Genomic DNA, 57671 nt, shown 5'->3' on the forward strand with positions numbered 1-57671 from the left:
TCAGCCGTGCGCCACTCATTCCGAAGAATGCGTTCGACTTGCATGCATTAGGCACGCCGCCAGCGTTCGTCCTGAGCCAGGATCAAACTCGCCGACAAGTGACCGTGGTCACTGCGTGTTCTCCTTGTTTAATGAGCCGGAGAACGGTGGCTCTGCTTGGTAGATCCCTACCGAAGCGATTGACGGTGACAAAAAAACAAAAACTATGATGCATGGAATGTGCTGCGGACGCAGCACCCATCAGTTGGAAAGGTGCGATTTTGGCGATAAAAAATCCGCTGATGCAGCAGAGCATCGGAGCGGAGCACTGTCACCAAATTGTGTGATGTTGAGCAAACATCGTGCTGCCGGTCAACAGCCTGTGGATTCTACCACAGCCGCCAAGTTTTGTCAAATCGGTCGCTGTGGGCGGAGTTCAGCAGGTTGGTGTGTCGTGACTGATGTGTGTCAGTCATGCGTTGACAGCCCGGGGATTCTACCACCGTTCGCCACCGTTGTCAAATCCCACGAACCTGACCGAAACCACGAAGAGCGCGAAGCAGCGTTTGTATGCTCTATGCTGTATGTTCTATGCTCTTAATGTCATCCTTACTAAAGGTTCCCCCTTGTTGGTGAGTGCTAAAATACCAAATAATCACCAGTGCGAGCCTATTGCTGAAGGAGCATGGCATGTTGGATAATTGGCTGGGGCGCGATAAAGCATCGCCGCAAGCGCCCAAGGAGGAATCCATGAGTAGTAATGATGCGTCACGCCCAACGCCCCCACCACGCCAACCAGACGATGGCTTAATTCGTCGCCCACGCCTCAACGACCGCGATAATGCCTTTAATTTGGCGCTCGAAGATTTGCGCCGCCAAGTGCAGTTGCTCTACGAGAGCATTGGCGCACTGGCCGAACACTACAATGAAACTGGCGGCGACCCCCGCCGTGCCCGCGATTGCCGCGATTGTAGCCATTTTCGAGTTGGCTTGCATGTGCCTTGTGTGATGGGTGTTGATCCACATACTGCCCCTTATTTGGCGGTACGCTGCCCCAAATTCGAGGAAACCAGCGAAAATCGCAAGCTGATTAATCGTGATGAAGCTGGCTTTAATGCTGCGGTGCGGCGTGCTCGCGAAGGCTAGTTAGCAATCCCGTAATGTCATTCTTCTACGATCACGTCAGCACAAATGCTCGACGTGATTCTTTTTGTTCAGTTTGTGCGAAAGTGATGGGTATTAGCCAATGGCTCAACCACCAAACGATTCAGCAATCATCGCCTTATTACAACGTGGCGATCAACAAACTTGGCGCATGCTGGCCGAGCAGTGGTCAGGCGAGCTTTATAATTTGGCATGGGGGGCAGTTTATCAAACTGTTCCTGCCCAAACCATTGTTAACAAAGTTTGGGCAACCGCGATTCGAACTATTCACAGTGTCGATCAACGGTTGGGGCTGCGTTTATGGCTCTACACCATCAGCTGTCATGTAATTCTTGATCATTGGCGAGATAATGGTCATGCGCCCCAAACAGCTAGTATGATTAGCGAGTTACAACGCTTACCCGAGGCGATGCATTTGGCAATATTGTTGCATCTACGCCACAATGAATCGGTTGCGACTATTGCTGAAATTCTTGGTCGAACTCAACGCGCAACTGAACAACTATTACAGCAAGGCCAACAACGGCTCAAGTTTGCTGTGGCAGAGGGATTTTATGGCATCAACCAAGCAACAGCTGCAGCAGGCGATTAATCAGGCCTTGCCTGAACAACAGCTTAGTCTTAGTCAACAACAAGCAATCAATCAAACACTTGATCAACAGCTTGAGCAAGTTCGTCCGCTTCAGCCAACCCGCGATCGGCGCAAAGCCCCTAAAACCAAACGCCGAATTTGGCAATGGCAATGGAGTCGGGCGCAAATTTTTGCATTAATTGTGGCAACTGCTCTTTTATTTTTTGTTGCCTACGCCACCTTAGCCACATCGGCTCCAAACGTGCCGCATAATGCCAGTGTCCAAATTTTCGATGGCACTGCTGTAATCAACAACCTGCGTACTGGCACTGAACGACGTTTGAATGCTGGCGATGTAACTATTTTAGAGCCAGGCGATACAATTCAAACTGAAACAGGTCGGGCATTAATTACCTATTTCGATGGCCAAACCACTGCATTGCAAGCCAATGCCCGCATGACCCTTGAAACCATGGATAGTGAAAATGGTGGCCAGCAAATTCGGCTTAAAGTTTGGTTTGGCCGGACTCTCAACGGGGTCAAACGCTTGCTTGGGCCAAATGATCAGTTTGAGGTTGAAACACCATCGTCGGCAGCTTCAGTCCGTGGCACAGAGTTCACTGTCGAATCGCGCAATAATACCACGACCTTTTATGCCACCGACAAGGGCAATGTGCAAGTCGCAATGGATGGTCAAACGGTGTTTGTGCGGGCTGGCGAACAATTATTAGCCGAACAATCCAAGCCGTTGGTGGTCGAGCCGCAAATTTCGCCAACCCCCACCCCGACCAATACCCCAACGCCAACGGCGACAGCAACGCCAACTAATACGCCAACCAGCACACCAACACCGACGGCCACAGCGACGGCAACGCCAACCAGCACGCCAAGCGCAACGCCAACGGTCACACCACAGCTTTACATTACCCAAGCTGGCGATACAATCAATGGCATTGCCCAACGCTTTGGAATCACACCCGATGCCTTGGTCAACGCCAACCCGATCATCCGTGATCGCGATGAGATTCCAATTGGGTTAACCTTGATTATTCCGCAGCCATAGGAGCAGTTTGGTGCTACGTTCGCAACAAATTCGCCGTGGAGTTTGGTTTAGCGCAACTGGGCTGGCATGTTTGCTAGCCCTCTTGCTAAGCGATAGCTGGGCTTGGCGCAGACAACTCGATCGCTCAGCCGCCGATTTGTTGGTGCGCCGGCTAGCCAGCCATAACCCGCAACCAGCAATCATCATTGTCGCCATCGATGATCAAGCGCTCAGCAATGAGACAGGCTTTGGGCGGCTGACCGAGTGGGATCGCAGCATCTATGCCCATTTATTGGATAAGCTACAATCTGCGCGGGTGATCGTCTTTGATATGCTATTTACTGGGGCCAACCCTGCTGGTGACCAAGCGTTTGCTCAAGCCCTTGCGCCTTTGGAGCACCCAATTTTGGCGGTCTCACGCGATAACCAGACCAACCAAATGATTCAGCCAGCACCGCAATTGGCCACTGGTAATGTGGTGTTGGCCCATAGCGACATTATTGCTGACCCCGATGGTGTCGTGCGGCGCATCCAAACCCACTATGATCAGGCTGCCATCTATCCTGCGATTGCGCTAGTTAGTGCTCAAGCATGGTGGCATCTACCAGCAGGTTTGCAGATTGAGCCAACGGCCACAACCCTCACTAATGGTGTAGTAATTCCGGTCAATAATTCTAGCTTTATGTTAAATTATGCTGGCGCAAGCCAAACCTACCCACAAGTTAGTTTGCTAGCAGTGCTCAACGGTGAGGTTGATCCAGCACTATTCAATGATAAAATCGTGCTGATTGGCTCAACCGCTGCAGCCCTCGGCGACCGCTACACCACCCCCACCAGCCCATTAATGGATGGTGTTGAAATTCATGCCAACGCGATTGGCACAATTTTGAACGCCAATGCGCTGCGTGAACAAAGCTCCAGCAGTCGGCGGATCATTAAGCTTGGTTTAGTGCTAGCCCTAACGTTAATCGCCATGATTCGGCGGCCATGGCTGCTATTTAGTGGCATGGTGATAGGGACAAGCGTGATGCTGATTAGCGCAGTCAGTGCTTTGCAACAACAATTTTTGCGCATCGACTTGGCTAGCCCATTGTTGGCAATTGGCTTAACTGGCTTGGTGATGCTGTTGGTGCAAAACCAGCTTCAACGCCAAGATCATACCCAAGTGCTCGAACTTTTTGCCAAACGTACCCCGCCCAGCGTGCTCAGCGAGCTATTGAAGGCTGCTGAGCGTGGTCAATTACAACTTGGGGGCGAACGTCGCGAAGTCAGCATTGTGTTTATGGATATGCGCGGCTTTACCAATTTATCCGAGCGCTTGCCGCCAGAAGCCATGATGCAGATTATCAATACCTACCTGAATCTGATCGCCAAGGCATTAATTGATCATGGCGGCACGCTCAACCAATATGCAGGCGATCAAGCCATGGCGATTTTCAACGCGCCAGTCGCCCAGCCCGATCATGCTCAACGGGCCATTCGCGGCGCAGTGGCAGCATTAGAGGCAATTGTGGCCTTTAATCGTTCAGCTGCGGCCCAAGCCTTACCCGCTCAAGCCTCGTTTGGAGCTGGGATCAACACCGGAATTGGTGTGGTAGGCAATGTTGGAGCCCATGAGCGTTACGATTATAGCGTGATTGGCGATGTAACCAATGTCGCAGCCCGCTTATGTGGCGCAGCTCCAGCCAACACGATTTATCTTGGCCCTGACACGCTTGCCGAAGATTTAGGCGATTTGCAAAGCCTGATTCAGCCGATTGGTCCGTTGGCACTCAAGGGCAAGGAAGCCCCGCTAGAAATTGCCGCCATTGTAGTAGCCGAGTAAGCGCACATGCAAGGATTTAACCGTTTAGCGATGACAATAATTGCCTTGGCCTTAGCCGTCTTGGCCATTACGATTGCGCTCTTACCGCTGCAAAGCTTTGATTTGGCCCTGCGTTCGCTCCAATATTTGCGTGCTCAAGCGTTAATTTATAGTACAACCACGCGAATTGTGGCAGGCATTGGGGGCTTGCTGCTGCTTGGTTTAGCCTTGGCTCAGATGTTTATTCGCCAAAGTCAATATGTACCAGTGCGCAATACTGGCTCAGGCTCTGCTCAACTCGATTTGCAAACCGTTCAGCGGGCAGTTGATCAAGCGCTTGGGCAGGCGCTCGATGTGCGCAGCGCCAAAGCTCAAGTTCAAGGGTATGGCGAGGGCGTGGCGATTTACACCGAACTTGAACTACACCCAACCGCGCATTTAAATGATACCTTGGCGTATGTCCACCAAAACATTCGCGAAGAAGTTGAAGAGCGCTTGGGCGTGGCAATTTTAACGCTCAAAAGTAAGGTCAAAACTAAACCTTACCCGAATGCACCCCACAGCCAACAACATGAGGCTGGCTCGGCTCCCGAACTCGACCCACGCCAACCAGCTTGGGATCTACGTGAGCTGCGCCGTCGCCTAGAACGAGGCATTTTGAATCAGCCTAACGTGGTTGATCTCGAAGTGGTATTGGGTTATCACCCTGATGGGGCAAGTGTGTTTGTGCAATTATTTCTCGAACAGACCGCGCCAGTCCCGAGCACTATAGCCAACGTCGAGCGCTTAATTCACACGATTGTGGCAGATGACTTCCGTCTAAGCGTCTACGAACTACGGGTGACCAGCCAAATTATTGAGTAACTATCTAGGCATAGTGGCTTTAGTGGGAATTTAGTCCTATAATTACGCCTCAAGTTGCCTCTCGTGGGGGATGGCAAAAGGACTATTGATTGCATACAATACGCTAGACTTATTACGGCCTTTACCCAACCATTACTGTTATTTTTCAAATGTCGTTAATTTGTTCGCAGCACATTTCGTTCTTTTCACCCGCCAAGGAGTTTTTATGGGTCGGCAGCACTTTCGCTATCAACGCCTCGCACTACTCAGCCTTGTGGCTTTGCTGGGAGTGTTAGTCACACCAACCAAAGCCGTCGAAATTCCGCCAACAGGCGCGTCGGTGTATCTCCAAACTAATGGGCCTACCAACACCCTGAATAACGGCGATTGGTACACCAACAGTCTGGCAGGCGCAGGTAATGGTTATCATTACTTTACAGTTGATATTCCATGTGCTTGGCCGAGCACTGAGCCAGTCCATATCGATATCTTTAGCCCTGAAATGAATAGCAATGCCACCCTCAGCGACGAAATTCGCGGTGGGGTTTACGATAATACTCAATTTGAGTTTTATACAGCAGGCACGCCGATTGTTGTTCCAGCAACGCCTGGCCCAGGTGCGGCTGGCAGTCTGCATCAACAAACCTTTGTGCCTGCTAGCACGCCTGAGGCATGGTTGCGCTTCTATACGATTGCAGCACCTGTCACTTGTGGTACGTATGTTTTGCGTTCAGCCACTTCGGGCAACGATGAAAATGGTTGGCGCTTGCGAGTTGGTCGCGATAACGACGCTGATGCCAATAATGCCCCCCCAGCCAACACCGATAATTTCGATGGTGTCGCTGGCACTGGCGATGAAATTACCCTTGGGATGCGCCAGGCTTCGTTCCAACACGATGCTGGTGCGGCAGATGTTGTCGCCACATGTTTAACTTTGTATGAATATGTAACCCCCGGTCAGCCCACCGTTAGCTTTAATAATTTTGATATCGATAATGTACGCCGAGTACGCTACTACGCGCCTGGTGATGCGAGTTACACGCCTATGGGCAATAGCGGCGGCATCGTGGGCAGCCTGAGCAACGATCAAATTTGGAATGGCACTGGTGCAACTTTAGCAACCCGCGTCGGCGATACCATCAACAATCCGGTTTCGGGCTGGTGGCGGATCGTAACCTGTACCAGCAATCACAACCAGTTTATCCAAGAAGGCCAAACTGGCACGCCAGCCTACTACGAACAGCCACCAACTCCGGTGATGGCCTTGAGCAAAACCGATGGCGTGACCTTGGTCTTGCCAGGCGATACGCTCAATTACACCATCGCCTTTACCAATACTTCAAACAGCACAGCCACACCTGGCAGTGCTACCAATGTTACCTTAACCGATAATTTACCACCTGATACAACCTTTGTTAGTTGTGCGATTAACGCCCCATTTACTGGCACATGTAGCCATGCTGCTGGCGTGGTGACCTTCAATATCACCGAAATGGTTCGCCCAGGCGAAGTTGGCACACTGAATGTTCAAGTAACCGTCAACGATCCAATCACCACGGTTCCGGTGGTCAATAATGTTACCTTGACCTTCAACGATACCTTGAACAATGTGTTCCAACCATTGAACGCCAGTGATAGCGATTTGGTCAATCCAACTGCGGTAACGGTGGTTGGTTTCACGGCCTTGGTACGGGTCGATGCTATTCAGGTGCGCTGGACTACCAGCCATGAATTTGAAACCCAAGGCTTCCATATTTATCGTAGCACCAGCGACGATCCAGCAACCGCCGTTCAAGTGACTGATAGCTTGATTCCAGCCTTAGGTGCGCAAAGCAACTATCAATGGCTCGATACCAACGCTGAGCCAAATGTGCATTATTACTATTGGTTGGTTGAAGTCGATGCCAATAATAATTTGAGCATGATCGGCCCAACCGATGCTCAAATCGAGCGCTACAGCATTTTCACTCCATTCGTTGTACGTTAAACTCGCTCCCAGCTAAAATAAGCAAGGCCGCGTCGCTTGACGCGGCCTTTGGATTTAACTCAGATTACCAACCGCTATTGCCAGTACCCCGATTAATCGTAAATTGATTAGCAGGCGCTTGGTTGTTCAAGCCGCCATTAGCCGGATTGCTCACTACCACATTGCTAAATGTAGCATTACCACGAGCATTGGCATTCAGCAACAAGCCATAGGTTCCAGCATTATTAATTCGAATATTGCTGAAGCTGGCATTTTGTAACGTTGCCGAAGTGATGCCGCCATCTGAGCCTTGCAGGTGAATCCCAGCAAAGGTTGGACTTTCGATCAAGATGTCGTTGACGGTCAAGCCTGGGATTGGCCCACGATCGGTGTGGACTTTCAACGCGCCATGCTGTTGGTTCCACATCGGCCCACCCACCCGAATCAACGAGTTGCGCTGAACGCTGATAAAGCCGCCAAATGGATGCGAATCGAATTGCTGGGCAATTAGCACACCAGGATAAGTAACCACATCGGCGCAAATATTATCCTCAACCCGCATATTTTGGCCACCATAAATTGCAAAACAATTGGCTCGCCACGGCAATTGCACGGTGTTGAAACGGAAGGTATTCGCAATATTCACTGGACCATGAGCGGCGGGCGACCACGAAGCCAATGCATCATCGCCAGTGCTGCGGAAGTGGCTATTTTCGACCACCGAGTTGCTTGAGCCATTGCACAAATTCACGCCATCAGCAAATAAGTTGCGAAACCGGCTGCCTGTAATCACCAATCCATCGGTTGGCGCTGCCTGGTTATCCGAGCCAACCCACCAGCCAACTTTGGTATGCTCAACCCAAACATTCTCCACCCGCGAGCCTGAGCCAGCGCTGCCATTGAAGGCATTTTCAGCAGCGCCATCGTTGCGGGTCACGGCCTCGCCAGTGATCGCAAAGTTGTAAAAACGACAATTATTACCAATGCAATGGAAACGTGCCCACGGCCCACGCAGCACCGAATACCACATGCCAGCCCCGCGCACGGTCACATCGGAAATGGTAATGCCTGCGTCGCTTTGAATTTGGGAGCGCAAATCAAACGTGCCCGCCGGAATCCACACGCCTTTCGCGTGAGCACGGGCAGTGTTAATACAATTTTGCAAGGCTTGACCATCGTCGCCGCCGCCGTTGGCGGTCGCACCACAATCGGCAGTCAGCGAAAGAAAATTAGCAGGCTGGGTTTGGGCGGCCCCAACTTGCTCCAAATCAACCAAATCAATTACATAAAATGCTGCTTGATCGTCGCCATCTTTTTGCAATTTAATCGTTGCACCTTGAGGAATGTCGCCAACCAAGGCTCGTGCTTCATCGAAAAAGTTATGTGCGCCGCCAGCACTTGGGTTATTCAAGCTGCTGGTTTCGCCGCCATAGACCCAAGCATAGCGCGAAGTCAATCCCAATTTTTGGCGAAATACGCCGTTAACATACAAACTCAGGCTAGCATCAAGCCCGCCACCATTGGCCGCATCAGGAATTGAATAGCGCACCACAATCGAGTTGGCCGTGGTGTTGCTGGTAAATTGCACAAACTCACCAGTGCTGTTGAGTTCGACGCTGCGGCGGCCCGATGATTCAGTTGCCAGATTGCCGAAGGTTCGGCTTGGCCCCAAAATTGTGCCGTTGGTCGCCATTGTTTCAGCTTCATATTCGATCCATGGCACAGTTGCGCCACGATTGGCTGGGAGCTGCGGCGTGCTGGTTGGCACAATTGGGCTAGCAGTTGGGGCAATCGGCGTGTTGGTTGGTGGGGCAGGCGTGCGCGTCGGCGGAATTGGCGTGCTGGTCGGGGTTCCGGTAGCAACTGTTTCAATCCACCATTGGGCACTTTGCCAAGCAGGATAAATGCTGCCGTGCTGGGCAAAACCCAATTGATTTTCAACATGAATATATTCCCAGCTATGCCAAGCGCTGCGAATATAACTCGCGCCATCGGGAGCCGCCTCGATTACCCAACGTGCGCTCTCCCACACATCGGCAATCGTGATACTCTCAACTGCTTCAAGTTGATGTTCAATCGCCATATAGTGACCAGTTGCCCGATTTTTGAGCCGCTTAGCTCCTTGATAATCCTCAATCACCCAATGCGAACTTTGATCGTTAATATTCGGCGAGCCATAGCGCACCTGGCTATTGGTTTCGTAGAGATAAGTATTCTGCCAACGATTCTTAATCCGTACATAGGTCACGGCTGAAGCTGAACCAACCGCCAAGTTGGCCATAATAATCGCGATCAGCAGCAACAAACTACCAAATACTTGCTTACGTCGCTGAGACATCCATCCACTCCTTAATTAAAAATAGCCCGCTACCTGGCCTCCAGTATAGCGAGCCAATTGCTTAGGAATGTTCAGCTATAGTACAGTTATAGTTAATATTTTTAATTACTCTCCATTAGCCAAAATCACACTTGGCTCAACATCGGGCAGGCTAGGCGGGGCAATTGGCAAGGTCCAATAGAAGCGCGAGCCTTTGCCCAGCGTGCTATCGGCCCACATGCGGCCACCATGAGCCTCAATAATCGATTTAGTCAGATACAAACCCAAGCCAGCGCCCTGAGTTTCACGGGCCAAGCGATTATCGACCCGATAAAATGGCGCGAATAATTTAGGCAATTCCTCTTGGGCAATGCCAATACCTTCGTCGGTCACATAGCTGAGCACATGGCCATTCTCCGGCCAGCCGCCTAGGCGAATCACGCCACCCTCGGGCGAATATTTAATTGCATTTGAGATTAAATTGGAGAGCACCATGCGAATCCGCTCTTGATCGGCATAGACATGCGGCAGTTTTGGCTCGAAGCGTAGTTGAAATTCAAAACGCTGATCAACTGTCGCGGCAAAGGCGGCTACCACATCAGCAGCCAAATCGCTCAGATCAAATGGCGCTGGATGCAAACGCAAGCCACCCGCCTGCATGCGCGAAACTTCCAGCAAATCACCAATTAATCGTGCCAAGCGATCAGCTTCTTCTTCGATGCCTGTCAACATTTCAGCTTTGGTAGCTTTGTTGAGCTTTACGTCGGTGCGGCTGAGCGTGCTAGCGTAGCCTTTGATAATCGCAACTGGGGTTTTTAATTCATGCGACATCACCGAAATAAAGGTCGATTGCTGCTGCTCATCGCGTTTTTGCTTGGTAATATCGCGAATATTGGCAATTGCCCCGCCAAAACGGCCCGTTGGCTCGCGTACCACGCTATACGATGAGCCAACATAAATCTCATGACCATCGCGATGAGTCACCCAACCCTCAACCGAAGGATGATCATTATCGGGGAAGAGTTGCAATGGACAGGCAGTTAAGCAAATATTGACCCCTTGCTGGTTGTGAATTGCCAATACTTCGGCGCATGGTCGCCCCAAAGCCTCTTCACGCGACCAACCAGTCAAGCGCTCCATGGCCGCGTTGAAACGGGTAATTCGCCAACGGGTATCGAGCATCATCATGCCATCGGCGCTCGATTCGATAATTGCATCGAGCCGCCCACGTTCAGCAATTGCTTCGGCATAGAGTTGCGAATTATTGACCGCAATCGCCGCAAAATCAACAAAAGCGCTGAGCAATTGACGATCATCAGCGGTAAAACCCACATTGAGCGCTGCCCGCAACACCAACATCATGCCCAATTGCTGATCGCCGGTAACCATTGGCAAGGCCACAACTTGGCGCAACGGCACATTCAAGGCATTCGCCAGCTTGCTTAATTCTGCCGACATGTGGCTTGATTGAGGGCCTTCACTTTGTAAAACATGCAAAATTTCATCGAAGGCCGACCACAAACTGGGAGTAAGCCCATAGGCGGCGCGAATTTCGAGCCGCTGATTGGGATTGTACAAGGCGATCAAGCCATAATTACCCGCCAACAACTCGACTGCTTGGGCGATCACCAGATTGAGCAACGGCTCAGCATCAAGCTGGGCAGCCATTGCCCGCATCAAACGCAATAAATAATCACGTTGGCGTAATCGCAGATCCTGAGGCTCTAACATGGCTCTAACGCTCCATAGACGTTGTTCTAACACTGCCAGAGTATTATACAAACAGTTACGAAATTGATTGATGCAGACGACATCGACAGCAAAAACAAAATCTTTATTGCAAGGAGAATACCACAATGGCAACTATCAATCGTTGGTCACCAGTTGAAGAAGCCCTCAGCTTGCGCGATGCAATGAGCCGTTTGTTCGAAGAAAGCTTTGTTGCTCCATCTGCTGCAATGCGCACCGGTTTGAGTGTTGATATGAACGTTTTGGAAAATGCCAATAGCTATATCGTTGAAGCTGCCGTGCCTGGTCTCAAAGCTGAAGATCTTGATATTACATTGCAAGAAAATGTATTAACGATCAGCGGTGAAGTTCGCAGCCAAAAATTAAGCGAAGGCACCACCGCTCATCGCACCGAACGCCGCTATGGCCGCTTCAGCCGCTCGATCAACTTGCCAATGCTGGTCAAGGGCGACCAAATTAGCGCCACTTTGGAACATGGCATTCTACGGCTTGATGTTCCAAAGGCTGAAGAAGTCAAGCCACGTAAAATTAGCGTACAGGTTGGCTCAGCCAAAGAACTCGAAGTTAATAAGTGAACCACCACGCCCACGAGGGGCATGGCTTCTGCCTTCAACGACGGCTACCAGCATTTCGCTGGGTTTACTCCATCTCGAGCAGCGTTTTAGCTTTCCGTCGTCCCAACGGCAAGCAGGCGTAGCCCCTCGTTCAGAATATTGATTGCCGCATTCTTATCGCGATCATGGATCGCGCCACAGGAGGGGCATGTCCACACGCGATCTGCTAACGTCAAGGTGATTTTGATCTGGCAGTGATGACAGGTTTTCGATGAGGCGTAGAACCGCCCAATCTTGATGACTTGTCGGCCATGCCATTCCGCTTTATCGTGCAGCATTTGCATGAAGGTACTCAGGGCGGCATCACTGAATGATTTAGCCAGCTTGGTTCTCGCAAGGCCTTTAATATTCAGGTCTTCGATGCACACCACGTCGAATCATTGAACAATATCTAATGCATGCTTATGCAGCCAATCGGTGCGTTGGTTACTAATTTTCTGGTGAATACGGGCGACGCGCTTACGGGCTTTAGCGCGATTGTTGCTACCTTTTTGGGCGCGTGCGAGTTTCCGCTGAGCGTGGGCAAGTTTCTTCTGGCTCCGGCGGTAGAACTTCGGGGGTGCAGTCTTTTCACCTGTGTGCAATGTCGTGAAGGATTCAAGCCCTCCGTCAATGCCCACAGGCCGATCAGCTGTGAGCGGAGTATCAGGGCGCTCAATATGACAGACAAATACAACCCACCATGCGCCCGTTGCAGCTTGTTTGATTGTTGCACCTTTTGCTCTGCCTTGCAAGGGGCGATGAATGATTGCTCGCATTTGCCCGATTTTTGGCACGCTGATGGTACGTTCATCAACCACGACCACACCTTGCGGGAAGCGGAGGCTGTGCGGCGTGATTTTGCGTGATTTGAAACGCGGATACTTGGCGCGTTTGGCGAAAAAGTTGGTAAAGGCCGTTTCTAAATCCATCAGGCTTTGTTGCAACGGTTGCGAATGACAATCACGCAAAAAGGCCGTTTTGGGCTGGCGTTTCAGATCAACCAGCATCGCTCCAAGCTGTTGATAGCTCAACCGTTGACCTGTTGCTTGGAACTGGGCTTGCTTGCAGTGCAATGCCCAGTTCCAGACGAAGCGTCGGCAACCAGCCCACTGGACCAAAGTTCCGACTTGGGCAGGCGTGGGTTGAAGACGGTATTTGTAGCAACGGATCACGATTCGCATCGTTCGGCTTCCTTAATTGTGATGTGGGAGATTTGTTCACAGTTGTTTCGGTAGGAGATTAAGAAGCCCTCGTATTCCTGGAACAATCGAGGGCATGGCTACGCTGAACCAAGGAAGGCATAGCAACGGCTATTATACGCGATAATGGCCGTTTTTTTGACTGCATACGATAGCGTATATTTCACGCAGTCAAAAAAAACTGAACTACACCTGATTGATATTCACGAAACAGTTAACGTCTCTTCGTTAGAACTGGCACGCATGCATCCCGCACGGGTCTCCATAGCATGGGTCTTGGGGCGGGGTGTTCTGCAGTGTTCTATATAAATCCTAAAAACAGCAAAAGCCCTGTGCGCTAGCTGCGCACAGGGCTTTTTGCTTATTTAGAAGCCCAAGGTAGATAGACTCGATGCGTTTCATTCGTTGGAACTGTCGCGGTTGGCGTTTCACTTGGGGTAATCGTGCCCATCGTAACAGTTGCCGTCGGTGTATGCGTTTCGGTTACCGTTGGCACTGCCGTCGTCGGAACCGCCGTCGTTGGCACTGCAGTGGTAGTATTGGTTGCCGTTACCGTAATCGTCGGAGTCGGCGTGTTGGTCGCTGGCTCAGTCGTTGACGGTTCAGGCGTATTGGTCGCAGTTGGCAGATCAGTTGACGTTGGCGGAACCGTCGTGGCGGTTGGCGTATTAGTTGGAATTTCGGTCGCCGTCGCCGTATCGGTCGCAGTTGGCGGAACCGTTGTAGGTGTGTTAGTTGGCGTATTGGTTGCGGTATTGGTTGCCGTCGCGGTGTTGGTCGCGGTTGGATTGCTCACCGTCACGGTTGGCGCAGTCGTCGGAGTTGGGGTTAATTGGGTGTCAGTTGGCACAAAATTAACATCAGTCGTCAGATACAAGCGATCAACGCGGAAACCATCCTCACGCATCCACAAATTCAGGGTATAAACCCCAGCGCTTGGAATAGTAATCGTTGAAGGCACACCATCAGTTGTATCGCGGAACCAACGCCAAGCACTGAAAATTGGCAAGGTCATCTTATCCGATGAGCTTGATTGCTGGCCATTCAGGCCAATGTGCACCGAATTATCGCCGCCGCTATCGGCCCAGCCACGCAGCCACACATAATAAGTGCCAGGCGTGGTGAACTTCACGCGATAATCGAGCTGGGGAGCCATGGTGGTGTAGTTGGTATCCGAAAGCGTGCCAGTATTGGGCAAGACGGCAAAGTAGTTGTTGCCGCTGAAGCCAGGCCGATCAACATCATTGCGGGTTTGCCACGACCACTGACCACGGGCGGTATTGCCATGGACTTGCTCAGAATCGAAGCCAACCTGACCATTGCTTTCAAGGTGGGCATTTTCGTCGCTAGCAATCCCTGGGTTATAAATTTCAGTGATGTTGGTTTGGCTAAAGCCTGCAACCGTGCCACCACCCGCAATATAAATTCGTCCGCCGTTAATCACGGGGAAGATGCCATGGCGGGCAGTTGGCATGGGTGAGCCAGTGCGCCAGCGGTTGAGAATTGGGTTATAAATATCAACCCGATCATACACGTTACCAGTGACTGCACCTGCGCCATCAAGCGTTTCGCCGCCAAAAATATAAAACTCGCCGTCAAAATAAACGGCTTTACCCATGCCACCACGGGCTTGCGGCAACGGCGCAATCGTGGCATCGGTCATGCTTGAGCGCCACGAATTGGCAACAGGATCATAAATTTGGACCGTATCAAAGCCATTGGCAATATTATTACCATCGCCGCTGCCTGGCCCACGCCCACCAAAGACATACAATTTGTTACCATCAGTCGTTGAAGCAGCGTGATTGCGGCCTCGTGGCATAGCAGCAACTTCAGTCCACGTGTTCGCCACTGGATCATAACGGGCAACCCGCGTGGTTGTACTGCCGTTGATAATTCCGCCAGCAACATAGGCATAACCATTGATCACGGCTGAGGAGCTAGCCCCAGCGGCAAACGGCATATCTGCGCCCATAGCCCATGTATTGGACACCGGATCATAGATTTGGACTTTACCATCGCTACTATTATCGAGACCACCAAATAAATAGAATTTACCGTTGATCACTTCGGCGGCGTGGTGATTGCCACGCAAAGCTCGTTGGGCCAAGGTGGTGGTTGAGCTATAGCTACCAGTCGTCAAATTGTAGCGCAAGGTTGCGGCATTGCCTTGGCCGACAACATACATTTTATTGCCGATAATCCCGCTGGCGACCTCGCCCAGTGGCACAGGCATGGTGCCGTTCGCTTCCCATGAATCGGGCAAATTGCCAATCCAGGTGGTATCAGTTTGGCCATAACCGCCGCCAGTCGTCACCACAAGTTGGTTATTCCAAACATCGGCAACTGGGGTTTTACGGTAGGCTGGCAACGAAACCAACTTCATCCAAACATCGCTTTTGGGGTCATACATCAGCACATCAGCCGAAGCAAGGCCACTCGTACCACCATTGATCGAGCCACCAATCACCAACAAACGGCCACGATAGCCAAAGGTTGATGATGACGTATGGCCTTTGGGAATTGGCATATCAGCAACGCGAGTCCAGGTATTGGTTGCTGGATCGTAGCGATCAACCTCGGCCTGATTGGCAGATTCTTCGGCTTTGCCATGCTGACCGCCGACGGCGTAAATTTTACCATCGACCACCCCAGCGGCGGTGTGGTTACGAGGGTTGGGCATGGCAGCGCGAGAAACCCATGTTGGGTTGGCGAGGCTCAAGTCGAGCATATAGTGGTCGCCGAAGTCCGTATCATCAAATACGCCAGCGGTACGCACAGCACCACCGAAGAAATAAATTTTCCGATTGACAATTGCTGCGCCAGCGCCACCGCGAGCAACTGGTAAATCGATGCCACGGCTCCACGTTTTCGTAACTGTGTTCAACTTCCAAACGTGGTTGGTGCTACCGCCTGGGTTATTGCCCAAATAACCGCCGAGCACATAAATATCGGTGCCATCGGCAACAACTGGAGCGTGGCTGATCGCCTCGGGAATACTGGCAATCCGTTGCCACGTATTGCTGGCCAAATCATACACATCGACCAAATCAGTGGCATTAATTTGGGTACAACAACTAATAAAGCCACCTATTACATACAACTTGCCATTGACAAAGACCCCTTGCGATTCAAAACGTGGTTGCGGCACAGTTGCGCCATCTTGCCAACTAAACATCGTCGTTGTGGCACTGGTGGCAATAGCCTGTGGTTGAGCAGTTTGGGCTTCGGCTTGCGACTGCACCAACAACCCCATAATGATCAAGGTCAGCAGCAGCAACCCGCTCAGCAAGCGGGGCAACAAATCCCTTGAACGAGCGAAAAAGACCATAAAAACGAATCCTCCGCGAAGTTTAACAACGACAAAAGCTAGTAGAATAAAAAAGGACAATGAGGCTAAACACAATAAATGTCAGGCAAGATCCTCCATGATCGAGCCTGATCATCTCATGGCAGCGATAATACCACGCTTTGTCCATGATACCCATAGTACTTTGGGCGCAGTTCAGTATGACTTCGCGCGTTAATGTGCCCAACTAACGGTTAATTGTGGGGGATGTTGAAATTAAAAAGTGTCAAGACTTACGCTGGGTGAGAGGGCTAAAATAGCGCGTTAGATTGATTACAAGCTAGCTTATGCCCCAAAAGTCCTAGGTATTACTATTTACAAACTCCTCTAGACACCCTGTCTATCCTATGCTAAGATGAGCCACCACAATCCGTCCAAAGCACAACGTTGGGTCTGTACCATGAAGAGGAGCGCTCCATCGGCAATCCAAAGGAGCAAATGGCATGCAATTTGATCGAGCGGGTAAACGTGCCAGCAAACTGATCAATGATTATCAACTCACCGACGAGGAGATACACCAAATTATCGCCTCGGCGCGGATCAACCTTGCCACCTTCGACCCTGAATACAAAACCAACGTCACGCAACTTGCTCACGAGCTGAGCAAAAGTCGGCCAACGATTTATGGCTGGGCGGATCGTGCGATAGTTGCCACAATTGATTCGCTGCGCAATATCCGAACGGGGCGACCGCCGAAAGAAGCCCGTAGCCGCCTCAAACGGTTGCGAGCGCGACCAACGGCACGATTACGGCGACGATCCTCGGATTCTTCATTCTCGTAGTTCGAAGGAGAGCACACCTCCATGAGCAAGACACTGCGTGATGTGCTAAATCAATTTCGCACGCTGGAAAACGTAGAACTCGCTGCGGTTGCAGGAACCGATGGTCTTTTAATTGAAAGCTCAGCGCGTTCTGGGGTTGATGTTGACGCGATCTGCGCGGTAGCATCGAATGGCTTGGCCATGGCTGAGGCGCTCGGTCGGGAAATCAACAAAGGTGGCTCGGTGCAAACTGTGCTCGAATACGATCAAGGCTTGATCCTACTCGAACCAGTCAGCAGCGATGCTATGCTGGTCGTACTAACCAGTTCACGCGAACTGTTAGGCAAGTTACGCTATATGGCTCAAGCCCATCGTGCCAACTTAGATGCAGCCTTGGCCGCGATCTAAGCAGCTAGCAGGCTATTTTTGGCAAAATCGTCAAGAAAGCATGTTATATTGGAACGTCCTGTGCTATAATGAGCCGTAATCGCTCGTCTTTGCTTGGAAAATACTTCGCACTCCAGACCATGGATAGGTGGCACGTATGGACCCACAACTAGCTAGTTTAATTGTTCCGCCAGAGGAAGTCGCCCATATTGACGAATGTTTAACGCGCCTTGTGGAAGATACTGGCGGTAACTATGCGTTGCTGCTCGACAAAAGTGGCCAGGTTATTGCCGCTTCGGGTGATGGCAATCGCCAAGATACCACGGCCTTGGGCGCGTTGATCGCCGGATCGTTCGCCTCATCTCAACAGATCGCGAAACTGTTGCGTGAAAAGGATTTCCGCATGCTCTTGCAACAAGGTGTGCGCGAAAATCTCTTTATCGCCTTGATCGATGACCAATGGATTTTGACCATTATTTTCAATAAGGGTACGCACATTGGGCTGGTGAAGGTCTTGACCAAAAAGGCGACCGAAGAACTCGCCTCCGTCTTGGAGCGCGTGCGGAAACAACACAAATCGCGAGATGAAGTGTTGGGGAGCAATTTCCGTACTTCCATGGAAGATACGATTGATTTGCTTTTCCGCGACTAGGCTGGCATATACCCTTCCTAGTCGGTTGCTGTCTGGGGTTTTTTAGCATACGCTTCAGACTATGTTTTGAGAGGACCTATGGCGATTATCAACGTAGGGGTTCGCGAAATTCACTGTAAAATTGTCTATTATGGCCCCGGTATGTGTGGCAAAACGACCAATTTGCAGTATATTCACAGCCAAGTACCCCGCGAAGCAAAAGGCGATCTATTGTCGATTGCAACCGAGACCGAACGCACGCTCTTTTTCGACTTTCTACCGCTCGACCTTGGTAAGGTGCGCGGTTTCTCAACCCGTTTCCATTTGTACACGGTTCCTGGCCAAATTTTGTACGAACGCACCCGCGTCGCCGTGCTGAATGGGGCCGATGGGGTGGTCTTCGTCGCCGACTCGCAACGTGATAAACTCCAAGAAGATATCAAAAGCTTGCAAGAGTTGGCCCGTAATATCACTCGCCAAAACAAGAAGTTCAGCGAATTCCCCATCGTGTTGCAATATAATAAACGTGATATGCCCGGCGCATTGCCTACTCCAGTCATGGATAAATATTTAAATCCGTTGGGCTGGCAACGCTATGAGGCCGTCGCAACCACTGGCGTAGGTGTATTCGATACACTCAAAGCCATTAGCAAACTCGTGATTAGCAAACTCTAAACCATGTCTCAACTGGCAGCTTCGCCTGCCAGTTATTGTCCGTAGGGTCACCGTATGGCACTTGAAGGTAATTTGCGAGATCTGAGTATCTCCGACCTGATTCAACTCGTTGACTTGAGTAAAAAAACAGGCGCAACTCATGTTCAGGCGCTCCAAGGCGATGAATCGGTTGAGGGCTACCTGTATTTTCGTGATGGCCGGATTACTGGTGCAACGCTTGGCAATTTGGAGCCGCTCGAAGCAGCCCTCACCTTCTTTACCTTCCACGAAGGTCAGTTCCGCTTTTATGAACAAGCTGTGCCACCGCCAACAATTACTTCATCCAACGAGATGATCATTATGGAAGGGATCGATCGCCAAGATCGCTGGGCCGAAATTGAGCAGTTTGTGCCCAATACTAATGTCGTCCTGCGCTTGGTGCAAAATCCCGATACCGGTTCGCGAGATATTAATCTCGCTGCCGATGAATGGCGCGTGCTGACGATGATCAATGGCAAAAATACTGTTGCTTTGATCGCCGAACGCACTGGTTTAGGTTGGTTTCGCTCGTGCGAAATTGTGGCAAATTTATTGCGCAATGGTTTAATCGAAAAAAAAGAGCTGAATCTGGCTGAGTCGTTGTTTCCTCAATTCGAGGAGATGGCCCGTGGAGCTTTAGGGAATTCAGCGAGTGTCTTGCTCTCCGAGGCTTATCGTCGAGTTGGCATCGAGCCAACCGCCAATAACGCTTCCAACGAGCAAGTTCATGCCGCAATCAGCGCATTCGAGGAGTCAATTCGTTTGTTGGTTGGTCGCCCGAATGCGACGCAATTGGCCGATAAATTACGCGAACGGGCCGTCCGCATCCTTGGTAGTCGCTAAGTAAGCATCCATCTCCAAGCAAAAACGCCCCGCAATTGCGGGGCGTTGATTATTTTAGGCGCTTAAACTGGCAAGCCAATCGATCAATGGCGGGGTTAGTTGAGCGTCCTCAAGCAAAAAGGCATCATGGCCTTTGGTGCTATGAAACGGATAATGCACAACTGCTCGTCCCGCTGCCTGCGCCGCTTGACGAATAAGCTCACCATCACGCTCAGGGTAGAGCCAATCGCTGCTCCATGTCGCCACGAAAAATCGCGCTTGGGTGTTGGCAAACGCTGTGGCCAAACCACCAGCTCGCTGAGCCAAATCAAAATAATCCATTGCTCGCGAAATTACCAGATAGCTGTTGGCATCAAAGCGCTGCACAAACGCTCGGCCTTGATAATCGAGATAGCTCTCGACCGCAAATTCGGGCTGATGGCTCCATTGTGGCGAGGCTTCGTGCTGCCAGCGCCGATCAAATTTTTCTTCTAAGGCTTCAGCACTCAAATAGCTGATATGGCCGATTCGGCGGGCGGTGGCTAAGCCATTGACTGGGCCAGCCGTACCATAATAATCGCCACCACGCCAATCGGGATCACTAACAATCGCCTGGCGACCAGCGGCACTCAAGGCCATAGCCATGGCCGAGGAACGTGCGGTAGTAGCCAAAGCAATCACCCCGCGCACCCGATCACCCCAGCTCGCTGCCCATTCGAGCGCTTGCATGCCACCAAGTGAGCCACCAGCCACCGCCAGCAAACGTTCGATACCTAGAGCATCAAGCAATCGTACTTGGGCCGCCACCATATCGCCAATCGTCAAGATTGGAAAACGGCTGCCCCAGTGGGTTCCGGTGTGAGGGTGCAACGATGATGGCCCAGTTGAGCCGCCACAACCACCCAAAATATTTGAGCAAATCACGAAATAGCGCTCAGTATCAAAGGCACGGCCAGGGCCAATAAAGGGTTCGCACCAACCAGCCTTGCTATCGTGAACACTATAGCGACCAGCAGCATGAGCATCGCCCGAAAGCGCATGGCACAGCAAAATCACATTTGAGCGATCGGCATTGAGTTTGCCATAGGTTTCATAGCTTAGTTGCCATGGTGCTGGAATCAAAGCGCCGCTCGCAGTGCGAAACGGCTCAGTGAAGATTTGCACTTGGGGCGTTACAAAACCAACCGACCGTCCCCAAGCAGGTTGGGTAACGGCCGGCACATCGCCCAAGGTGACGGTATCGGTCATAGCCGCGTACCTCCTTGGCGCAAGCGGGCGGTTTGTTCGTGATAGTACCCGATGATCGCATCGACCATGCTTGAACCGCACTCAACTGCTTCCGCTGGTAAATCGCGGACAGCCGCCCCCAAATCTGCACAGCTCGCAGCCAATTCGGCTAGCATTCCACTAACATCAGCCATGGTGCCAGAAGCAGGGGGCATTGCTCCAGCTCGCTGTGGCACGGCGCGGAGTTGTGCCACAGCCCAGCGATTGTGGGCTACCAATTGTTCAACTAACGGTGCAGGATTTGCCGCTTTGGCCTGGGCAAGAACGGTTGTAACGAACTCACCATGAGCCGAGCGTAAAGGCTTGAGTAAATCATGATTATGCGACATCGGGAACTCCTTGGTCTGTGGATGCTCAACAGCAGGTGAGCATCCACCCGTACAATTTCGGTTAGGGTCGCAACTCCCTGACATGCAGCAGTGTCAACACACTCTCACTGCTGGCACTAAGCGATTACGCAAGGGCTTGTTCCAAATCGGCGAGAATATCGTCGATGGCTTCCGTACCCACTGACAAGCGAACATAATCGGCGGTCACGCCAGTTGCCAAACGTTCTTCGTCGGTCAATTGTTGGTGAGTTGTGGTCGCTGGGTGAATCGCCAACGACTTCGAGTCGCCGATGTTGGCCAAGTGCGAGAACAATTGCAACTTGTCGATAAAGCTCCGACCAGCAGCCAAACCACCTTTAAGCCCGAAGCCAACCAAGGCACCAGCACCCTTAGGCAGATATTTTTGCGCCAATTCATATGATGGGTGGCCGGGCAAACCTGGGTAGTTGACCCATTCGACATTCTTATGTTCAGTTAAGAACTTGGCCACAGCCGCAGCATTTTGCACGTGGCGTTCCAAGCGTAGGTGCAGGGTTTCCAAGCCTTGCAACAGCAAGAACGAGTTGAATGGGCTGAGACATGAACCAAAGTCGCGCAGCAATTGCACCCGAGCTTTGAGAATGTAGGCTGGTGCGCCCAAATCGGCAAAGCGCAAGCCGTGATACGATTGATCAGGCGTGGTGTATTGGGTAAAGCGACCGCTAGCAGCCCAATCGAACTTGCCTGCATCAACAATTACCCCACCAATCGTCGTGCCATGGCCACCAATAAATTTGGTTGCTGAGTGCACTACGATATCTGCGCCGTGCTCGATTGGCCGCAACAAGAATGGGGTTGCAGCGGTGTTATCAACAATCAACGGCACGCCAACTTCATGGGCAATTTGGGCAATCTTTTCAAAATCAGGAATTTGCAACTTGGGATTGCCAATGCTTTCCAAGTAGAAGGCCTTGGTGCGTTCATCAACCGCAGCGCGGAAATTTTCGGGGTCGCTGGCATCGACGAAGCGGGTTTGCACGCCCCAACGTGGCAAGGTGTGGTGGAACAAGTTATAAGTGCCACCATACAAGTTGGTTGCTGAAACGATGTTATCGCCAGCTTCAGCGACGTTCAAAATCGCGAAGGTTTCGGCTGCTTGGCCTGATGCAAGAGCCAGAGCGCCAATCCCACCTTCAAGCAAAGCCAAACGTTGCTCAAACACATCATTGGTCGGGTTCATAATCCGCGTATAAATGTTACCAGGCTCGGCCAATGAGAACAGCGCCGCAGCATGGTCGGTATCCCGAAAGGCATACGAGGTGGTTTGGTAAATTGGCACAGCCCGCGAACCAGTGGTTGGATCTGGTTTTTGACCACCGTGGAGCGCTAAGGTTTCGAATCGGGTGAATTGTACTTCGTCTGCCATGATCAGGACTCCTTGTATATAATCTTCAATGCTACGGTTGTTCCGATTCGCGCCATTGCGACCCAGGCTACAACGCCTATGAACAAAAAAACCTCTCATCAGTTGATGAGAGGCTGTAAGTAACCATCGAAAGATAGGTTTGTGCGCCGCCCCTCATCTTCCAGAATGATTCTGTCGGACTTAGCACCAGTCCAAGCATTGCTGCCTGCGGTTGCCGGGGTTTCATAGGGCCGATCCCTCCACCCCTCTGGATGAGTTACGCAAGTGATATTTATTTGTATGGGCTATTTATAACATAGTTAAACAGAATTGTCAAGAATCAATTTCAAGTTACTTAACAATCTCACTAAACAATCAAAAACCCATTCCTAGCTCATCAACACAGGAATGGGTTTAGGGCTTGCTACTGGTCTATTCCCAGCGAAAGAGTTTGGTTGCCGAGCCAAGACTGACCACGGTCAACACCGCCAAGATCGCCAAACTTGGCCAAATATTGAAACTTGATCCCAACCAATTTGCTTCGATTAATTGCACTAAATGGCGTGCAGGCACCCAAGCCCCAATTTGTTGAAGCAGGCCCGATTGGCTGGTTGTGCTCGAAACCAGCACCACCGCCATCGCTCCAAATACCAAAATGCTGACAACTTGAATGCTGCGGGTGTTACGAATGCGGCTGCCAAGCAAAGCTCCCAAGGCTGAAAAGGCAATTGCCCCAACCAAAAAGCTCGCAATCAAGCCAAGCGGGTTGGCAGGCAGCGGCAATTTTAAAACGACCACGCTGAGAATTAAGACAACCAAGCCGCCTAGCAATACCAACAACAAGCCAACCAAGGCTTGAGCCAACAAATAGCGCAACGGCGAGATTGGGGTAATTTGTAAGCGCCGCAACATGCCACGCTCACGATAATTGACCAAGCTCATCGGGAACGCCATAATGCCAAAAATCATCGGGCCAAACGCCAACATCATCAAGGCATTGGCGGTTTGACTCGGGCCAGCCGGCATTTGTAAACCCAAAACCAAGGCCATCACCGCTGGAAAAAAGACAATAAAACTGAGGTTGGTCAGATCACGCCCCATCAAGCGCAATTCAGTTCGTACAATTTGCCAAAAAGCGTGCATACTTCCTCCTGAAAAGCTGTAATGGTTGATAGGTTCCCTCACCCCTAGCCCCTCGCCCACTGCCGCGGGAGAGGGGTGTTCTACCCTTGATGAGGATTCTCCCTCGCCTCGCGTGCGGGAGAGGGGGTCAGGGGGTGAGGGCATGCCAATCAACTGTTAAATGCGATTAATGGGCGGGCTGGCCGATCAAGCGTAAAAAGACATCTTCAAAAGTTACTCGTTCGGGGTGCGGCAAGTCGCGGCTGGGCACTGGTTGTTGGCGCAAATCATGTTGATAGGCCGCAATCATACGATCTGGTGTATCGAGCGCAATCACTGTGCCTTGATCAATTACGGCAATTCGGTCGCATAAACGCTCAACTTCTTCCATAAAGTGGGTGACCAAAACCACAGTTTTGCCACGCTTGCGCACATCTTGAATTAAATTCCAGGTAATCCGCCGTGCTTGCGGATCGAGACCGGTCGTCAATTCATCGAGAAAAACAATTTCGGGGTCGTGGATTAGGCTAAGCGCGATAAACAAACGCTGTTTCTGACCACCAGAAAGATTGGCAAATGCCGTTTTGGCTTGTTCAGCCAAGCCCCATTCTTCGAGCACTTTTTGCCAAGGCCGTGCTTGGGGATAAAACGAACCAAACAGTTGGAGTGCTTCGGCCACCGTCAGGCGATCAGGCAAAGTCGCTTGTTGCAATTGCACGCCAATTTTGCTGCGAATATATGGGCCATGCTGCTTCAAATCGCGACCCAAAAGCTGAATCGTGCCAGCAGTTGCCGGGCGTAGGCCAATAATACATTCCACCGATGACGTTTTTCCGGCCCCGTTCGGGCCAACAATCCCAAAAATCTCCCCAGCCTCAACACTGAATGAAACATCTTTGACTGCTTTATGGTTGCCATAGTGTTTTTGCAGATGTTCTACGACCAATACTGGAGCCATCGCTTCCTCCTTCAATAGGGTATTCAGCTGGCTCAATTAAACAATGTAGCCTCCCGTAAAACGAGAGGCTAAGCGATATCAAAAGCGATATAAAGTGCTAGCGTGGCTCTAGAATCAATGGCACGCTGGTTGGCGCAACATCGAGTTCAGCAATTTGTACTCGATAGAGCATATACAGCAATTGGATCTCTTGCATCACGCTCAAGCCCAAACGATTTTGCACCAAATGTAGATAATTGGGCACAAAGAGCAAGCCAGTCAGTGGATATTCGGCCAAAATGGTTGGCAGTTCAGCTTGATAGCGCTGAAAATGCGCTGTTACGCTCGATTGCAAGTGCTGATTGGCTTCAGCTGTCTGCAAATCGGCAAAATGGCTGCGCAGATGTTCGCGCCAATCAGCAAATAATGGATACAGCTGGTTGTGGCGCAAGCTGCCCAAACGCTGGCGAATTACCGCTGCTTGGCGCTCGTAATGCTGCTCCAAGCCTTGAATAAAGGCCGCACGATCACCCACCACCTGGGCAATCCAATAATCGAGGTAGCTGCGCACAATCAAGGCTTGGACATACGGATCAGGGCTAAATTGCTCTAGCAGATCATGAACCAGTTCGAGCACCCAAAACGAGCGAGCCACGCCGCTGGTTGCACTAGCCTGCAACACTCGCAGGCAAATCGCACTGGAATAGGCAAAATGCTGTTCGGCCAAAGCCATACCTAGCGTGCCAGCATATTTGGCATATTCTGGCTCATAGGTCAGATCGCGCAGATAGCCCGCTGCATATAGTTCATCAATTGCCTGCGGCGTTTGCTGCAAACCAACGCTTGCGGCATGGGCCTGAAAAAATCGCAACAGCTCAGCATCCAGCAAGGGATCGATCGTAGTTGTGCGCTGTTCGGGCGGGCTTTGGTAGCGCAACCGCACATGATAGCCGCCCTCGCCGTAGCGAATAAAAAACCAGCGATCGATATGCGGCTGCAAGCTGCCATGCTCACCAAAGGTTTTTTCCCAATCGAGCAGCATTCGATCGCAGACCTGGCGCAGATCAGGCTTGGTTGGGGTTGGCGTATTCGGTGGTTGTAGAAATACTTGGCGATAGTGCCATTGGCTTGGATTCGGCATTAGATTCCCCTTTCCAGCGCAAATTTCAGCTTAATATTGGTTCACTAGCAGTTGTTGCAGCGTTTGATCAGGTTGTTGTTGGCGCTGGCGCTCCAATGAGAGCAACAGGCTACATAAATGAGCTTCCTCAGCGATGCTCACGCTCAGGCGGTTATGGGTCAGATGAAACAACGACGAAAGCGCGGCGTAGCTCGAACGCGCCAATTCTTGTTGTTGATTGCGCTTAATCACGGGCCCAGCATAGCGTTGTAAACCTGCCAGCCCGTTCTGCACCACTGCATGCAACGCCTCAGGCAATAAACTAAGGCGTTGGGCCAACGGCTGTTGATGAAAACGCCAATGGCGTTCTAGCGACTGGGCCACCAACGCATCCGATTGCAAAATAAACTCTAGTGGGAATTCAAAATAATCGACCCAGGTTTGGCGCAAGCGCTCAAGCAACTGGCTAATTTCGTAACTTTGCAAAAATCCCGCGTGCAACAGTTCATCCAAAAAGATTCGAATGAAGATTTTGCGGGCCACCAAATCGGTTGTATGCGGAATTACATCGAGCGTGGCGCGAGCAATTACGGTTTGCAACGCATAGTAGTGCTGCAAATCTTCCAGCGAATCGTGATCGCGCCCAATTGAGAGATCATGGCTGATTTCAAGTTGAATTGTGCCAGGCTGAGCCAAAGCCTGTACATCGGTATCCAGCCCCAATTTGCGATTGAGAATCGCAGCATGGGCCGAAAGTGGCTGGGCATCGCCACACAAATCAGGATTTTGGGCAAAATAGGCCGTAAAGCGCTCACGAATCAGCGGAATCGCAAACTCGCGCAAAACGTGCTCATCAGCAAAACAGGCGATGCGCAGCTGATAGCCGCCTTCAGCAAAGCGCAACCAAGTAATCAACTCAATCTGTTCGTGCAATTGATCAAACAGCGGAGTCCACGCTTCAGCAATCAATCGATCAGCTCTCGGATCGTATGGCTCACTAATATTCTGCGGGCTATAGTAAATTTTGCCATTCAGCACTGCCAAACTCATACACTGCCTCCCCGATTAAACTCAACCTGAAATTCAATCACATAGGGTTCTTGATCAAGATCAAACCACTGCTGCTGCGGGCTGGGCAGCATTTCTTCAAGGGTCAAACTGACTTGATCATCAGCAATCACATGGCGCAACATCTGAATGCTGAAATAATTTTCAAAATCAAGCGCCAGTGGTTTGTGGTTAGTCCACATATTGAGATGTTTGCTGCTGAGTGGCCGTTGGATGCGTACAAACACTTCGCTTGGTAGGCCTGCTTGTTCAGCCCAGCTATACCAGTTGAAAAAGCTCATAAATTCGTCATTGGCGACGCTACTAGGAATCGCGGCGGTTGGCACATTCCAGCTTTCGCGTTGCAATACCAAGCGGCCAATCCGTAAGCGCGGCGTATGACTGATGGCATTGGTTGGTTGCTTGCGCGAAACGAGAGTTTGCTCACGCGGTCGCAATTGCTCCATGTGATAGCTGCTTGGGCTAAGTTGGGCCAGCACTCGTTGCAAAATTGGCAACGAAACCATATGCAAAAAGCCCATATACAAGGGCAAAAGCTCTTGTTGGCTGCCATCAGCGTGGCGGCGATAAATCCGCAATTGATCAGCAACTGGATCATGGGCAAGGCTCAAATCGCCAACGCCATGTTGAATTGATTGCGAACGATAGCTTGGCTCATCGGGCGGCACAATCACATGCTTGGTAAATGGCACATGCACTTGAGCGTTATGTTCGAGCACCGACACGATTTCGGCTGGCACAGCTTGGGCATTATTGTGCAATGGTTGCCACGCCGATTGCACATAGTTTTGCCAGCTTGGCGTAGGCAACAAGCTCAAATAGCGGGTCAGAAAACGCCCAAAGCCCGGCAAGGTGTAATTCAAAACCACCAAATAATCGCCTTGGGCCAGGGCTGCTTGGCTGCTCGCGGCCACCTGAAATTGAATGCTGGTTGAGCCATAGTGATTATGTTGACCAAAATCGGCGGCAAGCTGCCAAAATGCCTGGGGATCAAGTATACATTCACGGGCTTCGCGCTCGGCATCAAGCGCTTGGTGCAAAAACTGGCCATAACGGCGTTGACGTTGTTGAATAGCGTTAATCCGCGGCATTGGCAGCTCGCTTGAATGAGCCGAAAGCCGATTGTATTCGGGCGCAAAGCCTAGAATAGTGTCGGTTTGGCCGCCTTCGCCAAAGGCATGGGTGAAAATATCGAGCAGCCAACTTTGGGCTGGGCCACGCCCGTCGCGCTGAAAACCACACTCTAAAACTGGAGCCAAATCGCTGGCCAAAGTTGCCAATAATGGCTGACCCAAATGTACCGCCAAATCATCCCAAACTACATCTTCAACGATTAGCTGACCAAGTTGACTGCTGGTTTGCTTCAATTCTGGCGCAAAAGCCAAGATCTGATCGATGGTTTGGCGCATGCTTTGCTCAAGCTGCCAACGTTGAGCAACTGTGGCTTGGGCATACGCTTGGGCCGATTCAGCCAAGCTTTGTAATAATTCGCGAACTTGCCCAGCTTCAGTTGAGGGAACATCGGCCAATTGATCAACCAACGCCAGTAGCGGATCACGATAATCCGAGGGTAAATCCAAATTGTAAAAGAGCAAGCCGCTGGCGAGCAATTGGTTGATCGTTTGGGCAAGCTTGGCGGGAGCTAACTCGGGATGTTGGGTTTGCAAAAGTTCCAACAATTCGGCGTGGCTCAATTGCTGTTGATCGGCAAAAACTGCCAACACGCTATCGAGCAAGGGCGAACGTTTGCCACGACGTTGCCATGAAGCGAAGTATTGGTTGGGGTCATCAAGTTGTTGGCGCAAGCGCGAAAAAACCAAACTCTCGCCATCAACAAAGCTACTCGGATTCAAGCGCAAGGGCAAATCGGCCTTGATTGCCGGAATGCGCACCAAGGCATTGCGAATTGCCCCACCTACCGAGCGCCGCAGTTGGCTGACCGCCCGCGCTTGCGGCATTTGGCCTTCAATCGCGACTGGTTGGGCTAATTTCGGGTCAGCCGAGCCAAGCACCAAGGGACCAAAATGGCTAAATGGGCTGGTTTTACCGGCCATGCGCATCAGATATTGGTAGGCTCCAACTTCGGTTTTGCGTTCACGGCTGCGCAACTGGCTGGGGTCGGCATTGATATAGCGCGGCAAGCTGCTGGCTAAGGTTGAGCTGGCGACTTGCACCGCTTTTTGAAAAGCTGGTTGGGCATAGCTTTGTTGCAACAAACGGCGTTTGGCTTGTAATTCTTGTTCAAATACCAACCGAGCCTCGCGCCAAGCCCGTTGTAATTGCTGTAACGTGCGGCGAAACCGCAAGACTTGCCCGCGCAAGTTTGGATGATCCAGATTGCGCAAGCTGGCAACATCGCTGCGCAAGGGCAAACGGCGATTGAAAATATCGCGTTTCAGGGCCACCAAACTGCTTTTGAGCGAACCCTGGGTTGTGCCAATTAATCCGTAGAGCACATCAACAATTGCCTGGGTATGGTTATCGAGCCAACGTTGCTGGCGCAAAATCACTTGAAACAGGCTAATCGTGCGCTCAAACTTCAGGTTATGTAAATGCTTGTAGCTCGTGCCAGCCAGGCGCACCAAAACAGGCGAAGCAGGCTGCCAGGTTGGTTGGACAGGTTGATCAGCGGCGATCACAATGCTTGATTGATAGACATCAGTCATGGCCATGCTCCTTATAGCGCTGCGGCGTACATGCGCAAAATCGTGAAGCCGTAGCTGGCAAAATGAAAGCCGATATTGACCATAAAGAAAATCGTCCAGAGCAATGAAGCCAAGGCATATAGGTTATAAGCCCATTGCCAACGCCCCGATTGTTGCTCACTCAGCGGGTCGATAATTGGTGTAGCGCCAAACCAACCACGAACGTTGTTGACCATGTTGCGCACGGTACGGTGGCGCAAATTAGGCTGCTCCAGCAGATTGGTGATAATCCAATAGCCATCCATGCGTGAAACAAATGGATTGAGGTTGATCAAACAGAGCAAGGCTGGGATGCCGCTATAGGCAAAGGCAATTTCATAGGCCAAACTATCGCGCGGCAAGAGCCAGAGCAAACTAGCAACCACCCCAAACCAGAGTGCATCGACCAAGGGGCCAGCCGCCGCCACCGAAGCCCGCCGATATTTGCTCGGTACACGGTAAATATCGCTGGTATCGGTGAAGAAAATCGGGATAAACCACCAGAGCAAGCCCATCCCAAAGCCTGCTGGTTTGGCTCCAGCCATGCGGCAAGCCACAGCATGGGCCAATTCGTGGGTTGCAATCTCGACCAGAAATAGCCCAAATAGCCAGAAAATCAAGTGTTTGCTCGCATCGGGGTGGGCTAACATCAAGGGCGAAACCAGCATCACGCCTTTAGTTATGATGTAGGTCAGGCCCACGCCCAACAAACCAAACATCAACAGCCAAGTGATTGGATTCCACCACCAGCGCTGCCACGCCACAATCTGTTCAATAAAACTATCGCCGCGAATCAGCGTCCAATAGAAACCACTACGGCGACCCAAACGTGGCGCTTCTTCTGAATCGGGAGTTGTGTTGACCCAGGTTTCATGGACTAATAAACGGTGGCGAGCACATAAATCGCAAAAATGGCGAATCTTTTCGATACTGACTTCAATCCCATAACGTTGCTGCATTTCGATTTGCAGCTGCTCGATTGAGCGCTGACCATTCAGCAATTCCAAAATGCGCACGCCAACCACGTTGGTGCGCATAAACGAGGGCGAAGCTGGGCGACCAACCACATATTGGCTGGTTTGCTGTTGGCTGAAGGGCGAAACTTGCACATCATCAACAACGTGCGGGCGATAGTCGCTGCTGGCCTCAAGCGCAGCAAAATCATTCAGCGTTAAAGCGGGGTTAGTCATGAGTTTGCTCCTTGTGAGGATAGCCAGCAGCAAAACCGATTAAAACCTGTGTTTGATAGTCGTCAAAGCCGAGCCAACGGGCTAATTGGCCTTGAATCACGCTGCCAGTGGCACAACCGACCATGCCGACGCGCTGAGCTGCAACATACAAACGCTGCAAATGTGCGCCAGCATCAAGCAAGGCCTGGCGATAGCCACGATCACCAGCTTGATTGATTGCGCTGGGCAGCGAAGTCAGCACTAATACAATCAATGGCGCTTGCAAAAATTCGCGTTGAAAGCAATAGCGTTGTAATGTTTCCAGCGGATCGGCGGTGCGCAATACGGCCAATTGATGGGCAGCTGGATTATAAACATAGCCACCCAAGGCCAAATCATCAGATTTCAACATCAGCGGCGCAAGCAAACTCAAGGGCTTGGTGGCTGGGTTGAACGGGCGACTGGCGTGCTCCAAAAAGGTCGCTAAATCGGCCACATTCACCGGACGGTCAGCATATTCGCGCAAACTTTGGCGTTGATTAATCAATTGTTGATAGTTCAAATGAGTAGGATACGCCGCTGGTAGCGCGATTTTGGCCTTGGCTTCAAACAAGCTCGAACACCATGGGCTAGCTGACTGATTTGGCTCAGGCAGTGGGTTGCCTCGTTGCAGGCTGGTCCATTCGTGAATATAGGAACTGGCACTCACGCCAGCACCGAAGAAATGTTCGCTCATTGCAGCACCTCAGGATTGGGCGCAACCAGCCGCAGCACCAGCAACGGGGTTTCGCTTGGGCTATAGACCTGGAGCAGATCGCGCAACTCTTGATCGTAGAAAGTGCTGATTTGCTCGATTTGCCAGCCTGCCGCACCTGCCAAAAATTCAATTGCCTGCGCGGCAACACCACAATCGTAGAGCGCGATCCGATACGATTTTGCGCCATACTTGCCTTCAACTCGTCCAATCGCCGCCGTCAGCACAATCAAACCCAAGGTTTGTTGATGCAGTGGATCGCTAGAGAAGGCTTTGGAAATTTCATCCCAGCCAAACAATGGGCGAATCGCTTCCAACGAAGCATCATGTTGGTTCAAGTGATAGATACCAGCCGCCAAATTGCTCAGCTTGTGGTTGAGCAAATAGACCGTTTGCGAGGCCAGATTACCGCCCGAAGGCACAAACCGTTGGCCAGCGGCGATCACTTGGGTGGCTGGCTTGCGCACAAACGCTTGCTCAAACAACCAAGCTAAGGGCGCAATCGTGGTTTGGGCTGGCAGTTGAGCACTCAGATCGACAGTTGGATCAGGCTGCCATTGGCCCTGCAATTCGCTCAAGGCATGGCGTTGACTATTGGTATAACCTTTGGCTCCGCTAACGATTGCAATCGCATTTTTGGGCGCATAATGCTGCTGATGGGCCTTGGGGAAAATCGCGTAACTGCGCTCATCGGTGTTGGCGTGATACCATAGCGGTAAATTCTCAAAATGGCTCGCGCCCACCAATAGATCGCGGGGCGCATCAAGGTTGGGCTGACCACAGACTGGGCACAACACCAAACGATGCACCGATTGCGCCACAAATTCGAGCGTCGTTGGATCAAGCAGATAACGCACGCCACCGGTAATCACTGGAGTCAAGCCCGAAATCAGATTACCAACCAGCAAACTTGCTTGGCTCAAGGCTAATTGCTCATTGAGGCTCAGCGGCGCGGTTGGCTCGCTTAATTGCGGTTCGTGACTGTCAACTTGCTCGGCACAGGCATAACAGCCAGCTTCGCCAGCAAAGGTGGTGGGGCCAAGCTCAATATGCTGGGGGTGCAGCCAAAGTCGGGTAAAGCGAGTTTGGGCTTGAATCGCCCGTTGATTGAGCGCCTGAGTTAATTCAGCCTGCGCTGTACTCGTTACCAAACAGATCAATCCATCATCATGTTCAGCTAGCCAACGATCAACCGCTGCAAGTAATTCATCAGCCTGAGGAACTTGAAGATCAAGCGCCAAATGTGGCAGGGCATAGGTGGTAGTTGGAGCTGAACTGGCCAGCCAAGTTGCGCGGCCTAAGCCAGCTTGGGCCAATTGATCCAGCAGTGGCGCAACCAAACGTTCGCCACCAATCAACAACAAGCGCGTTGCTTGCAAACGTTGCAGCACTTCATAGCGATTGCGACAGACCCGCGTTTGATCAACAAAGCGGCTGTAAAAAGCTAGTTGTTGGCTAAACGCACGGGCAACTTGTGGATCAAGCGTATTGCTTGGCAACGGGCCTTCTTCGAGCACCCCCTGCACATGCAACAACTGCAAGGTATCGTCAATTGTTGCAGACTTGAATTGGGTCAAACGTTCGCCAATCGTTTCACGGGTGTTAAGACCATTCAACAAGGGCAAGAGTTGCGGCAACAGATTGCGCACCGCTTTGCCACGCAGCACCACATCTTGCGGCCCGCCCAGCAACAACAACAGCTGTTCGTTATGCCAAACGCGGGCAATTTCATCAGATATTCGTGGGCGGGTTGGAATTTGCACCTGCGGATCGCTCTGGAGTTGGCTGTGTAAATCAATTGCCATGGTCATAATGCCACCTCGCGAGCTTGCAAGCTTAATTTGGCCACCACCTGAGCCAATTGATCATGACCAATCCAAGTGGTGTTTTGCTGACCACCACAAGCTGAACAGTTTTCAAATGGCTCAACATGATTGCGGCTCACCCCAAGATTGAAGCTATCCCATTGAACTTCGCGACCCAGCGCCAACGGTGGTTGTTGACCAAGTAATAAGCGCTCGATTTCGGCCAAGCCATAGCTAGCAGCCAATTGATTGAGCGCCGCCAGCGAGGGTTGAAATAAAGCGTGTTGTTGCCGTCGTAAAAAGCCATCACGCGCCTGCCACACATCGTTGCGAGTTTCACACGAGCGCAATCGTGCTTGATAGCAGGCATAACAGGCGGTGTGATTGGGCAAAATCGTTGGCCCTAGGGTAATTTGTGCACCCCACAGACTGAGAGCAGTCCATGGCGTGGCAGCACGTAAACTGGCTTGATTCAGCGCTTCGGCCACCGCCGGATAAGGCCGCTGAGTGATTAATGCTGCGGCGTGATAACGACTGAGTAGCAAGCCCAAACCACCAGCAGCAAAGGGTCGCGCTAGCAACTGAATTGGAAAAGTGCTAGTCAATTCGCGAATCTGCTGCGAAATTGGGCCATGATCGGTGCTGGACAAGGCAGCGACGGTCACCTGGGCTAAGGGCAGTTGCCCCAAGCGAGCCAAGAGTGCCTGCGCCATCACTGCGTCGGTCACCAAGAGCAAGCGAGCTGAACGATGTTCGTGTAAACCTTGGGCAAACAGCCATTGCTGATGGGTTGCCACAAGGGTTGAATAAAGTTGATCCATCGGGCAATCCTTTCAAACTAGGCAAATGGCTGAGGCCAATGGTTCAAGTCAGCTTCGGCCAAAACTGGGTAGCCCATGCGCTCCGGCACGCTATACAAGCGCGGCGTAGCCAAAAAGCGGGCATTATAGTTACAACTGAAGGGCATCAATTGCGGCGCAACCACTTTGATCGTATACAAACCAACTTCGCGCAAAGCTGGCAAGGTCAAATCAACCACAATCAGTTCCAGCCCAGCCCGCCGAAAAATATCGATCAAGCGCTGGGCTTCGACCGCAGGATCAGGATGATCGAGCCGTGGCAGTTGGTCGAGCGTGCGCCAACGAGTTTGCTCAAACAAGAAATCAAAAGCGGGAGCAGTAGCCGCATCGGCATAGTAAGCAGCACCATCACTCAAGCGCATAAAGGTGCGATAATCGGCAGGATCAAAGGGTAGCGGCTGGCTCAACGAATGCTCGATGCCAATCCGCGAGGCCGCCGATTCGTCGAGCACTTTGCTGGGCAAGGCCAATGGATTGGTGCGGGTGGCCGACATCACCATTGTGCGCAGCCGACCATGGGGTGCAACTTGCACTGCATAAATCGTCGCAACGCCTAAATCAGTAGTTGCATCAAAAAAATAGCTCTGAATTTGGGCTGCTTCGACCCGACTCAAACGTTCTTGGAAGGCTGGATCGGAAAATTCGCGCAAATCAACTTGTGGCAGGGCCAATTTTTGCCACCAGGCAATACTCAAGGCATCGCGTTCGATCGCCTCGCCAATTCCAGTTACAATCGCTTGTTCGTAGCTAGCAGCCAAGGCCGTGCCGGTTGAGATCGAGGTGGTAAAGGTTTCGCCAGCATACTCGGGCTGCATGCCAACATAGACCCCAATCGCTGGAACATACATCGGCTGACCTGAAATTAGCGAATAGCCTTCGACCCAGCGCATGGGTTGGTGGTTGCTCGGCGGCGTAGTTGGGTTAGCAGGGTTACGATATTCAGCATCAGAACAGCGGGGAAATAACTCCAAATCAACCGCTTCGATACCCAACTCTTGGCGGGTCGCCACAATAAAATTTTGATGCGCATGCTTGACATTGCAATAACGTTCGAGCGCTTCACAATAGGATTTAGCTTTAGCCCATTCCCGTTCCAAAAATACGCCTGTGCCCGCTGGAGCCTCGGCCATAGCCAGCTCGGCACAATGAATGTTGGTGCTATAGACTGGAATTGTCGGGTTACCAGGTGTGCGCGGTAATTCGGTCGCAGTGCCCAAGATTCCGGTTCGCGGATTCACCAACGGCGCAACCCGCGTCAAAATGTCATCAATTGATAAAAACGTCTTTGACATGATTACACTCCGTTATGCCGATGGTTGCTGAAGCTGCTGTAGAGAATCGATTGGGTAGCTGCGGAAGGACGAGCAGCGCAAACATAAAGGGTCGCGCGGCAAACGGCCTAATTGACTAGTACCATCAGCCCGAATCACCAGAATGCGAGCCGCGAGTTGTTGCAATTGATTGGTGAGCCAACGGGCGGTAGTTTGCCAAGCTGGCAGCGCCATCAGATAATCGCTGGTTGCAGGAGCTGGAAAAAGAGCGTTATAACGTTGAAAACAATCAACACAGCAATAATCATCAGCGCCAAACAATGGCCCAAGCCGCAGAGTATGCACCAATGGCTGAAGCACTACCACTGGCAATGGACTGGTTGCGACGAACGAGATTAAGCGATCGGCTTCCTCAACCTGGTCGGTGCAAATCCATAACCAGCTGGCGGGGCGTTGCGTTGTGGCTTTGTGCTGAAGGGATACACCCAGATCGGCTAGTTGTTCGAAGAGTGCGGCGTTTGAGGTTGAAGCATTCGCGAGCAAAAATCCATCCATCGTCATACTCCATTTAATCAGTCAAGGCTCCAGACCCTTGCGGTAGCCGGAGCCTGTTCTGTGTAGTCATACTTCCACCATATTTGGTAGGGTGCTTAGGGAAGGTGCAAGCAGCAGAAGCAGTTTCCTGCTGCCTGGCTCCCTTACATCACACTATTGAGCTTCGATTGCAGCTGTGCAGAAGGTGCTGACGGTACAAATCGTACCTGAGGTGCTGAGTGAACCCAATGATGAGACACAAGCAGCGGCAGCATTGGTTACATGCTCTTCCAACTCATCAGCGAACAATTCGGTTTCAGCGGCGGTCACTTCAGCATCGATCAAGTTCTTTACATCTGACATAAGAGCATTCCTCACAAAGTAGCTAAGAGAGAGCCAGGCTATTTTTCAGCGACACCGGCGGTACAGAAGGTGCTGACGGTACAAATCGTGCCTGAGGTGCTGAGCGAACCCAACGATGAAACACAGGCGGCGGCGGCGTTGCTTACATGCTCTTCCAACTCATCAGCAAACAATTCGGTTTCGGCGGCGGTCACTTCAGCGTCGATCAAGTTTTTTACATCTGACATTGGGAGATTCCTCACTAACTAAGAATGGCTAATCCGATTTATTGGGCTTCGATGGCGGCGGTGCAGAAGGTGCTGACGGTACAAATCGTGCCTGAGGTGCTGAGCGAACCTAACGATGAGACACAGGCAGCGGCGGCATTGGTTACATGCTCTTCTAATTCATCAGCAAACAATTCGGTTTCGGCGGCGGTCACTTCAGCGTCGATCAAGTTTTTTACATCTGACATTGGGAGATTCCTCACTAACTAAGAATGGCTAATCCGATTTATTGGGCTTCGATGGCGGCGGTGCAGAAGGTGCTGACGGTACAAATCGTGCCTGAGGTGCTGAGCGAACCTAACGATGAGACACAGGCAGCGGCTGCATTGGTTACATGCTCTTCCAACTCATCAGCAAACAATTCGGTTTCGGCGGTGGTCACTTCAGCATCGATCAAGTTTTTTACATCTGACATAAGAGTAATCCTCACTAACTAAGAGTAATAATGCAATTTATTGAGCTTCGATGGCGGCAGTACAGAAGGTGCTGACGGTACAAATCGTGCCCGAGGTGCTGAGCGAACCCAACGATGAAACACAGGCGGCGGCAGCATTGGTTACATGCTCTTCCAATTCATCAGCAAACAATTCGGTTTCGGCGGCGGTCACTTCAGCATCGATCAAATTCTTTACATCTGCCATGGGGTGGTACTCCTGTTAGACTAAGCAATTGTAGGTTTGTCAGCTGTGGGTGCGCACCTCGTTGTTGACAGGCCTATTACACCATATCGCCATGGCGTAAACTATTGGGACAACGATAGTTAAACCGATATAAGAGCGATATATCAGCTATCACTTATAGTTAAAATAGATTAATTAAATTACGTAGGGATTGAAGTGTTATAAAGAAATACGTTCGAGGCGTTTTCGAATGCGCTCAGCAGCACTAGCATTGCCCAACATTTGATAGATGTCGATCAGGCGCAGGTAGGTTGGTTCGTGATAAGGGTCGTAGCTCAATAAACGCTCAGCATAGGGGATAGCCTCGGCAGTTGGGCCATAGGCCAGCAATAATTCCAAATAATCGCTAGTTGCCGCCACAAATTGGCTCAAGGCTTGTTCGCGCCAATCCAGCACCCATTCGGCGTAAGCAATATCGCTTAATAAATCATCCTGATACAAGGCCAAGGCTGCTTGATAGGCTTGTAAGGCGGCGGGCATGGCTCCTTGCTGGCGTTGCTTGGCGGCAGTTTGTAGCAAGGCTTGAAATTCAGCATAATCAGTATCGATCTGAGCTTGTGGATTTAAACGCAAGCCCGTTGCTTCGCTCAACACAAAAGCCGAATTAGCGCCGCCGCTGCGTTCCGGCTCCAGCACATGCAACAGGGCATTCAAGGTCACTCGCAAGGCTCCATCGGCGGCTTGCGGCGTAAGATCAGGCCAAAAGTGCTCGATCAAGGCTTCACGGCTGATAATTCTCGGGCGTTGCAAGACTAATAAGGCCAATAATTGACGAGCTTTCTCACGCGACCACTCGTTGGGATCGACCAATTCCGCGCCACGCCAAAGTTGCAAACTACCAAAAAGCTGAATTTTTAGGGCATAGGCGGGGCGCTGGCGAATGCTGGTTAAGCTGTGTTGGGCAATTTTGCGCTGCTGGGTCGAGGCTTGTTTAATCACCGCTTGCAAACGCTCAAGGCTGGCTGCCGAGCCATATAAGCCCAAAAGTTGCAAGAGTGCGGTTTGTTGTTGCGGCTGCTCGGCATACAGTTTCCAGCAAATTTCTTCTAAAGCAACCCGATCACGCTTGGCTAAAAATTGGGCAATCCGCTGTGGCGCAATCCCCGTTCGCAAGCCCAACTCCACCAACAGCGTGGTTAAACGCAGCGGCGTTGCGTTCATATGGCGGTCGCCATCCGCTAAATAATCACGCCAAATCGTGGTTGCTTCGGCAATTAATTGTGAGCTTGGCTGAATTTGCCAACGACTGGCCAGCTGCACCAAGCCTGCTCGCAAGCGCAAAATCGGCGATTGAGCGGCCTCGATCATGGGTTTGGCTCGCTCCAAAGCCGCCAAGGCTCGTTGATATTCGCCACAGCAAAACCAGGCTTGAGCCAACATCAACCACATGCGTGGGTCAGCTCCATACAGCGCATCATCACGAATCAAGCCACGTTCGCTGAGCGTTGCATCGTGCTGAGCCAGTTTAATTTCGCCCAAACTAGCCCAAGCAAAAGCGCGTAATGCAAGCAAGCGATTGCGCATAATCGAGGGCAATGGCTCATCGCTCGGCAAAAGCAATTGCTGAATCAAATGCTCAGTCGTTGGTCGATCAGCATCCAACAAGGCCAAACCGAGTTTTGTACCTCGCGTTTGCAAACGAGTCAAACGCACGCCATAGCGCTCGCTCAAACGGCTAGCTTCATCGGCCAAGCGTTGGGCAGCGAGGCGATCATCGGGTGCGGCGCGGCTCATCAAGCAGGTTGCCAACAAATCGAGCAAACTCATACGCATGGCTGGTTCAGCTTGAACTTGGGGATGTTGCAACCAAACTTCGAGCCATTGAATGCCCTCATTCGGCAAGGTCAAAATCGTATACAAACCACCAACGACACAGGCCGCCACCCAACGCCAAAAAAAGGGCAATTCGCTTTGGGCTAAACTTTGGGCCGTTGCCAAGGCCTTGATATAACGGCCACGCTTGATCTGAAATAACAGCAAGGGAAATTTCAACAAATCACGGCGCTGACGATACCAAACAAAGCTTTTGAGGCTAAAACTTTCACGCGCCACCCCAATCAAGGCTTGCTCATCGCCCTGCCAAAAATAGATCAAACATTGTTCACCAACCACCTGAAAGGCCTCAGCATAACGTTGCTCAGCCCGATAGCGTTGGGCTGCTTGGGCCAAGGTTTGGGCCGCAAGCACAGGGTCATGTTCGCGCAAAGCCAGCCCATGCAGATGCAACAATTCGGCAATTTGGCGCTCGGCTGCTGGCAGTTGTTGCAACCATTGCAAGACTGGCTGATGTTGAGCCAATAGCCGCAAACCATGGCGCTTAAGCTGCTCGGCCACCTGCGCCCATTGCCCCAACCGACACCAGACATCCAAGGCCGCCGCCAAATGCCCCTGCTGCTCAAACCATGTGGCCGCTTGGGCCAACAATTGGTTGGTTTCAGCCAACGGTTGTTGACGCAGCACCTCCAACCAAAATGGCTCAAAGCGCCACCATTCAGCCTGATCAGGCAGCACAAACAGATTGTAATGCCATAAACTAGCTGGATCAGGTGCAGCCATCGCCGTCAGCACCGCTTGATTAAAAAAGGGCAAGAGCGCGGCAAATTGGGCAGTCCGCCGCACCGCATCAGGCAATTGCCCCAACACATCTTGGGCCAGAAAATCGCTAACCGTGCCTTGATAGCCTGAGGGCAAGGCACGCCACAAACGCAAACCCGCAGGCCAGCCGTTGGTTGCTTGCCAAGCTGCTTGGCATTGGCTTGGGCTTTGGGTAGGCAATAGCTCCTGCAATTCGGCTTGGCTAAATCGCAATTCTGCGGCGGTTAATTGGCGATACTGGCCCCGCGCCGCTAAGCCTGCCCAATCGAGCTGCGGCAGTTGGCGGCTGCTCAATATCAGATGCAGGTTGGTCGGCGCAAAACGGGTCAATTCATTCAACAAACGCCAGGCACTGGTTTGCAAATGCTGACAATCATCAAGCACCAAGGCGATTCGGCGCGGAGCCAAGGTTGCCCAGCAATCAAACAAATCAGCCAAACTATTGATCGGATTGATTTGAGGAAAACGGGATTTGGTTAGGTTGCTCAACAAGCGCTGAAGCTGATCAGCCTCGGTTGGGCTATGCAGGCCATACCACAAACAATCGCCACCAAGCGTTTGCTGCATCCACTGGGCCAGCATGGTGGTTTTGCCATAGCCAGCCGCTGCCACGACCATGGTTAAGCGACATGTCCAACACGCCTCCAATTGAGCTTGAAGGCGTGGGCGTTGAATCAAATCATCATTCAGTTGGGGGTAATCAATTGTATATTGCACAACCCCAAGTTTAGCATAAAACTTACTCGTCGCGCAGCACATGCAGCGGGCGCAGATGGGCAGGTCGCCAAGCAACACCCAAGGCAGTCAACAGCGCTAGACCAATTGCAAAGCCGAAAATCAGCAAGCCTGGCAAGGCATCTAGTCCAAGTCCAGCCTTAGGTTCAAGCGTATTAATCACCGTGATTGCAATCCAAACTGCCAGCATACCAGCGCTCCCAGCAATCAAGCCAACCAAGCTATATTCCATGCTGATGCTGCGCAACAAGTGAGCAGTGCTATAACCAACCGCCTTGAAAATACCCATTTCGCGGCGACGTTCAAACAGTGCCAAACCAACGGCATTGGCGATCAGCACCATGCCTGCCACAAACGCCAAGCCTGCCACAGCCACCACAAACAAGCCCAACGAGCGATAGATCATTTGAGTGGTGTTGTACATTTCAACTTCGTTATAAACAAAGGCTTGGGGAATCGCCTGATTAAAGCGATTGGTTGCGTTGCTCAATTGGTTAATCGGCAGATTGAGCGTATAGATCAAACGGCTTTGCATGCCAACCAACTGCTCAACGCTGGATGGGCTAATCACCATGGTGCTGGATGCTTGGCTAGCTTGATTTTCGTAGCGCCCGACCAAGCGGACTTTTAATCGACCGTTCGATCCAATCAGTTCTAGTTCAGTGCCAAGCGGAATTTCGCTGAAAAACCATTGAGCAAACATTACTTGATCAGCCGCAGCCTGCCATTGGCCTTCGATCAACTGAATATCGCCAATTTGCGTGGCTGAGCGGGCCGAGGTTTCAAATTCGATGCCTTCACTCTCGGGCAGCGAAGTTGCGACTTGCAACAATTGAGTTGGCTCAAGTGCTGGTTGCTGCAATTGCTCGACAATTTGGTTAACCTTGGTGGCCTCGCTAGGAGCAGTAATCACCCACAGCGCTCGATTCTGATTAGTGTTAGGGTCGGCCCGGGCATCAAGTTCTTTTTGAACCGTCAACAACGCTGCTGCCGAAAAACCAATCGTAAACACCCCGATCGCCAAAGCGATAATCGCAAAGGCGGCCCGCTGACCATTGCGTTGTATATTGCGACTGGCCAAGCGCAGCCAATAGCCAGGCAACGGGGTTTTGGCAACCAACCACAAAATCGCTTGAAACAACCAATTGAGCAAGGCCAAGCCCAATACTGCCCCCGCAAACAAGAGCATGCCTGCGCCAAACGAACCCATGCTAATACTAGCAACCAAGGCAAACATTGCCCCCAAAACTGCATACAACCCAACCATGGCGCGGCGGGTTGTTGGGTTAACTTCGATCGGGCCAGAACGAAGCAACGAGCCAGGCCGTACCGCATTGGCTTTTACAATCGCCACCATGCCAAAGATCAAGGTTGTGGCGATGCCCAAGCCAATGGCCCCGCCCAAAATCTGCCAATCAACCACCGTTGGCAGCATATAGGCACTGCTGCGTGCAAACAAATCGGTCAATTGATCGCCGATTAATACGGCGGCCACTGCGCCCAAGATACTGCCAATCAGCCCGAGTAAAGCGGTTTCAAAGCCAAAGAGCAACAACAATTGCGGGCCACGATAGCCCAAGGTTTTGAGGATGGCGATTTCGTTGCGGCGACGTGCAAGCACGACTTGCATGGTATTTGCCACCCCAATTCCGCTAACAATCAAGCCCAGCACCCCAGCACCACGCAAGGTCATATTGAATAAACCAGCGGTATCCGATGGCTCGCTACTGACGGTCGCAACCGACCAACCTGCTTGCTCTAACGTGCCAACTTGCACACCTTGCTGGCCCCAAACCACCCGCGCTGAGTTCAAATGCGCTCCGGGGTAAATCTCGTGAGCAGTCGCCAAGCTAAAAAATAAGCTACCAGCGCTTTTGTTCGGCACTTGATCCACCAAACCGACCAATTTTAGGCGTTTAGGCGTTGCCCCTTGATTGACCAAAATCACCAGTTCTTGGCCAATCGTCAGATCATGTTGCAACGCCAAAAGCTCGGTAGCAACCAAGGCATCGGGCTGGCTCAGCAACTCGCTCATGCTGGCGTTGGCTGGTTGGCTCACATGCAATTCGCCCAACAACGGGTAACTTTGCGGATCAATCCCATAGCCAATATCGCCAAAAATCACATGATCGCCGCCAGCAGGCTTGAGCAACGCAGGCGGAATCGCCGAATAGACCGTATAGCCGCCAATCACGCCTGATTGTTTCCATTGCTCAAGTTGGGCTTGTTGTTCAGGCCCAATCGAGCCGTTGGGCCAATCGAGCATAGCATCGCCACCAACACTAACCCGATTTTCCACAAAAATTTGATTGATCGCCGTCGATAAACTTTGCATCGAGCCAAGCGACATCACGCCAAAGGCAATACAGATAATCGCCAACAAGGTGCGCTGACCACCCAAGCGTAACGAGCGCCAAGCATAATTAAAGGTAAAACCCCAACCCATGATTAAACCCTCGTGCTATCGTGGCGAATCTGACCATCGACGAGATACAGTTGACGATCAGCGCGGGCTGCCACATCGGGATCATGGGTCACCATCACAATCGTAATGTTGAGCTGACGGCGTAAATCCGCAAATAATTCGAGAATTTGCTGGCTGGTAGTGCTATCAAGGTTGCCAGTTGGCTCATCGGCAATCAGCAATTGGGGCGTGGTAACCAAGGCGCGGGCAATTGCCACTCGCTGTTGTTGGCCGCCCGAAAGCTGAGCTGGCCGATGATCGCGCCGATCGCCGAGGCCAACCAATTCGAGCATGGCTTTGGCGCGTTGGCTAATATCGCCACGATTGCGATGCACAAATAAAGGTGCTTCAACATTTTCTTGGGCGGTCATGGTTGGAATCAAATTGAACGATTGAAACACTACCCCAATCGTTTGGTTGCGCAAACGCGCCAATTGCGGCTCGCCCATGGTGGTAATATCAACATCGTTCAGGCGCACATGACCTTTGCTCGGTGTATCCAAGCCCGCCAAAATGCCCAACAAGGTCGATTTACCTGAGCCAGATGGGCCAGTCAAGGCCACCCACGAGCCACGGACAATTTCCAACGAAATGCCATTCAGAATCGTCAAGCTGGTTGTGCCAAGCTTTACCGTATGCACAACATCGCGCATCAGGGCAACTGGCGCGGTATTCGAGTTTGTCGCAAGCATGTAAAATTCCTTTATTTAGAACATAGAGCGTCTGAGGCTATTGGCTATTGGAGATTATTTTGAAATATCTACAGTTATTCCGATAGCCGCTAGCTGTAATGGTTCATTAGGTTAACAATTAATTGTACCGTGCCCTGACCCCCTGACCCCTCTCTCACAGCGGCGGGCGAGGGGAGCACACCTGGAGCGGTTCCCCCTCGCCTCGCGTGCGGGAGCGGGGGTCAGGGGGTGAGGGCATGCTGGCCTAATGCAATAAACCATTACATATAGCCGCTAGCCTCATCTCCCTTCGCATTTTTCGTAGTTACAAAAATTGACCCCTAAGCTCTGATCCCTGACCCCTGACCCCCAACCCCTCGTTTATGCTGCTTGAAGTTGGGCTTGGTGGGCAATTTGGGCCAAGGCTTGCTCAATCGTTTCGGGCTGTTCGAGCCGGGCAATCGCTTGCGCCCCCAAATCGTGCCAAAGCCGTTGTTCATAGCCAACAGCGCTGGTTAACACGATGATTGCCGGACGATTTGGCCACTGGGCTAAACTTTTGAGTGCAACCAAGGGATTAATATTCAACATCGCGGCATCAAGCACCACGATATCTGGCTGAAGATTGGGCAGCAATTGCAGCGCCTCAGCGTGAGTAATATCAGCAATTAATTCATAAGTAGGATTTGGATTGATTAAGCTATGCAGCATGGCACGACGGCTGGCGATGCTGATTGTGGCAATCGATAAACGTTGCATAAAGCCTCCTTGTGATAGGCTTTAGCATAGGGGGCAAGTGTTACCGCAGTATCACGAAGTTGTCGCAAAATTGTCGCAGACAAGTGGACATTATCTCAATCGTCCACTTAAATTCTTGCCTAGCTAGGAGAATATTCAGCACTAAAATACCAAAGGCCCCTCGCCCGCCACTGTGGGCGAGGGATCTGACAAGGGTAGGTTTTACGCCCCCTCACCCCCAGCCCCTCTCCCACCTCCGTGGGAGAGGGGAGCACTGCTGGATGGGTTCCCCCTCGCTCGCTCGGCGGGAGAGGGGGTCAGGGGGTGAGGGCATGCCAATCGACGGTACATACCACCCAATCATTGTTAAAAACCTACCCTTGTAAAGAGAGGGGTTGGAGTGAGGAAATACGATTTAGGCTTTGGGGAAACAAATACAAAAGCTCGTGCCAACGCCAAGCTGGCTTTCAACTGCCACCGAGCCAGCCATCGATTCTGTTAATTCTTTGACTAAGGCCAAGCCTAAGCCCGCTCCCTGATGCTGCTCATTGGCCCGATCCTTGGCACGATAAAAACGCTGCCAAATTGCGCCAAGCTCGGTGGGGTCGATTCCGCTACCAGTATCACGAACATAGATATTAATTGAGTCGGCATGATTAACCGCTTGTACCACCACCAAACCACCAGGTGGGGTGTAGCGTAAGGCATTATGCAGCAAGTTGCGTAAAATCTGCTCAAACCGTTGGGGGTCAATCAGGGCTTGATCAAGCTCAGCGGCACAATCGGCCAGCACTTCAACTCGCGATTGTCGCCAAGCCAAGGGCTGTACCGTTTGTACAATTCGGTTGATCAAGGGAGCCACGGCATGAGCTTCAAGTTTGAGGGTCAAACGGCCAACCTCACTCGCCGAAAGCAAAAAGAGATCTTCGATCAGTTGTTGCAAACGTAGGGTTTCGCGCTCCATCACCAGTAAATCGCGCTGAACTTGCGAATCTAAAGTTTGTTCGGTTTGCAAACTCGATTCAAGATAGCCGCGCAGGGTGGCAACAGGCGTACGCAATTCGTGTGAAACGCTGGCAACTAAAGCTCGCCGATCGTCAAGTAAGGCCGCCACCCGATCGCGCTCGGTTTTTAGGGCATTAACGGTGCTAGCCAATTGCTCGGCCATCGCATTGAAATTAGCTTGGAGTTGGGCAACCTCATCAGTGCCATTGACTACAATCCGCGAACTATAATCGCCTTCGCGCAAGGCCGTCGTAGCGTTAGCAAGGGCTTCGATTCGGCGCATAATTCGCCGCACCAACATATACGAAAGCACCATGGCCACTGGCAAAAACACAAATAAGCCAATCACCATCAATACACCATAAATTGAGCCAAGCAGCGAATATTGCACCACATGTTCAATTAAAAAAACCACTGCATCATTTGATTGGCTTAATTCTTCGCTGCGCAACTGAATCGAAAGCAGCACCATGCCCATGCCAAAAATCAGCATCAACACAAACACAATCGTTAATTGATCATGGGTCAATGTCCAAAGCAATGAGCGTTTGCGCAAGCGATTCCACCAACGCCAGACGCGCATCAAAAAGCGTGTGCCCAAAAATGTGATGCCATGCAGCGCAAAGAAAATCAACATATCAGGGAATGATTGGGCAAAATCACCATCATTCCAAGGACTCATAATCCGTGAAAGTTCATGCCATGCAATCAGCCCGCCCAGCCCAACCAGGCAAATCATCACGAGCCCAAATGCACCAAGTTCAGGCAGCAGTTGCCGCCAAAAACCACCCTCAGACAAAACCAAGTTCAGCCCAAAAACGACCGCGCCAATGCCTAAAACGAAGAAGCCACCAGTCATCAACACAAAAACTTCAACTGGCAAAAGATAAATAATCGCTAGCAGGATTACCAAGCAAAAACCATCGAATAGCAACATTGTGGCAAATGCTCGTCCCAGCCCCGCCTGCGCATACCAACGCAACCAAAGTTTCATTGGGGTGCTTCTGCTTGTAAACGATAGCCCAAGCCCCAAACCGTCTCGATTGCATCGCCAAAATCGGCCAATTTTTTACGCAAGCGCAGCATAGCGTTATCAACCGAGCGATCACCGCCAACATAACTTTGGCCCCAAATCGTATCGAGCAGATAGTTGCGACTAAAAGCCCGACCTGGGTTACGCAACAACAAATCGAGAATCGCAAACTCAGTTGGGGTCAAATCAAGCTCCTGCTGGCGCAAGGCAACAATGTGCAAATGCGGGTCAAGCACCAAGTCGCCGTAGCGCAGCACCTCGGTTGCTGGTTGGGCATCGGCCTGCAACAACTGCTGAATCCGCTGATCACGGCGCAACAAGGCCCGTACTCTGGCAATTAGTTCGCGCATGCCAAATGGCTTAGTCAAATAATCATCAGCACCCAATTCCAAGCCCACCACCAAATCGGTTTCTTCGCTGCGAGCTGTTAGCATCAGCACCGGGGTCGATTTCGTTTGGCGAATCGTGCGCAGCACCTCTAAACCATCAAGTTGCGGCAACATCCAATCTAAAATCACTAAATCTGGTTGATGTTGCTGGTGTAAACTTAAGCCTGTCCGGCCATCGGCAGCATGCCACACCTGATAACCCAAGTTACTCAGTTCGCGCACCAGCACTTCGGCCAAATCGACAGCATCTTCAACCACCAAAATTGTCGGCACATGCTCAGCCATCGCCAAATCCTTATTCTGTGTGAGGTTCAAATGAGTGATGATCTAACCGCCATTGGTCAGCAGATTTTAGCCAGCCAGCCCTTCAGCCAGTTGCTCAAAGCCCAAATTAGCGAATTTCGCCAAGGCTATGCCGAATTACGGTTAAACATCAGCCCTGAGCTAACCCAACAATTTGGCTTCGTCCATGGCGGCGTGCTCAGCTATGCCGCCGATAACGCCATTACCTTCGCTGGTGGCTCAGTTTTAGGCTTGGAAGTTGTCACTGCTGAATACAAAATCAATTATGTCAAACCAGCTCAAGGCCAAGAACTGATTGCCCGTGCCAGTGTTTTGAGCAGCGGCAGTCGTCAAGCAGTTTGCCAATGTTTGGTTTATTGCCGAGACGAGCAAAATGAAACCTTGGTTGCAGTTGCCCAAGGCACAATTATGACCCTCAGCAGCAAACGCTAAATGTCAGCAAGCGCTGTAAATCACCACAGCGCTTGCATTACTATACCGAGATCGTGCTTGGCTCGTCAATTCAGCCAATTAACTTCCGCAACCGATCAACTTTGGGATTGACAAATAATAGAACATTTGGTCTAATTTTAATCAAATTTCGATTGTTTTTTGTTTGCGAAGGAAACGATGATGAGCCAACAAATGCCCCAGCGTTTATACTTGATGCAGGTTGGCACGATGCCAGAGTATCAAATTCCGATCGTCTGCTATCTGGTACAAACTGGTGATGGCAAGAATATTCTAATTGATACTGGGCTACCCGAGGTGATTCCAGCAGAAGGAGCGGATTTTGAAAATGGACAGGATGTGATCACCCAATTAGCAACGATCGGCTTAACGCCTGACGCTATTGATCTGGTCATTTCAACCCATTATGATTTTGATCACGCTGGCAGACATGGGGCATTCACCAAAGCAACCTATATTGTGCAGCGGGTGCACCATCTGGATGCGGCGAGTAACCCACGCTTTGCCGCCAACCGCCCGCAATGGGATCAATCAAGCGAGCGGATTCAGCTTGTCGATGGCGACACCCAACTGCTGCCTGGATTGGAACTGATTGAAACGAGTGGCCATGTGCCAGGCCATCAATCGGTGCTAGTACGGCTACCCAAAACTGGAGCGGTTTTATTGCCAATCGATGCGGTACCTTTTGCGAATGGCTTTACTCGTGAGCAACCCGAGGCTGATAACAACCCTGATGCCGAGGCGATCCACGCTAGCACGATTAAATTGCTTGATCTGGTTGAACGCGAGCAGATTGGGCTAGTCATTTTTGGCCATGACAATCAGCAGTGGCAAACGCTCAAACTAGCCCCAGCCTTTTACGAATAATATAATTTTAATAGCAAATATCCCACCACATCTCTTAGATGTTAGCATCAAGCCTTCGTTATGAAAAAAAATTATAACGAAGGCTATAATACTGTTTAAATTGCAAATTCTCCTTCTTTTGAAGTATATTCTTTTGAATAAACATCTTGATGAAATTTAACCATATTCATAACAATATCAAAAATATATCCATAATCATTATCAAATAAATACTTTCTCTTCGATTCAATATTTTTCATACATTTTTTATAGATCAAGGATAGATATTTAGTATTATTTAAAATCCTATATATCACATCACGGTAATTCATCTCAAATTCAATATTATATAAAGATATATTATATTCATTAAATAAAATATCTTTATATAGTCTAGTAAATGGCAAATCTAATGCTATTCGCAAAAACCATTCAACCCAAGTTTCATTTCCCATTATCTCATTATTAAGTAAATTATCAAAACGCATTTCAATTTCTTGAAGGCTGTATTCTAAAAAATATAAACCTAAATCATTTAATAACCTTATAACTATTGCTACATCATAAATTATTGACAGAATATTTGAATCATTAAAAATTTTATATGTTATATCATTCTTAACATATATTTTTGTATATATATTAATACAGTACTGAAGTGTTTGACTTACCAGTATAGTTTCCGATTGTAATTTTATTATCTCTTTGATGTCATCATATTTATTCATAGAGATATGATTTACTGAATTATATCGCCTAATCATACTTTTCTTATAATTATGTAGATCAATATTATTAATTACATTAATACAACTGATTATATTCATATATACGATAATCCAAGATTCATTCTGTATATCTATTTCTTTACTGATTGCTCTATAGCCATCAATAAATTGACTGTTATCTTCTGATAGGTGATTAGATATAAAGTCAAATTCACCAATATCTATCAACTTGATCCTATGGGTATTATTTAATGCTTCAATAATACTATTATTAATCTTAATATTTAAATCTACCTTATTTTTACTAACTATTTTATCACTAGTAATACAAATATTATCAGATATAATTTCATAAACCTGATATATCATCAAATCTGATATTTTCTCACATAAATTAACTATTTTATCATCATCTTTACTAATAAAATGAAATATATAGCTATAAAGCTCCACCATTTTCAAAATCCCACTTTTTTGCAAATAATCGACCCTCAATGAATTTTTATCTTCTATTATCCATTTATAAAAAGCTTTAACCGAACTATCCGGCATATTATCAATGATAAAGCGATGATATTTATCATTAAATATATTTAACAAAAGAGTATCCACGTAAATATCCTTCCTCATATCGTCAAAACGCCAGCACTATCAACAACAGTGCTGGCAGCAGATTTAACAACCCAAAGCATCGGCCAAGGCAGCCAAACTTGGCACAACCAAATCGGGCTGGGCTTCGGCGGCAGGCGTTGCCCCAAAGCCAGGATTGGCATGGCGACGATTGACCCAAACCGTGTTCAAGCCAAGTTGGTTGGCAGGCACAATATCGTGAAACAAACTTTGGGCCACATGCAAAATTGCGCTTTGCGGCAAGGCTAAACGTTCAAAGGCTTGCTGAAAATTATTCAACGACGGCTTGTACGATTGTACTTGTTGGGCCGTAATAATCCAATCGAATTTCACACCCAAGCGTTGCTCTGAAGCCGCAAACAAATCATCATCAACATTCGAGATGATCGCTAATTTATAGCGTTGTTGCAAGCGTTGCAAGGCTGCTGGCGAATCGGCAAACGCTGGCCATTGCTTGACCGACAAGCCAAATTCGGCAGTTTCTTCGGCGTTTGGGGTAAAGCCCAAGCGCTGGCCAAGTTGCCCCAACACGGTTGCCACCACAGTTTTATAGGCCAAATATGGGCCAGCTTCGAGCGCACTTTCTAGCTCACCATACAATTGCAAAGCCGCTTCTTGCTCGATATTAATCTTGTATCGAGCAAAAATTGGCTCAAGCGCTGCCCACAAGCCAGTTTCCCAATCGATCAATGTGCCATAACAATCAAAGGTCAAGACCTGAAATTGAACTGGATTCAGCATTAACTCCTCCAAATACAAAGAACCCGCGCCTATCAGCAACGATAAGCGCGGGTCGTAAACTCACAATTAATGCAAATGCAAGGTCACAACAACTTTGCCAAATTGCAGTTGATCGCCATGATTGACTGGAGCTGGCGCATGCGGAGCCAATTTTTGGCCGTTGACTTTGGAATAGTTGGTACTATTCAAATCTTCCAACATCCAACCACCACCAGTGTTGTGCAAGCGAGCATGCTGGCGACTGACCCCACCGCCTTCGCCGCCATGGTTGGTCAAATCGACCTCAGGATAAATGCCGCTAATTGGATCTTCGCGGCCAATCACATAGATTTGCTTATCGGTTGGTAAGTTGAGCACCACTTGGCTACCAGCAACCACCAAATGCGGGCTAACTTGAACTGGCTCAACAACCGGAGCAGCGACTGGCTCAGCGGACGTTGGTGCAGCCCATGCAGGCGCGGCCTCAACCTCTGGCGCTGGCACTGGTTCAGCGGGCACGACCGGAGTCGGCGCTGGCTCAGCCGGAGTAGCCGCCGCAACCGTTGGCGCGTCATAGGTATTGACCGGAGCTGAAGGAATTGGCGCAGCGGCAGGTACAACAGGTGCACCACCAAGCAAAGCGGCTAATTCAGCTTCGGCTTCAGCCAAGGCATGCTTGCTTTCTTCCAAGCCAGCAGCAATGTGGGCAGGCAAGGCGCGGCCAGCATAACGAGCTGACATCTGCTCGAACATCGCCAAGTTATCTTGATGTTCGGTAATTGCTGCTTCTAAGCGAGCCACTTCTTCTGGATCAGGTTGGGCAGCAGCAGCGGCAGCAGCGTCGGCGGCAGCCTGAGCAGCGGCTTCAGCAGCAGCTTTGGCCACAGCTTGGGCTTGATCAAACGCCGCCAAATTAGCTTGCGCTTCGGCCAAACTAGCCTTAGTTTCTTCGATCCCAGCGGCGATATGGGCAGGCAAGGCACGGCCAGCATAACGGTTAGCCATTTGCTCGAACATCACCAAATTATCTTCTTGCTCGATCACTGCTGCTGATAAAGCAGTACGTTCGGCGGCTACGGCTTCTTCGTCAACTACTGGGGCAGCCTCAGCTACCGGAGCGACCTCGGCCACAGGAGTTGAAACTGGTTCTTCGACTGCTGGCACAACTGGTTCGGCCTCGGCCACAGGCATTGCAACTGGTTCTTCTACCACTGGCACAACTGGTTCGGCCTCGGCCACAGGAGTTGAAACTGGCTGTTGATCATCAATTGGCACGGTTGGCAACTCCTCAGCAGGTGCAACATTGGTTAATTCAGCCAAATGCGGCTCGGCGACTGGTACGGCTGGCACACCATCGGGCGGCGTAAGCGCTTCGCTAGCAACTGGCGCAGGTGTGGCCACCGGAGTAACAGCGGCAGGAGCAGCATCGAGTGAAGCGCCACACTGGTCACAATAACGATCGCCTGGTTGATTAATATAGCCACATTCAGCGCAGTTGAGCGAGCTTGCTGCTGGCACACTGGCGACTGCTGGCTCCGCTTGGGCTGGTGGCGCAGGAGGAGCCTGATCGGCTGGTACAAACATGGTTGGCGCATCGTAACTTTGATCCGTATGTAAATTGGGAACTGCCCCGATTTGGGTTGCTTCTTGATTCATCGACGGATCGAGTCGGGCACCACAATATTCACAAAAACGGTTGCCACCATCATTCGTATGTCCACAGCTTGGACACTTCATACTTCCTCCTTCAACAAGGGAGCACACAAGAATGTACAAATATTAGTATTGATTTGCCGCGCCAATTATCGCAAAAACAACACAGGCAAGAATCATCGCAACCGTGGCAAAAATCAGGCCACGTACCGATTGCGAGCGGCCTTTGATCGATTCGCGGGTAGCTTTTAAACTAATGGCCACGATGCTAACAATCAGCGAGACAAACCCTGCAAAGCCACCAAAAAAGCCCATAAAGATGCCAGCATCTCGCCCCATATCTTCGTAGAAAAAGCCGCTAATCGTCAAGAGCAAACTCAAAAAGCCCATAATTTGCGCGGTTTGGGCCACTCCTGTAGTTTTGGCTTTAGGCACGCTCGAAGCTTGCAAGTGATGCGTTGCCGGATGCATCGGCGGCGCTGGTGGGCTAAATGGTTGGGCATAGGTTGGCGGTGGTGGCGGGCTATAGGGCTGAGCATACGGCTGCGCCACTGGTGGCCCGTAGGGTTGCGAGCCAGTTTGTCCATAGGGCTGGGAACTAGGCTGCCCATACGGCTGGGAACTAGGTTTGCCATATGGTTGCGAACCAGTTTGTCCATATGGTTGTGAACTGGGCGGGCCATAGGGCTGTGATGTTGGCCGCATTTGGGCAGACGGAGCATAGCCAACATTTGGCAAGGCCGCAGTACCTGGGCGCTGGGCCACATACACATCAGCACTGTGTTGCGAAGCATTGGATAAGGCTCGGCGCAAGGCCACCATCGAAGCAAAGCGTGTTTGCGGATCATGGCTCATCGCCGTCATCAGCACCGAACTAATTGCTTCAGGCACGGCGGCATTAATCGTATGCGCCAACGGTACATTAAATGGCTGAGCAATTGGATCATGACCAGTCATTAATTGATGCAACAACACGCCCAAGGCATACACATCGGAGCGGGCATCAGTTTGGCCAGTGCCATATTGCTCGGGCGCTGAGTAGCCCATCGTACCAAAGGCTTGGGTATCTTGCGATTGACCAGGCTTAAACAACCGCGCAATCCCAAAGTCGATCAACTTTACTTGACCTTCGGGGGTACGCATAATATTGGCTGGCTTCAAATCGCGGAAGATAATTGGTGGGGTGCGGCTATGCAAATAGTGCAGCACCTCGGTTAATGGTTCAGCAAAAGCGACCACATCGGCAACGGGCCAGGGCGGCGGACTATTGCGCAAAATCGTTGCCAAGGTTTCGCCTGGCACAAACTCCATCACCAAATACTCCCGCCCGTGGTCGCTAAAGTGGTCGGTCACGCGTGGCAGATTAGGATGATTCAAACGAGCCAGCAATTTTGCTTCTTCATGAAACGATTTGCGGGCGCGTTCGCGCTCCTCTTCGGTTTTAAGCAGGGCGGTGCTCATTTCCTTGATCGCGCAATCAATATCAAGGCGCTGATCATAGGCCAAATATACCGCCCCCATGCCGCCCTGCCCAAGCCGTTGTTTGAGCAAATAGCGATAGCCCAAAATCAACTCGGGGGGCAATGCACCTGTTTTAGAGTTTTCTTCAGATAACAAATCGCTCATGGAGAAAATCCTTCGTATCAGCAACTCAGCGCGATTATAGCACGATGTTGCGCTAAAAAGCGCCCAGAATCGTGACAAAACGATCAGGATGTGATCGTTAGCGTAAGGCCGTCACAGCATAAGACGCAGACAATCTTTAATTAGTTTCAGCCGCAGGCCACTAGTGCTGCTGGTCGGTGCGTTCTTCCGCCGACAACAACACCACTGTCACATTATCGCGTGCCCCACGACTATTGGCAATAGCAATCAAGCTGCCACAGCATGCTTGGGGTGATGAAGCTTCAAAGACTGCATCACGCAACTCTTCATCCGAAAGCTCGTTGATCAAGCCATCGGAGCAGAGCAAAAGCCAATCGCCTGCCTCAAGCGGCTGCTCGGTCATGTCCGATTCGACCGTGGCTTCTACCCCGACCGAGCGATAGAGCACATGGCGACGCGGGTGAGTGCGGGCTTGTTCAGGCGTTAGCTCACCAATATCCACCAATCGCGCGACCATGGTGTGATCAACCGTGATTTGGGCGATTTGTTGGGTGTGTTCGCTGACCCCTTTACGATTAAAAAGATAGACGCGCGAATCACCAACGCTGCCAATCCAGGCTTTTTCGCCAATTACCAAGGCAACGACGACTGTTGTACCCATGCCTCGCAAGGTTGATTTAACTTCAGCTTCACGAAAGATCGTGCTATTGGCTGCGGCAATTGCAGCTCGCACCACATCACGCCAGCCATCGAAACTGCGATCAACATTGCGGCTATAATCGCGCAGATGATTAACAATTGTTTGACTAGCCAAGGCGCTCGCCCGTTCGCCGCCTTGAGCACCACCCATGCCATCAGCCACCAAACAACAGATCACTGGCGTGCCATCACGCAAGCGAAACTGCTCGACCAAGGCAGAATCTTGGTTGACTGAACGACGAGTACCAACATCGGAAAGCAGGCCAACAGTATAGCGAAGTGTTTGGGACATAGGCTGGACCTTTTCTGCATTAGCCACCAATGGATTACCACAGGCAATGCAATAACGTGCATTCACCCGATTGCCCTTACCGCAGCGCGAGCAGCCCAGCGGAAAGCGGCGGGCGGGCGTTAACGTGGTGGTGATGCGAATAGTTTCACGGCCTTGAGCCAACTGATGACTAACGCTTCCAAGGGCTTTCCGCAACTCTTCAATACTACTGATTGCCTCTTCACGGGTTGCCTCACCAGTTTGCAGGCGCATCTGCCACCATTCAACGCCAGCATGCACCATCTGTTCCAAGGCTCGCAGGCTAATCTTCTCGCCTTCAAGCTGAATTCGGCGGGGTGCAGGTAAAACAACTTCTTCATAGTCGATCGGCTCGACTGCCGTAGCTGACACGGGCGTTGTTGATGCTGGCGATGTTGCGACTGAACGCAGCGGAAAGCCACAGTAACGGCAAAAACGGGCCGTTTCATCAACAAGGCGCTGACAGCGTGGGCATGGAGCGTCAGTAGGCGTTGCAAGGCTCATTCGAGCAACCTCCCATTCGGCAGGAACGGTTGTGGTCTGGAGCAGTATGCTATAATGCGCGTGTTTGAGTCTGCTCACATGCTGCGATTATAGCACAGCCCTTCATCCATGCCACTAGATAGCGCTAATTTCGTTGCATGAAGCTTGGCATTTAAGGGGGAATGATGACACGCTGTATCCACTGCGGTGCTGCCATTCAGCCTAATACGAAGTTTTGCCCAAGTTGCGGTAAATCGCAACAGGCCGCACCCAATCAAGCTAACCCCGCCTTAGGCGGTGGGGCCACAACCATCCTACATTCATCGATGGCATTTTTAGAGGTGCAAGAAACTGGTCAGGCACCCCGTCAAATTCCACTCGCTAATCAACCAGTGACCTTTGGCCGCAAGCCCGATAACGATATTATTGCGTCATCGCGCTTTGTGTCGTCGAACCATGCGCGGATCGAGCCAGACGGCCAACGCCACGTCATTATCGATCTTGGTAGCACCAATGGCTTGCTCTTTCAAAGCCAACGTGTGCCCCGCCATAGTTTTAACGATGGCGATTCGGTACGGATTGGCGATCCGGTTACTGGGAACTTTGTAACCCTAACGTATCGCAATCAAAAGGTTGCCACGCCGCCCGCCGAAGCTGGCCACGTTAGCCGCTTTGATTTGAGCAATAAGCCTGCCGTGACGATTGGCCGCGAAGGCTCAGCCCTCAATTTGCCCAATCCCCAAGTGTCACGTAACCATGCCGAAATTCGCGCCATCCAAGGTGGCCACGAGGTTCGCGATCTTGGCAGCACCAACGGCACGTTCGTCAATGGTAATCGAATCACGACAACCCGCCTAAATCGCGGCGATGTGATTCAAATTGGGCCATTCAAACTGGTCTACGACGGCACTTCGCTTGATCAATTTGATCAACGGGGCGCATTGCGAATCGATGCCCATTCATTGGTACGCTTGGTCGGCGGCAATCGAGTTATTCTGAATAATGTTTCGCTGGTAATCGAACCACGCGAATTTATTGCCTTGGTTGGTGGCTCAGGCGCTGGCAAATCAACCCTGATGGGTGCACTATCGGGCTACAATCGTGCCAACAAAGGCGCGGTGTTGGTCAATGGCGACGACTATTATGCCAACTTCGATGCCTACCGCGCCATTTTGGGCTATGTGCCGCAAGATGATATTTTGCACAGCAGCTTGCCAGTTGATGTAGCTTTGCGCTATACCGCTAAGCTCCGTTTGCCCGCCGACACTGCCAGCAGCGAAATCGAAGCGCGGATCGATCGGGTGCTCAAAGATGTTGAGATGAGCGCCCATCGTGGCAAGCAAGTTAATCAACTTTCTGGTGGCCAGCGCAAACGGGTGTCAATTAGTTCGGAGCTTTTGGCCGACCCCAGCCTGTTCTTTCTCGATGAGCCAACCTCGGGGCTAGACCCGGGCCTCGAAAAGAAGATGATGTATACCTTGCGCCAATTGGCTGATTCAGGGCGCACAATTGTGTTGGTAACTCACGCCACCGCCAATATCACCCAATGCGATCATGTGGTGTTTATGGCCGATGGGCGCATGGTTTGGTTTGGGCCGCCCAGCGAGGCCTTAACCTTCTTCAATGTAACTTCGGGCGATTTTGCCGATATCTACACCAAACTTGAGGGCGATGCTGACCCGAATCATCCTTTAACTACAACTGAGTTGAAGCAAGAATTCGAAACGTGGCGGCAACATAATAATCAAGTGCGCCAAGCACCACGACTCTCTGAGCTGTGGGAAATTCGTTTCCGCAACTCCGAGGCCTATCGCAAATATGTTTGGGAACGGCTGCAACGTGCGCCGCAAGTGCCAGTTATGACCCCACCGCAAGCGCCAATTCCCCAAGCTGCGGTGCCTGGAGCCTATCCCAACCAAGTCAGCGTCTCGATTCCTACCTCGGCGGCTCCTGCTGGCCGACCCAAACCGCCGCCCGTTTCGGCCATGCGCCAGTTTGGGATTATGACACGGCGTTATTTGCGCTTGATCGCCGCCGATAAACGCAACCTTGGGATTTTATTGTTGCAAGCTCCGATTATTGGTATGATTTTGCTGTTGGTGGCCAAA

Annotated in this window: 48 protein-coding genes, 1 rRNA gene, 1 pseudogene and 1 riboswitch (1 of these 51 running past the window's edge); of the genes and pseudogenes, 15 read left to right on the forward strand and 35 right to left on the reverse strand. The window is 50.9% G+C overall.

Features of this window, described 5'->3' with window-relative positions; all coding sequences use genetic code 11:
* A 16S ribosomal RNA gene (locus tag ABEB26_RS05755) occupies window positions 1–98 on the reverse strand; the annotation flags it as partial.
* Window positions 99–669: 571 nt separating this feature from the next.
* On the opposite strand from ABEB26_RS05755, the gene ABEB26_RS05760 reads away from it, so the two are divergent.
* From ABEB26_RS05760 to ABEB26_RS05785, 6 genes are all read left to right on the forward strand, one after another.
* Window positions 670–1125, forward strand: coding sequence for a hypothetical protein (locus tag ABEB26_RS05760; protein WP_345721022.1), 456 nt, complete (start codon window positions 670–672; stop codon window positions 1123–1125).
* Window positions 1126–1225: 100 nt separating this feature from the next.
* The gene (locus ABEB26_RS05765; protein WP_345721024.1) at window positions 1226–1735 is read left to right on the forward strand and encodes an RNA polymerase sigma factor; all 510 of its coding nucleotides are present in this window, start codon (window positions 1226–1228) and stop codon (window positions 1733–1735) included.
* A complete protein-coding gene (locus ABEB26_RS05770) occupies window positions 1698–2777 on the forward strand; it encodes a LysM peptidoglycan-binding domain-containing protein (protein ID WP_345721026.1) in 1080 nt (359 codons plus the stop codon). Before ABEB26_RS05765 ends, ABEB26_RS05770 begins: the two co-directional genes overlap by 38 nt.
* Before the next feature lie 10 nt (window positions 2778–2787).
* Entirely contained in the window at window positions 2788–4581 is a 1794-nt protein-coding gene (locus tag ABEB26_RS05775; protein WP_345721027.1) for a CHASE2 domain-containing protein, read from the forward strand.
* Window positions 4582–4587: 6 nt separating this feature from the next.
* Window positions 4588–5424, forward strand: a complete 837-nt coding sequence (gene amaP, locus ABEB26_RS05780) for an alkaline shock response membrane anchor protein AmaP (RefSeq protein ID WP_345721028.1) — start codon at window positions 4588–4590, stop codon at window positions 5422–5424.
* 205 nt (window positions 5425–5629) lie between these two features.
* A complete protein-coding gene (locus ABEB26_RS05785; RefSeq protein WP_345721030.1) occupies window positions 5630–7390 on the forward strand; it encodes a hypothetical protein in 1761 nt (586 codons plus the stop codon).
* 64 nt (window positions 7391–7454) lie between these two features.
* Here ABEB26_RS05785 and ABEB26_RS05790 read toward each other — a convergent pair whose 3' ends face one another.
* Window positions 7455–9707: a glycosyl hydrolase family 28-related protein gene (locus ABEB26_RS05790; RefSeq protein WP_345721031.1), complete on the reverse strand. Its 2253-nt coding sequence runs from the start codon at window positions 9705–9707 to the stop codon at window positions 7455–7457.
* Window positions 9708–9812: 105 nt separating this feature from the next.
* The gene (locus tag ABEB26_RS05795; RefSeq protein ID WP_345721032.1) at window positions 9813–11417 is read right to left on the reverse strand and encodes an ATP-binding protein; all 1605 of its coding nucleotides are present in this window, start codon (window positions 11415–11417) and stop codon (window positions 9813–9815) included.
* A gap of 125 nt (window positions 11418–11542) precedes the next feature.
* Here ABEB26_RS05795 and ABEB26_RS05800 point away from each other — a divergent pair, with 125 nt between their 5' ends.
* Window positions 11543–12010 carry an Hsp20/alpha crystallin family protein gene (locus ABEB26_RS05800; protein WP_345721033.1) on the forward strand — a complete coding sequence of 156 codons (468 nt, stop codon included), beginning with the start codon at window positions 11543–11545 and terminating at the stop codon, window positions 12008–12010.
* 86 nt (window positions 12011–12096) lie between these two features.
* Here ABEB26_RS05800 and ABEB26_RS05805 read toward each other — a convergent pair.
* Window positions 12097–13212 (reverse strand): annotated as a pseudogene (locus tag ABEB26_RS05805) (RNA-guided endonuclease InsQ/TnpB family protein).
* A gap of 379 nt (window positions 13213–13591) precedes the next feature.
* Window positions 13592–16561, reverse strand: coding sequence for a Kelch repeat-containing protein (locus ABEB26_RS05810; protein WP_345721035.1), 2970 nt, complete (start codon window positions 16559–16561; stop codon window positions 13592–13594).
* A 461-nt stretch (window positions 16562–17022) separates the two neighbouring features.
* Here ABEB26_RS05810 and ABEB26_RS05815 point away from each other — a divergent pair, with 461 nt between their 5' ends.
* The 5 genes from ABEB26_RS05815 to ABEB26_RS05835 all read left to right on the forward strand — a co-directional run bounded on the left by ABEB26_RS05815 (window position 17023) and on the right by ABEB26_RS05835 (window position 19894).
* On the forward strand, window positions 17023–17361 hold the full coding sequence (locus ABEB26_RS05815) for a hypothetical protein (protein ID WP_012188489.1): 339 nt from the start codon (window positions 17023–17025) through the stop codon (window positions 17359–17361).
* 21 nt (window positions 17362–17382) lie between these two features.
* Window positions 17383–17748, forward strand: coding sequence for a roadblock/LC7 domain-containing protein (locus ABEB26_RS05820; protein WP_012188488.1), 366 nt, complete (start codon window positions 17383–17385; stop codon window positions 17746–17748).
* A gap of 136 nt (window positions 17749–17884) precedes the next feature.
* Window positions 17885–18379, forward strand: coding sequence for a roadblock/LC7 domain-containing protein (locus tag ABEB26_RS05825; protein ID WP_012188487.1), 495 nt, complete (start codon window positions 17885–17887; stop codon window positions 18377–18379).
* Between the two features lie 78 nt (window positions 18380–18457).
* Window positions 18458–19033 (forward strand): GTP-binding protein, encoded by a 576-nt coding sequence (locus tag ABEB26_RS05830; protein ID WP_012188486.1) that lies wholly within the window; start codon window positions 18458–18460, stop codon window positions 19031–19033.
* A gap of 54 nt (window positions 19034–19087) precedes the next feature.
* A complete protein-coding gene (locus ABEB26_RS05835; RefSeq protein ID WP_345721037.1) occupies window positions 19088–19894 on the forward strand; it encodes a DUF4388 domain-containing protein in 807 nt (268 codons plus the stop codon).
* 54 nt (window positions 19895–19948) lie between these two features.
* Here ABEB26_RS05835 and metX read toward each other — a convergent pair whose 3' ends face one another.
* From metX to ABEB26_RS05960, 25 genes are all read right to left on the reverse strand, one after another.
* Entirely contained in the window at window positions 19949–21121 is a 1173-nt protein-coding gene (gene metX, locus ABEB26_RS05840; RefSeq protein WP_345721038.1) for a homoserine O-acetyltransferase MetX, read from the reverse strand.
* Window positions 21118–21489 carry a hypothetical protein gene (locus ABEB26_RS05845; RefSeq protein ID WP_345721039.1) on the reverse strand — a complete coding sequence of 124 codons (372 nt, stop codon included), beginning with the start codon at window positions 21487–21489 and terminating at the stop codon, window positions 21118–21120. Before ABEB26_RS05845 ends, metX begins: the two co-directional genes overlap by 4 nt.
* Window positions 21490–21613: 124 nt before the next feature.
* Complete coding sequence (locus ABEB26_RS05850) at window positions 21614–22894, reverse strand: homocysteine synthase (RefSeq protein ID WP_345721040.1); 1281 nt, start codon at window positions 22892–22894, stop codon at window positions 21614–21616.
* A gap of 150 nt (window positions 22895–23044) precedes the next feature.
* A riboswitch (SAM riboswitch) is annotated at window positions 23045–23152 on the reverse strand.
* Window positions 23153–23305: 153 nt separating this feature from the next.
* Complete coding sequence (locus tag ABEB26_RS05855; RefSeq protein WP_345721041.1) at window positions 23306–24016, reverse strand: ABC transporter permease; 711 nt, start codon at window positions 24014–24016, stop codon at window positions 23306–23308.
* Window positions 24017–24182: 166 nt separating this feature from the next.
* Complete coding sequence (locus tag ABEB26_RS05860) at window positions 24183–24953, reverse strand: ABC transporter ATP-binding protein (RefSeq protein ID WP_345721042.1); 771 nt, start codon at window positions 24951–24953, stop codon at window positions 24183–24185.
* A 97-nt stretch (window positions 24954–25050) separates the two neighbouring features.
* Entirely contained in the window at window positions 25051–26073 is a 1023-nt protein-coding gene (locus ABEB26_RS05865) for a lantibiotic dehydratase C-terminal domain-containing protein (protein ID WP_345721043.1), read from the reverse strand.
* 30 nt (window positions 26074–26103) lie between these two features.
* Entirely contained in the window at window positions 26104–27102 is a 999-nt protein-coding gene (locus ABEB26_RS05870; protein ID WP_345721044.1) for a lantibiotic dehydratase C-terminal domain-containing protein, read from the reverse strand.
* Window positions 27099–29786, reverse strand: coding sequence for a lantibiotic dehydratase (locus tag ABEB26_RS05875; RefSeq protein ID WP_345721045.1), 2688 nt, complete (start codon window positions 29784–29786; stop codon window positions 27099–27101). Before ABEB26_RS05875 ends, ABEB26_RS05870 begins: the two co-directional genes overlap by 4 nt.
* A gap of 11 nt (window positions 29787–29797) precedes the next feature.
* Window positions 29798–30994: a M50 family metallopeptidase gene (locus tag ABEB26_RS05880; RefSeq protein WP_345721046.1), complete on the reverse strand. Its 1197-nt coding sequence runs from the start codon at window positions 30992–30994 to the stop codon at window positions 29798–29800.
* Window positions 30987–31709, reverse strand: coding sequence for a nitroreductase family protein (locus tag ABEB26_RS05885; protein WP_345721047.1), 723 nt, complete (start codon window positions 31707–31709; stop codon window positions 30987–30989). Before ABEB26_RS05885 ends, ABEB26_RS05880 begins: the two co-directional genes overlap by 8 nt.
* Entirely contained in the window at window positions 31706–33538 is a 1833-nt protein-coding gene (locus ABEB26_RS05890; RefSeq protein WP_345721048.1) for a nitroreductase family protein, read from the reverse strand. Before ABEB26_RS05890 ends, ABEB26_RS05885 begins: the two co-directional genes overlap by 4 nt.
* Window positions 33535–34353, reverse strand: coding sequence for a TOMM precursor leader peptide-binding protein (locus ABEB26_RS05895; protein WP_345721049.1), 819 nt, complete (start codon window positions 34351–34353; stop codon window positions 33535–33537). The genes ABEB26_RS05890 and ABEB26_RS05895 overlap by 4 nt, the downstream gene beginning before the upstream one ends.
* 17 nt (window positions 34354–34370) lie before the next feature.
* Complete coding sequence (locus tag ABEB26_RS05900) at window positions 34371–35684, reverse strand: YcaO-like family protein (RefSeq protein ID WP_345721050.1); 1314 nt, start codon at window positions 35682–35684, stop codon at window positions 34371–34373.
* A gap of 12 nt (window positions 35685–35696) precedes the next feature.
* Window positions 35697–36218 carry a hypothetical protein gene (locus ABEB26_RS05905; RefSeq protein WP_345721051.1) on the reverse strand — a complete coding sequence of 174 codons (522 nt, stop codon included), beginning with the start codon at window positions 36216–36218 and terminating at the stop codon, window positions 35697–35699.
* A gap of 153 nt (window positions 36219–36371) precedes the next feature.
* Window positions 36372–36560, reverse strand: a complete 189-nt coding sequence (locus tag ABEB26_RS05910; protein ID WP_345721052.1) for a thiocillin family RiPP — start codon at window positions 36558–36560, stop codon at window positions 36372–36374.
* Between the two features lie 38 nt (window positions 36561–36598).
* Window positions 36599–36787 carry a thiocillin family RiPP gene (locus ABEB26_RS05915; RefSeq protein ID WP_012188470.1) on the reverse strand — a complete coding sequence of 63 codons (189 nt, stop codon included), beginning with the start codon at window positions 36785–36787 and terminating at the stop codon, window positions 36599–36601.
* Between the two features lie 38 nt (window positions 36788–36825).
* Entirely contained in the window at window positions 36826–37014 is a 189-nt protein-coding gene (locus tag ABEB26_RS05920) for a thiocillin family RiPP (protein ID WP_345721052.1), read from the reverse strand.
* 38 nt (window positions 37015–37052) lie between these two features.
* A complete protein-coding gene (locus ABEB26_RS05925) occupies window positions 37053–37241 on the reverse strand; it encodes a thiocillin family RiPP (protein WP_345721054.1) in 189 nt (62 codons plus the stop codon).
* A gap of 37 nt (window positions 37242–37278) precedes the next feature.
* Window positions 37279–37467 carry a thiocillin family RiPP gene (locus tag ABEB26_RS05930; RefSeq protein WP_345721055.1) on the reverse strand — a complete coding sequence of 63 codons (189 nt, stop codon included), beginning with the start codon at window positions 37465–37467 and terminating at the stop codon, window positions 37279–37281.
* Between the two features lie 198 nt (window positions 37468–37665).
* Window positions 37666–40818, reverse strand: a complete 3153-nt coding sequence (locus ABEB26_RS05935) for an AfsR/SARP family transcriptional regulator (RefSeq protein ID WP_345721056.1) — start codon at window positions 40816–40818, stop codon at window positions 37666–37668.
* 22 nt (window positions 40819–40840) lie between these two features.
* Window positions 40841–43282 carry an ABC transporter permease gene (locus ABEB26_RS05940; RefSeq protein ID WP_345721057.1) on the reverse strand — a complete coding sequence of 814 codons (2442 nt, stop codon included), beginning with the start codon at window positions 43280–43282 and terminating at the stop codon, window positions 40841–40843.
* 2 nt (window positions 43283–43284) lie between these two features.
* Window positions 43285–43992: an ABC transporter ATP-binding protein gene (locus ABEB26_RS05945; protein ID WP_345721058.1), complete on the reverse strand. Its 708-nt coding sequence runs from the start codon at window positions 43990–43992 to the stop codon at window positions 43285–43287.
* Between the two features lie 360 nt (window positions 43993–44352).
* Window positions 44353–44730 carry a response regulator gene (locus tag ABEB26_RS05950; protein WP_345721059.1) on the reverse strand — a complete coding sequence of 126 codons (378 nt, stop codon included), beginning with the start codon at window positions 44728–44730 and terminating at the stop codon, window positions 44353–44355.
* A 394-nt stretch (window positions 44731–45124) separates the two neighbouring features.
* Complete coding sequence (locus ABEB26_RS05955) at window positions 45125–46708, reverse strand: sensor histidine kinase (RefSeq protein WP_345721060.1); 1584 nt, start codon at window positions 46706–46708, stop codon at window positions 45125–45127.
* Complete coding sequence (locus ABEB26_RS05960) at window positions 46705–47421, reverse strand: response regulator transcription factor (RefSeq protein WP_345721061.1); 717 nt, start codon at window positions 47419–47421, stop codon at window positions 46705–46707. The genes ABEB26_RS05955 and ABEB26_RS05960 overlap by 4 nt, the downstream gene beginning before the upstream one ends.
* Window positions 47422–47451: 30 nt before the next feature.
* On the opposite strand from ABEB26_RS05960, the gene ABEB26_RS05965 reads away from it, so the two are divergent.
* Both ABEB26_RS05965 and ABEB26_RS05970 read left to right on the forward strand, forming a co-directional pair.
* A complete protein-coding gene (locus ABEB26_RS05965; protein WP_345721062.1) occupies window positions 47452–47871 on the forward strand; it encodes a PaaI family thioesterase in 420 nt (139 codons plus the stop codon).
* Window positions 47872–48048: 177 nt separating this feature from the next.
* Window positions 48049–48756, forward strand: coding sequence for an N-acyl homoserine lactonase family protein (locus ABEB26_RS05970; RefSeq protein WP_345721063.1), 708 nt, complete (start codon window positions 48049–48051; stop codon window positions 48754–48756).
* 95 nt (window positions 48757–48851) lie between these two features.
* Here ABEB26_RS05970 and ABEB26_RS05975 read toward each other — a convergent pair whose 3' ends face one another.
* The 5 genes from ABEB26_RS05975 to ABEB26_RS05995 form a co-directional block, all read right to left on the reverse strand.
* Complete coding sequence (locus ABEB26_RS05975; RefSeq protein WP_345721064.1) at window positions 48852–50075, reverse strand: hypothetical protein; 1224 nt, start codon at window positions 50073–50075, stop codon at window positions 48852–48854.
* A 63-nt stretch (window positions 50076–50138) separates the two neighbouring features.
* Window positions 50139–50834, reverse strand: a complete 696-nt coding sequence (locus tag ABEB26_RS05980; protein WP_345721065.1) for a haloacid dehalogenase type II — start codon at window positions 50832–50834, stop codon at window positions 50139–50141.
* A 66-nt stretch (window positions 50835–50900) separates the two neighbouring features.
* The gene (locus tag ABEB26_RS05985) at window positions 50901–52550 is read right to left on the reverse strand and encodes a double zinc ribbon and FHA domain-containing protein (RefSeq protein ID WP_345721066.1); all 1650 of its coding nucleotides are present in this window, start codon (window positions 52548–52550) and stop codon (window positions 50901–50903) included.
* A gap of 42 nt (window positions 52551–52592) precedes the next feature.
* A complete protein-coding gene (locus ABEB26_RS05990; protein ID WP_345721067.1) occupies window positions 52593–54092 on the reverse strand; it encodes a serine/threonine protein kinase in 1500 nt (499 codons plus the stop codon).
* Between the two features lie 160 nt (window positions 54093–54252).
* Window positions 54253–55584, reverse strand: coding sequence for a protein phosphatase 2C domain-containing protein (locus tag ABEB26_RS05995; RefSeq protein ID WP_345721068.1), 1332 nt, complete (start codon window positions 55582–55584; stop codon window positions 54253–54255).
* A gap of 164 nt (window positions 55585–55748) precedes the next feature.
* Here ABEB26_RS05995 and ABEB26_RS06000 point away from each other — a divergent pair, with 164 nt between their 5' ends.
* A protein-coding gene (locus ABEB26_RS06000; RefSeq protein ID WP_345721069.1) for an FHA domain-containing protein crosses the window boundary here: on the forward strand, window positions 55749–57671 show its 5' portion. Its footprint extends 714 nt past the window's final position; the window shows 1923 of its 2637 coding nt (coding positions 1–1923); the start codon lies at window positions 55749–55751; its stop codon lies off the right edge, out of view.

Source organism: Herpetosiphon gulosus (assembly GCF_039545135.1).
Taxonomy (GTDB): domain Bacteria; phylum Chloroflexota; class Chloroflexia; order Chloroflexales; family Herpetosiphonaceae; genus Herpetosiphon; species Herpetosiphon gulosus.

Excerpts from the sequence above, each read along its gene's own strand:
- ABEB26_RS05880 (WP_345721046.1), bottom strand. The coding sequence starts at position 30,994 with ATGACTAACCCCGCTTTAACGCTGAATGATTTTGCTGCGCTTGAGGCC.
- ABEB26_RS05830 (WP_012188486.1), top strand. The coding sequence starts at position 18,458 with ATGGCGATTATCAACGTAGGGGTTCGCGAAATTCACTGTAAAATTGTC.
- ABEB26_RS05765 (WP_345721024.1), top strand. The coding sequence starts at position 1,226 with ATGGCTCAACCACCAAACGATTCAGCAATCATCGCCTTATTACAACGT.
- ABEB26_RS05895 (WP_345721049.1), bottom strand. The coding sequence starts at position 34,353 with ATGGATCAACTTTATTCAACCCTTGTGGCAACCCATCAGCAATGGCTG.
- ABEB26_RS05945 (WP_345721058.1), bottom strand. The coding sequence starts at position 43,992 with ATGCTTGCGACAAACTCGAATACCGCGCCAGTTGCCCTGATGCGCGAT.
- ABEB26_RS05900 (WP_345721050.1), bottom strand. The coding sequence starts at position 35,684 with ATGTCAAAGACGTTTTTATCAATTGATGACATTTTGACGCGGGTTGCG.
- ABEB26_RS05770 (WP_345721026.1), top strand. The coding sequence starts at position 1,698 with ATGGCATCAACCAAGCAACAGCTGCAGCAGGCGATTAATCAGGCCTTG.
- ABEB26_RS05950 (WP_345721059.1), bottom strand. The coding sequence starts at position 44,730 with ATGCAACGTTTATCGATTGCCACAATCAGCATCGCCAGCCGTCGTGCC.
- ABEB26_RS05790 (WP_345721031.1), bottom strand. The coding sequence starts at position 9,707 with ATGTCTCAGCGACGTAAGCAAGTATTTGGTAGTTTGTTGCTGCTGATC.
- metX (WP_345721038.1), bottom strand. The coding sequence starts at position 21,121 with ATGACCGATACCGTCACCTTGGGCGATGTGCCGGCCGTTACCCAACCT.
- ABEB26_RS05980 (WP_345721065.1), bottom strand. The coding sequence starts at position 50,834 with ATGCTGAATCCAGTTCAATTTCAGGTCTTGACCTTTGATTGTTATGGC.
- ABEB26_RS05855 (WP_345721041.1), bottom strand. The coding sequence starts at position 24,016 with ATGCACGCTTTTTGGCAAATTGTACGAACTGAATTGCGCTTGATGGGG.
- ABEB26_RS05915 (WP_012188470.1), bottom strand. The coding sequence starts at position 36,787 with ATGTCAGATGTAAAAAACTTGATCGACGCTGAAGTGACCGCCGCCGAA.
- ABEB26_RS05990 (WP_345721067.1), bottom strand. The coding sequence starts at position 54,092 with ATGAGCGATTTGTTATCTGAAGAAAACTCTAAAACAGGTGCATTGCCC.
- ABEB26_RS05995 (WP_345721068.1), bottom strand. The coding sequence starts at position 55,584 with ATGAGCCTTGCAACGCCTACTGACGCTCCATGCCCACGCTGTCAGCGC.
- ABEB26_RS05925 (WP_345721054.1), bottom strand. The coding sequence starts at position 37,241 with ATGTCAGATGTAAAAAACTTGATCGATGCTGAAGTGACCACCGCCGAA.
- ABEB26_RS05835 (WP_345721037.1), top strand. The coding sequence starts at position 19,088 with ATGGCACTTGAAGGTAATTTGCGAGATCTGAGTATCTCCGACCTGATT.
- ABEB26_RS05960 (WP_345721061.1), bottom strand. The coding sequence starts at position 47,421 with ATGGCTGAGCATGTGCCGACAATTTTGGTGGTTGAAGATGCTGTCGAT.
- ABEB26_RS05930 (WP_345721055.1), bottom strand. The coding sequence starts at position 37,467 with ATGGCAGATGTAAAGAATTTGATCGATGCTGAAGTGACCGCCGCCGAA.
- ABEB26_RS05800 (WP_345721033.1), top strand. The coding sequence starts at position 11,543 with ATGGCAACTATCAATCGTTGGTCACCAGTTGAAGAAGCCCTCAGCTTG.
- ABEB26_RS05820 (WP_012188488.1), top strand. The coding sequence starts at position 17,383 with ATGAGCAAGACACTGCGTGATGTGCTAAATCAATTTCGCACGCTGGAA.
- ABEB26_RS05885 (WP_345721047.1), bottom strand. The coding sequence starts at position 31,709 with ATGAGCGAACATTTCTTCGGTGCTGGCGTGAGTGCCAGTTCCTATATT.
- ABEB26_RS05890 (WP_345721048.1), bottom strand. The coding sequence starts at position 33,538 with ATGACCATGGCAATTGATTTACACAGCCAACTCCAGAGCGATCCGCAG.
- ABEB26_RS05905 (WP_345721051.1), bottom strand. The coding sequence starts at position 36,218 with ATGGATGGATTTTTGCTCGCGAATGCTTCAACCTCAAACGCCGCACTC.
- ABEB26_RS05965 (WP_345721062.1), top strand. The coding sequence starts at position 47,452 with ATGAGTGATGATCTAACCGCCATTGGTCAGCAGATTTTAGCCAGCCAG.
- ABEB26_RS05825 (WP_012188487.1), top strand. The coding sequence starts at position 17,885 with ATGGACCCACAACTAGCTAGTTTAATTGTTCCGCCAGAGGAAGTCGCC.
- ABEB26_RS05860 (WP_345721042.1), bottom strand. The coding sequence starts at position 24,953 with ATGGCTCCAGTATTGGTCGTAGAACATCTGCAAAAACACTATGGCAAC.
- ABEB26_RS05815 (WP_012188489.1), top strand. The coding sequence starts at position 17,023 with ATGCAATTTGATCGAGCGGGTAAACGTGCCAGCAAACTGATCAATGAT.
- ABEB26_RS05785 (WP_345721030.1), top strand. The coding sequence starts at position 5,630 with ATGGGTCGGCAGCACTTTCGCTATCAACGCCTCGCACTACTCAGCCTT.
- ABEB26_RS05870 (WP_345721044.1), bottom strand. The coding sequence starts at position 27,102 with ATGAGTTTGGCAGTGCTGAATGGCAAAATTTACTATAGCCCGCAGAAT.
- ABEB26_RS05845 (WP_345721039.1), bottom strand. The coding sequence starts at position 21,489 with ATGTCGCATAATCATGATTTACTCAAGCCTTTACGCTCGGCTCATGGT.
- ABEB26_RS05850 (WP_345721040.1), bottom strand. The coding sequence starts at position 22,894 with ATGGCAGACGAAGTACAATTCACCCGATTCGAAACCTTAGCGCTCCAC.
- ABEB26_RS05920 (WP_345721052.1), bottom strand. The coding sequence starts at position 37,014 with ATGTCAGATGTAAAAAACTTGATCGACGCTGAAGTGACCGCCGCCGAA.
- ABEB26_RS05940 (WP_345721057.1), bottom strand. The coding sequence starts at position 43,282 with ATGGGTTGGGGTTTTACCTTTAATTATGCTTGGCGCTCGTTACGCTTG.
- ABEB26_RS05970 (WP_345721063.1), top strand. The coding sequence starts at position 48,049 with ATGATGAGCCAACAAATGCCCCAGCGTTTATACTTGATGCAGGTTGGC.
- ABEB26_RS05760 (WP_345721022.1), top strand. The coding sequence starts at position 670 with ATGTTGGATAATTGGCTGGGGCGCGATAAAGCATCGCCGCAAGCGCCC.
- ABEB26_RS05875 (WP_345721045.1), bottom strand. The coding sequence starts at position 29,786 with ATGACTGATGTCTATCAATCAAGCATTGTGATCGCCGCTGATCAACCT.
- ABEB26_RS05865 (WP_345721043.1), bottom strand. The coding sequence starts at position 26,073 with ATGCCGAATCCAAGCCAATGGCACTATCGCCAAGTATTTCTACAACCA.
- ABEB26_RS05795 (WP_345721032.1), bottom strand. The coding sequence starts at position 11,417 with ATGTTAGAGCCTCAGGATCTGCGATTACGCCAACGTGATTATTTATTG.
- ABEB26_RS05910 (WP_345721052.1), bottom strand. The coding sequence starts at position 36,560 with ATGTCAGATGTAAAGAACTTGATCGATGCTGAAGTGACCGCCGCTGAA.
- ABEB26_RS05955 (WP_345721060.1), bottom strand. The coding sequence starts at position 46,708 with ATGAAACTTTGGTTGCGTTGGTATGCGCAGGCGGGGCTGGGACGAGCA.
- amaP (WP_345721028.1), top strand. The coding sequence starts at position 4,588 with ATGCAAGGATTTAACCGTTTAGCGATGACAATAATTGCCTTGGCCTTA.
- ABEB26_RS05810 (WP_345721035.1), bottom strand. The coding sequence starts at position 16,561 with ATGGTCTTTTTCGCTCGTTCAAGGGATTTGTTGCCCCGCTTGCTGAGC.
- ABEB26_RS05985 (WP_345721066.1), bottom strand. The coding sequence starts at position 52,550 with ATGAAGTGTCCAAGCTGTGGACATACGAATGATGGTGGCAACCGTTTT.